The following is a 56301-nucleotide window of genomic DNA, read 5'->3' on the forward strand; positions in this document are numbered from 1 at the left end:
CAGCGGTGCAGACAGCATGAGCGGTGGATATGGGGATGACATTTACTATGTAGACAATGTGAACGACACCGTTACTGAAGGATGGTTTGAAGGAACCGATACCATTTACAGCAGCGTTTCCTACACCGCCCCAACCAACGTTGAAAACCTGACTTTGACAGGCAGCAACAACATCTTCGGTATTGGCAATTATGGCAACAATACCCTGACCGGCAACAGCGGACATAATCGCTTGAGCGGCGAAGACGGCAACGACACTCTATACGGCATGAGCGGCGATGACACACTGTCAGGCGGCAATGGATATGACTACCTCAATGGTGGAGACGGAGATGACTATCTCGCAGGTGGTTTGGGCAGCGACACTATTATTACGGGCACAGGCAGGGATACCATTGCCTTTACCGCATGGGACATCCGTGAAGGTAGTATAGACCGCATTACCGACTTTAACTCTAATATGGACAAACTCGACCTATCTGCTATGCGTTCGCTGCTGAGCGGCAGCAGTGCAAATTTGAGCTGGTCAGAGATGTTCGTCAGCAACCCTTCTTATTACGATGCCGATCGCTCTTATCTCGTTTTTGATTCAGCACAGCAAACTCTTGCTTATCGTGCGGCAGGTGCAAGCAGTAATACTGTATTTGCCAAATTCGATAGCGACCAAGCAGTATGGTTGAACGCATCCAATATCATCGGCTAAAGATTCGCTAAAAAGAACTGACAGTTTGAAACGAATCTGCTTTTTAAATTCCAAAGCAGAGATTTAAAACAAACGTAAAACAAATTGTCCGTTCTTTCTAAGCTGATTCAATATAAAACGTCGTCTGAAAACTCAATTACAGGTTTCAGACGACGTTTTGGTTTCTAAGATCCGTGTTGTTGACATCTACAAGATCTTTCGTCGAATCAGAAGCTCTCCCTTAAACTCAAGTTTCAAATCCTAAATTGACATAGAAGAAAATTGATTTAAGCAGTTGCTTGAAACTATATTTACCAATCAATTTAAAAGGTCGTCTGAAAACCTAAGTTTCAGAGTAAAGTACATTGCGCCTATAAAAACTGCACCTTAGCGAATCTACTAAGGTGCGGTTTAATCCATTCTAAAGCCTCAAACATCATTTCAGGCGACCTTCTGAGTAATGATTTCTTGAATAATCAAACAAAGTCTCAGGAAAGTATCAACTATTTTCTCTACTTTTTATTTGAAACAGGTTCGCAACCTGTATTACCGTTTTTAGTGGTTAACTTGGCTTTGGCTGATTCAGCATCGGTACATTTGTAGGCATTGCCCAAACTGTCCATCCAAACGGAAAGTTTGTAATTCGTCCCACTTTTCGGGGTAGCAAAAAGATAATAGGCTCTGCTGTGTTTAGAGTCCTTATCTTTCATTGCGCCACTGAAATCATACTTAGCAGCAACTTCTGATGTAGCCTGATAGGTCTTAAAAAAACCCGCATCTCCCTCAATTTCATCTTTCATTTTGAGGGCGGGATTTTTGACCAATTTGGTTTTCAAGGAATTATTGATGATAACCAATTCAGCATGCGCCTGAGATTGATAGCCGCGTTCAATGTAATGGATATAGGAAGGGTAAGCGATGGTGCTGAGGATGCCGATAATAGCAATAACAATCAGCATCTCGACCAGCGTAAACCCTTGAAATTTAGTGATAGACGTATTCATGATTTTATCTATTTATTCGTTGGCTACATAAGATTGCAGCATAACTACCGTATTTTCGTTTTTTCCCCATGCTTTAGCAGTGACACGATAAATGGTACGGTTGTCAGTAGAATTGGTGCTTAGGTATTCGATGATATAGCGGGGAGGCTTTTTGGCCCCACTATTTTTATCAATCGGGTATTCTCTACCATTAACATTGATACATTCTGTTTCTTTCTTAGAATGTGAATCAAGACATTCTGCATGCTTTCTTTTCCAAGCTTCTTCAACTTTGCTCAGATCTGCCTCGCCTTTAACATCAATAATACCAGTTGGGGTAGTGTATTCTTTAACACTAAGCTGTTTAGCTCTGCAAAGCCCCTTGGAACATTGATCATTAAAAATCTGCGTGCCTTCTTCAATAGAATAGATATAGTCCTCACCTTCGCGTAATGCCGCCTCAGCAAGTGTAGTAGCAAATTTATGGTCGGCATCATTGGTACTGATTCGCTGCTCAGTATTGTAGGACTGGGTTGCCGTAACGACGAGCAGGGCAATGACGATCATGATCATCAGGACGATGAATAATGCAAAGCCTTTTTGTGCAGAAGCTTTAGCGGGAAGATAGTTTAGAGTAATCGGTCTGCGCATTTGTTTCCTCCGCGTACAGTTGCATTGATTTGATAGAGTTGAACTTTGTTTTCATCATTGCTTCCGCCAGCATTAATACTGCCGCTGTTCAACAGGAGTTCGATAGAGGCTGGAGTTTCATCACCAGACAGTGTCGTAGTATATTTAAATGTTTCATCTTTTGTCTTATCCTCCTCCTGCTTCTGAGCATTTCCGGCAGGAGTTGGAGTAGGTGCAGACGCAGATGCCGCTTCACTTTCCTCAAATGTTTCAGGGCAATTTTGGGTATATAAGTAATGAATACTCATACTTTCTATTCCCTTAATCAGCAACTGCGGATTGCTCCACTCACCGTTTTCTGTCAATTGGAAACGATAAAGACCTTTTTGCCCTCCGGCAGTACCGACAGCATAGGCATTCACCTCATGTTTCATTATGGAAATATTGCCCGCTTGTGAACCATCTGTCTTCAAATCTGCTTTAATATCAGTAATTGGCTTTCCTGGTTTGGTAATGTTTGTGCAGCTGCTGGCCACTACTGTTGCCGCATTTGGTGATGCGGTATCTATGCCGTATTGGAAAATCAGCGCCTTGCCGATCTGCTTAAAATCAGCTGCCCCTAAGGAGTCTGTTTCTCTGACTTCTCTGACGGCAGGAAGCATTTTTCCACTACCTTTAAGCTTGAGGAAGTCTTTGGAGCCAGAATCAACGATCACGGCTTGGGCATCATATGCCGACATATTGAAACAACCGAAGTTTCCAGCCATACGGGCATCACGTACGATCTGGTTAGATGCGTTACGCAAATCCTGCTGAACATTTAAGCGCGCTGTGGCAACAGTATTCAAACTGCGTGCAGTGAAATAGCTGGAGCTGACTGCCAACAGGACTATCATGCTCAATGCGCTTGCCACAAGGAATTCAATCAGACTGAAGCCTTGCACACCTGTTTTAACCGGAATGTGTGAGCGGTTTTTATTATTCATTATTTTTCCCTTACGCGTACTTGATAAGTATAAATGAGCGAATCTCCATAAGTTTTGGCGTCACTTGCGGCTTTACCCTCCTCTATATCTCTAAGCCATAATACTTTGATAACGGTATCGGCACCTGCTTTGTTATCGCAATTTTCATGAAAAGCCCCGTCATAAGTGGACTCCTTATTCAAACTATCTTGGCATACTGAATAGTAGAACGCAGAGTCAGGAAGGGCTGCTTTCAGTTCGTCATGAAATTGGCCAAGCTGTGCTTTAGCCAACTCTTCTTTTTTCATACTCTCTTTCAGCGGTCCTTTTTTCAACGGCTCAGTAGAGGAATCACCGTATGTGGTGTAGTAATCCCTATAATTCTTACACCACCCTCTATCGCGCCCACTCTTGGTAGCTCCCGTTTGATGAGTATCGCATTTTTCAAGTCTAGGATTAATCAACATCCCTTCCACCAAATTTTGGGTAAGTTGCGATACGATAGTCTGTCCTTCCGCTTCGCGCACGCTGGAAACGGTACGCAGTTGGATGGCAAGCAAAGCGAGCACGCCGATTGCAAGGACAAACATGGCGACCAAGACTTCAATTAAAGTCATACCTGATTGATATGGTTTGGAGGAACTTACCGATCTCGTTTTGGCGAAACTCGACTCGCTCGTTTTCAGACGACCTTTTGTACGTAATGTCATGGGTTTCATAGAGCTATATTTTATTTTTGGGGTTGTTTATTGGATTTTGCTTTAGATTCTGCATATTTACAGAGATCGCGTGAATCTGACTTGGCGCAGATTTCTACTCGTCCGCTACTGTCGACCAACACAATGCTGGCACGAGACTTTTTGGTACTTTCTGTGGTTGCGGCGGAATCGGTCATGCTGATTTTGATATAGCCGTCTGAGTAGGTAAAATCAGATTTTTTACTGGGTTTATTGACGGAATAACCAAAAGTACCGTTCGGTTGAAATGCCCAAAAAACAGGCTGTGAATCAGAGTCTTTGCCACCGAATTTGACATGATCAAATTGGTAGGTCACTTTATTCGCATCCTTGGCGTTCAAGACAATAGTGCGCAGGAAAATATCCGCCCTATCATCATTGTAGTTAACATCACCACTCTTATCAGCGTAGGCCAAAATGCCACTTTGATTGTATTTGGTATCACATTTATTGTCTGGAATCCCGTTTTTTCTGATTTGTACGGGACAGACATAGACAGGGAGATTGAGGCGGACTGCTTCGGCTCGTGCGAAACGCAAGAGGTTCGCCACCTGCTCTGCCTGACTGGCAGCGCGGCGGGAGGCAATCCATTCGCTCATATTGGGAAGGGCGATAGTAGCCATGATGGCGGTAATAGCGATCACGACCAACAATTCGATTAAGGTAAAACCTTTTTGTTGTGCGTACATGAGTAGTAAAAACGTCTAGAGTTAAGTAATGTGTTTTATCATCCGGCTTAGAATGTTTTTATCGCCGATAATTATGCGGTTTGGCTCATTCTAAACGATATTGGGATGAATTGCCTAATAAAATATGAAATTTGCTTGTTTTTTAGGCTGATTTGTCTCAATCTTCCATCAATGCGGATTCGGGTATGTAGGCTGCATTATCGAATTTGGTAAATTGCCCCATCCAAGTGAGGAATACTTTCCCGACAGGACCGTTACGATGTTTACCGATAATACATTCTGCGAGACCTTTCATGGGCGATTCTTGATTATAGTATTCGTCTCGGTACATAAACATAATCAGGTCGGCATCCTGCTCGATGGCACCGGATTCCCGCAAGTCGGACATCATTGGGCGCTTGTCGGTACGCTGCTCTACGGTACGGCTCAACTGCGACAAGGCAATGACGGGAACTTGCAACTCCTTCGCTAAGGCTTTGAGGGAGCGCGAAATTTCGCCGAGTTCTGAGGCGCGGTTGTCCGAACGTCCTGAGCCTGCCATCAATTGCAGGTAGTCAATCACGATTAAGCCCAATTTTCCGTTGAACTGGCGCGCAAGGCGACGGGCGCGGGCGCGCAGTTCGAGTGCGGTCAAACCCGGTGTTTCGTCGATATACATAGGCGCATCGGAAAGCTTGACCACAGCCTCATTCAGACGACCCCAATGTTCATCTTCCAATCTGCCTGTTTTCAAAACGCTCTGATCAAGCCTGCCCACCGAACCCAGCATACGCATCACCAATTGCGCGCCCCCCATCTCCATCGAAAACACAGCGACAGGCAGCTTGCCTTCTACGGCAACATGTTCGGCGATATTGATCGAAAAGGCAGTTTTACCCATAGACGGACGACCTGCCACGATAATCAAATCGCCCGGCTGGAGACCTGAGGTTTTTTTATCCAAATCGATAAACCCCGTTGACACGCCGGTCACTTCATCGGGATTGTCGCGGGAATAAAGCATGTCGATGCGCTCGACCACTTCCTTCAAAAGCGCAGGCATTTCGAGAAAGCCCTGTTTGGATTTAGCCGTACTTTCCGCAATTTGGAACACCTTGTTTTCCGCTTCATCCAAAAGCTGTCCCGCATCCCTGCCTTGCGGATTGTAGGCGCTACGGGCGATTTCGGTACCGACTTCGGCAAGCTGGCGCATAATGGAACGCTCGCGCACGATTTCGGCATAGCGGCGGATATTTGCAGCGGACGGCGTGTTTTGCGCTAAGGTAATCAGGTAATTGAATCCACCCGCCGCCTCTAGTTCTTCATTGCGCTCCAAACTTTCCTGAACGGTAATTACGTCGGCAGGACGACTCTCGTTAATCAAGTTTGCAATGACGCGGAAAATCAGGCGGTGTTCATGTCGGTAGAAGTCTTCGCCGGTAACCACATCGGCGATTCTGTCCCAAGCCGAATTCTCGAGCAAAAGCCCACCCAAAACGGATTGCTCCGCCTCCATAGAATGCGGCGGCAGCGACAACGCGCTGACTTCGCGGTCTTCAGACGACGTATCGGGATAATCGTTCATGGCAGTTGCTCTTAGGCTGAAATGGGAATCTGCTATTATAGCGCAGTGGAAATTGGGTTGGCATTAGCTTTGTGCCAACTTAACTGCCATCAAGAAATAGATAGGTCGTCTGGAAATTTTCAGACGACCTTTTTGCTATAATTTCCCTTTTCCCGAACCGAAAACAGGCGGCAATATGGAAGTCATCCAATACCCCGATTCCCCCTTCAAACTCCACCAACCCTTCCCGCCCGCTGGCGACCAGCCCACCGCCATTGCCGGCTTGCTCGAAGGGCTTTCAGACGGCCTTGCCTATCAAACCCTGCTCGGCGTAACCGGTTCGGGCAAAACCTACACCATGGCGAACGTCATCGCGCAAAGCGGCCGCCCCGCCATCATCATGGCGCACAACAAAACCCTTGCCGCCCAGCTCTACGCCGAAATGCGCGAGTTTTTCCCCGAAAACGCGGTGGAATATTTCGTCTCCTACTACGACTATTACCAGCCCGAAGCCTATGTGCCCAGCCGCGATTTGTTCATCGAAAAAGACAGCGCGATCAATGAACACATCGAGCAAATGCGCCTTTCCGCCACCAAAAACCTAATGACGCGCGACGACGTGATTATCGTCGCCACCGTGTCCGCCATTTACGGTATCGGCGACCCGACCGAGTATCAACAAATGGTGTTGTCCGTCAAAGAAGGCGACACCATCGAGCAGCGCGACATCATCGCCACGCTCGTTTCCATGCAGTACGAACGCGGCGATTTGGACTTCAAACGCGGCAGCTTCCGCGTGCGCGGCGACGTGATCGACGTTTACCCCGCCGAAAGCTCCGAAAACGCCCTGCGCATCAGCCTGTTTGACGACGAAATCGACCGCCTCGATATGTTCGACCCACTTTCAGGCAGCCTGCACCAGCGCGTCGGCCGCTACACCGTTTTCCCGTCCAGCCACTACGTTACCCCGCGCGACACCGTATTGCGCGCCTGCGAGTCCATCAAAGAAGAACTGCGCGAACGCATCGAATTTTTCGCCCGCGAACAACGCCCCGTCGAACAACAACGCATCGAGCAGCGCACCCGCTTCGACCTCGAAATGCTCTACGAAATGGGCTTCTGCAAAGGCATCGAAAACTACTCCCGCCATTTCTCCGGTAAAAAAGAAGGCGAACCGCCGCCCACACTGATGGACTACCTGCCCGACAACGCCATCATGTTCATCGACGAAAGCCACGTTACCGTTACCCAAATCGGCGGCATGTATAAAGGCGACGCATCGCGCAAGCAAAACCTCGTCGACTACGGCTTCCGCCTACCTTCCGCCCGCGACAACCGCCCGCTCAAATTCCACGAATTTGAAAAAGTCATGCCGCAAACCGTCTTCGTTTCCGCCACCCCCGCCAAATACGAAGAAGAACACGCCGGACAAGTGGTCGAACAAGTCGTCCGCCCCACAGGGCTGGTCGATCCCAAAATCATCATCCGCCCCGTCGCTACACAAGTCGATGACCTAATGAGTGAAATCAACGACCGCATCCAAAAAGGCGAACGCGTACTCGTTACCACCCTCACCAAACGTATGGCGGAGCAACTCACCGACTATTACAGCGAACTCGGCATCAAAGTGCGCTACCTGCACAGCGACATCGACACCGTCGAGCGCGTTGAAATCATTAGAGATTTGCGGCTCGGACTGTTTGACGTGCTGGTCGGCATCAACCTCTTGCGCGAAGGCCTCGACATCCCCGAAGTCTCCCTCGTCGCCATCCTCGACGCAGACAAAGAAGGCTTCCTGCGCTCCCACCGCAGCCTGATTCAAACCATAGGCCGCGCCGCGCGCAACGTGAACGGCGTCGCCATTCTATACGCCGACAAAATCACCGACTCCATGAAAGCCGCCATCGACGAAACCGAACGCCGCCGCGAAAAACAGATTAAATTCAACGAAGAACACGGCATCGTACCGCAGCAGATTAAAAAACAAGTCAAAGACATCATCGACGGCGTGTACCACGAAGAAGACAGCGGCAAAGGTCGTCTGAAAGGCAAAAACAAGGTTAAAGTCGGCGAAATCCACAACGAAGAAGATGCGATTAAAGAAATCGCCAAATTGGAAAAAGCCATGCAACAGGCAGCTAGGGATTTGCAGTTTGAAGAAGCGGCTGTGTTGCGGGATAGGATTCGGGGGATTAAAGAGAATCTGCTTTTTGGGGTAGAGTAATAATTCAAATTTTTATTTTTTATAGCTAACATTCATAATAATAGATATAGTTTTAGGGCAGGCTTCAGCTCACCATTTCAAAACATATTAGGGATAGATGATTTGAAGCCATCCTACCCATGTATCGATTCTTTTGTATGGACTATACTTAAAAATTTGAGAATTTTTTTAACTCATTTAAAAAGACCACGTTATGACTTATGTACCTTATGAAAAAAGATGCATTGAATTAAGCTCTGGAAATTGTTTTATTTATCCATTCTGCAACATAGAGCGAAAAAGTTCAATGTTAGAACTCATCCTTGATAATAATGCTCTTGTTAATGCTAAAGAATGGTTAAATGATATTAGAAAAAATGAGAATTTTGATAAAATACTATTATCAAAATCTGATCAACTGTGTATTGTTCCATCACTTTATCTAGCATTTGTAGAGCAGTATTTATCAAATAGCAATTACTCTACTGATATCATTCAACGAACAGATAATTTCATAGAGCCTTTTAAAAAACTCGGGATTCCATTTGGAGATGATTTTTCTTCAAATATTGAAAGATTATTAATTCAGAATGAAAAGCAGAATAAAACAGATTGGATAATGTCTTATCTGTATATTATATTATTATTTAGGATTACTTTCGCAAAAAAAGGAGAAAATAAACCCTTTGAGTTATTAAAAGAATTAAAAAATAAAAATGTACCTTGTTTTTCAAGCATTATTATGTTGTGTTGCTTAGCTGAATTTTTAAATAAAAATAAAAATATTAAAATGATCAATGATGATAGACCTGCCTATTCCTATTTATCTAGCTTTATTAACACTCATACTGCTCAAAAAGGAGAAACTGGATTAGAAGAAAAGTATTTTCGTAATAGAGCAGGTGATTTATCATTTTGGTTATCTGTTCCTAAATTATTGCAAGATGATTATGACCCCATGGGTGAGTTAATGGTAGTAACTAAAGACAAAGCTCTAAAAAAATTAATTTTCAGGTGTTTCCCTTTTGTGTTAGAAGCTGATAAAAAAATGAGGGTAATTTTTGATACGAATAGTTTCGACGAACAGTATTCAAAAGAAATTTTATCTTTAATTAAAGAGGCTATATGGGAATTTTCCCCTCCTAATTCTGATGAAGAAAAAATAACTCGTTTAAGTAATTTAAAAAATCATGTTTTAGATGGATTGGATGATAATGTAAAGAAAGAAGTAGAAAAAGTGTGGGATGAATGGTTGATAAATGGATTTGGACTAAACTATAAACCATAAAATTTGCCGCCAATGACTCACGCTATACTAGCAAGCGTAGGCTGGGTCAAGACCCAACAAAATTGTTAAATTTTACGAAATGTTGGGTTTGCAACCCAACCTACATTTTGCTGTCCCTCATATCAAATATTCTCTTATTTTAGCACCTCACCAAAAATTTTCGGAATAAATATTGACTTTAACCTTAGGTCAAAGTTTATGATTTGTGCTCCTTCAGTTATCACATAGGCGAAAAATATGAAAAAACTTATGACTTTTATCACACTTAGCGCTATTGCAATTTCAAATTATGCCCAAGCTAATGAAAAACCGCATCAAGCACACATGAATATGCCAATGTCGACAGGTTCTGCAATGCAAAAAGAATTAATGCAAGGCATGGATCAAATGAATCAAGACATGATGGCAGCTGCGCAATATAAAGATCCTGATGTTGCTTTTGCAGCAGGTATGTTGCCACACCATATTGGCGCAGTAAAAATGGCGGAAGTTGAATTAAAATACGGAAAGGATCCTGAAATGCGTAAGCTTGCTGAGGATATTATTAACGCACAACAAGCGGAAATTGAACAAATGCAAAAATGGCTTAAAGCACACAACAAAAAAGCAAGCCGTAGCCTGCATCCCCGCTAACCGCGTTCGTGGCTGCGCCACACACCCCACCTGAGGATGGCACAAACTTTAAAACCAAGGTGTAGGGTGTGTGCGGTACGCACGCACGCGTTTTTGTTATTCAAAACATTGTTTCAAATTTTCAGACGACCTCAAACGTCGTCTGAAAATCTCTTAGCATAAAGGTCGTCTGAAAACCGTGAATCCGTTTTCAGACGACCTTTGTTTCATTTCAGGCAACGAATATAATAACGCATAGCAAGCGCAGATTAAATATTTTATTTAACACAGTAACTTTGGAGATAATAAATGAATATTGAATATTTATTAGATATTTTAAAAAATAGGGGATATATCAGCATTCAAGATGATAGAAACTTACATGGAAGAGCATCAAGTGATCATTTATTGAGTGAGTTACGGAAGAATGATAAATCAGGCATGGAATTAAAAAAATATGGTATGTATCGTCCAACAGAATTAGTAGACATTTATTGGATTCAAAATGATACCCATGAGGATATTCACGATGGTGTGTTAGATATGAAAAATATTATGGAAGATATTTATTTGGAAGAACTTCACAAATTACAACAAGACATGTAGCAAGCCGTAGCCTGTATCCCTCCTACCGCGTGCGTGGCTACGCCGCACACCTTACCTGCGTGCAGCACAAACTTTAAAACTGACGTAGCGTATGTGCGGTACGCACGCACGCGTTTTTTTTCCGTTAAAACCATTGTTTCAAACTTTCAGACGACCTCAAAAGTCGTCTGAAAATCTCTAGCATAAAGGTCGTCTGAAAACCAATTTGGCGTTTTCAGCAAGCGTAGGTTGGGTCAAGACCCAACAAAACTGTTCAATTTCACAAAATGTTGGGTTTGCAACCCAACCTACATTTTGCCCAATTACATATAATAAAAAGGTCGTCTGAAAACCTATTTAGCGTTTTCAGACGACCTTTGTTTCATTCCAAACAACAAATATAATCACTGAAAGGCTGTTTTCTTCCAATTGGTTCAAGACCCGACGAAATCCATTTTAAAAAGAATCTTCCCATTATGACCTATCTGCAAGCCCTGCAAAAACTTCAATACTGGCTGACAAACAACCAAGCATCTCATGCAAACCATCTGAATTTCAATGTACATCCCCTTTCAGCCGATGAATTGCAGGCAATACGCGAATATACGCAAAACAGGCTGCCTGAAAGCTATTATTTATTTTTACAACAATGCGGCACGGAAGATTTTTTCTATTCATGGTACACCAGCGTGATCGATCAAACTGCATCGCAAACGCCCAAAATAGAAATCTACAATCTCGCCCAACTGAAAGAACAAAATCGCTATTACCAACAACTATTGCACGAAGAACTTGACGACCTACCGCCTGACGAACACCCCGATATAGGCGAAATCTTTATCATCGGCGCGCATCACAGCATGGGGGATTGGTTCGGCTTCGACCTGTCCCGTGCCGAACCCAACTTCGATATTTTTATCCACGATGCCGCCAATCCCGCCACCTATGCCGAAGAAGCCGAATGGCGGCGTTTTGAAGACTGGATCATTCGTTGCGTGGAAAGCGAGGGAGAAGATACGCTTTAAACAAGCAGTAGCAGGAGAGAATAGAAACCCGTAGCGTGGGCTTTGCCCACGAATCAAACTCAAAATTTCAGACGACCTCTTTTACCCAACATTATCGTGGGCAAAGCCCACGATACAATGTATAGTGGATTAAATTTAAATCAGGACAAGGCAACGAAGCCGCAGACAATACAGATAGTACGGCAAGGCGAGGCAACGTCGTACTGGTTTAAAGTTAATCCACTATATACCGGCTACTGACGATATTGAATGATTACTTTGCCGAAAACGGTATCCAAACGGCTTGATTTGAGTTTTGGTATTTTTGCCCGTCGGGGTGAAAAATACAGTTGCTACGCCAAGCTTATTAAGTGCAGCCTATATGGATGTGTGAAAACAATATCCATGCCATTTGAACGCTGCCGCCTGATGATACGAATTATTTCCGTTGCTTCAAAGGAGTAACTATAATGATTGATTATCTGAATATAAATCTAGATTCGAATTTCAGAAAGATTAAAATAAAAAAAGATAAGCCTATCGTGGCTTTAATCAGTCAAAACTTCCTAAAAACAATAAATTGCAATAATTTATTTGAATCGATTAAACAATATCCTTTATTCTGGATAATTCTTATCGGAGAGGATTCTAATATTTTAGAAGATGAATTTGATAATCTTTTAGAACTGGAATCTATCAAAAATAACAATATGTTAAATGTGGTAACAACTAATTTTCAATTTAGTGATTTAACAATAACAGATATAGAAGATATTGCTTATGAATTTTTATTTTTACCCTGTCCGAATGGCAACTGCCAATATTTATCATTCTTAGATTTGAATCATACTGCTGACAGGAAAATTTTTGATTTCATTGAAACACAGCTTAATAATAAAGCAACTAAGTGGTCATAATATTTGCTTTATGATAAAAGTTATAAAGCAGTTTGCACTTTGAAAGGAAGTAACCCCATGTCTAAAAAAATCAAAGCAGATTCTGAGCTTATCAATGAATGCTACAAATGGGTCAAACACCAGTTTTTTACCCAATATGCTGCAAAACATTACGCCAAAGCAGAATTTTGTGTTGTTCAAACCAAGCTAACTGAAAGTAAAATCGGTGGATTACCCTATCTACCCAAAGGTGATGTGGCACCGAAAAATGTAGACGGCGAAACCTTGCGTTTACTTGCTCAAATCAACTGCACTGACCTAAAAGATCTAGAACACTTTCCTTCAACAGGCATACTGCAATTTTTCATCTTAGACAACTGGGAATTCGGTATAGAAAACGGTCGAGACGGCTACGCTGTGCGTTACTATCCTGAAATTAGTGAACACTACACGGAAGCAGAACTTACCAAATACTACCAGCCTTATGCAGAAGATGACGAGTGTTTTCCTATATTGCAAGAGTGCAAGTTGCAATTCGAACTTACTGAACAAACTCCCGTTTTAGACCACGCTACCTGTGTCATGCTGTGCGGAAAATATTTGGCTGAACATAACATAGAAGTCGATTACCGCATGAAAGAACATCTTCAACGCGTCGTACAGCACGAATACGAAAATGAATTTAGTACATACAACAAAGAGGATGAAGATGAAGAAAATCATAGTCAATGTGGTGGCTACCCGTATTTCACACAAAGCGACCCGCGCGATGAAGATAAAGGATTGGTCGACTATAATATCCTGCTGTTCCAACTAGACAGTAGCTTTGATGAAGACGGCGAAGAAATCGTGATGATAGGCGATATGGGCGTGATGAACTTCTTTATCCGGCAAGATGATTTACAGCGTAAGGATTTTTCCGATGTACTGTATTCTTGGGATTGCTGCTAACCCTACACTTGTTGCCTGAAACAGCATACAGATTCACCTCGCATCTGTTTTAGGCTTATGACATTCCCTTGTACAAACACTATCTTTCAGACGACCTTAAAAAATAGATTTGCTTTCACCCGTAGCATAGAAAACTTTTTCATCAGTCAAATTTATCATTCACTTCATGCGGATTGATACGGGCGTTATCCTCCTGCCCTAGACCGACTAATTTACGAAGCCGGGTCATATAGGCATTGACATTCAAACCGCGTCCGTATCGTTGCGCTTCCCAAATGGTTTCCGCCAACGCATCCATCATGTCATGCTCGGCGCGTACCCAGTCGTTGTTATAACGTGTGCAAAGTTGCTGGTGAATCGCCCGTATGCCCGGCGGCTGGTCGATGGCTGCCTGCTCTTGAAGGGAAAGATGCAGCGACATGTGTAAAAACGGGTTGCTCTCCCCGTCTTCCGGCAGCCAGTTTTTGTCTAAGTAATCTTCAATTTTTTCAAGATAATGGGTATATTCGGGATGGGATTCGATGATACGGAGTGCTTTATGTTGAAGCGCATCCAGTTGCAGCGGGGTCAGGCGGTTTTTCCAAACGTGTGCGAAAAATCGGCGGACGTCGTGGGTATTGACATCGTACATGATGAGAAGTGGCTATTGAAGCGTCTGAGAGAATATTTAGAGAAATGGATTTATAGCGAGGCAGAACCTGATAACAAGTTCTGCCTCACTATATTTTGATTACTGCAAAAACCTTATTGGTCCACAAACGCGCGTTCGATCAGGTAGTCGCCGCGTACGCCGGTTTTCGGGGAGACGGTCAGACCGAAATCATCCAGAACTTTGCAGGTGTCTTTCAGCATGGCAGGGCTGCCGCACAGCATGGCGCGGTCGTCTTGCGGGTTGATTTTGGGCAGGCCGATGTCTTCAAACAGTTTGCCGCTTACCATCAGGTCGGTCAGGCGGCCGTGGTGTTCGTAGTCTTCGCGGGAAACTATCGGGTAGTAAATCAGTTTTTCTTTAACCAAGTCGCCGAGGTATTCGTGTTCGGGCAATTCTTTGGTGAAGCGGTCGTAGTACGCCAAATCTTTTTTGTAGCGCACGCCGTGTACGAGGATGATTTTTTCAAATTGCTCGTAAATTTCGGGGTCTTTGGTGATGCTCAAGAAAGGAGCGATGCCGGTACCAGTGCTCAACAGGTAAAGGTGTTTGCCGGGATTCAGGTCGCCGGCAACCAAAGTTCCGGTCGGTTTTTTGCTGATTAACACGTCGTCGCCGACTTTAAGGTGTTGCAGGCGGCTGGTCAGAGGGCCGTCTTGGACTTTAATGCTGAAAAATTCGAGGTGTTCTTCCCAGTTGGCGGAGGCGACGCTGTATGCGCGCATCAGCGGCTTGCCGTCCACCATCAATCCGACCATGACGAATTGACCGTTTTCGAAGCGCAACGATTCGTCTCGAGTGCAGGTAAAGGTGAAATACGCATCCGTCCAGTGGTGTACGGACAATACTTTTTGGGTATTGAATGCTGCCATTTGAGTTTCCTGTCGGTAAATCCGTCTGAACACGCGGGTCGGGCGGATGATGGTTTAAAAGGGTTTTCAGACGACTCTCTCGCCTGTGAATAGATAATGCCGAATTAGAGCAAACGCGCAATTTTAAACGAAAATATTTATCATCACAATGTTTGCTGTCTGGCAGAGGTCGTCTGAAAACTTTTCAGACGACCTCTCTGTCAACGCATTACTTATCTAAGGTTTCGCGGATAATTTCTTTAACGGCGGCTGCATTGTTCGGCACGACTTGGACGCGCTGCGGCAGGTTTTCCAAACCTTCCAACGCGGCAGGGCGCGGAATGGCGACATCGCCGACCGCTTCGCGTATGGTCGCATCGAATTTTGCCGCCAATGCGGTTTCCAAACACACAACCATCTCCCCTTCTTCGCGCACTTCGCGAGCGACTTTTACGCCATCGGCGGTGTGCGGGTCGATGAGTTCTTTGTCTTGCTCGTAAACCTGCTTAATGGTGGCGAGGCGGTTGGCGTGGGTGGATTTGCCGGAGGTAAAACCGTATTTGCCGCCGACTTTTTCCAAGGCAAACTGCAAGTCAAAGCCTTTGCCCGCCGCTACTTCCGCCCACAGCGTATTGATTTCCTGAGGATCGCGATCCATCAGGTCGAACACGAAACGCTCGAAGTTGGACGCTTTGGAAATGTCCATAGACGGGCTGGAGGTAACATAAGTATGCTCGCTGTTTCGCGGGCGGTATGCGCCGGTTTTGAAAAACTCGTCCAACACATCGTTTTCATTGGTCGCGACAATCAGGCGGCGGATAGGCAGGCCCATTTGTTTGGCGATGTGTCCCGCGCAAACGTTGCCGAAGTTGCCGCTCGGCACGCAGAAGCTGACCTGCTCGTCATTGCTTTGCGTCGCCTTGAAATAGCCTGCAAAGTAATAAACCACTTGCGCGACGATGCGTCCCCAGTTGATTGAATTAACCGTACCGATATGGTATTTTTCCTTGAACGCGGCATCGTTTTGCACCGCCTTCACAATGTCCTGACAGTCGTCAAACATACCCTTCACGGCGATATTGTGGATATTCTCGTCTTGCAGGCTGTACATCTGCGCACGTTGAAACGCGCTCATCTTGCCGTCGGGCGACAGCATAAATACATTCACGCCCTTTTTACCGCGCAAGGCATATTCCGCAGCCGAACCCGTATCGCCGCTGGTCGCGCCCAAGATATTGAGTTCCCTGCCTTTTTTGTTCAACACATATTCAAACGCATTGCCCAAAAACTGCATCGCCATATCCTTGAACGCCAGCGTCGGGCCGTTGGACAAGGCTTGGATTTTGATGCCGTCGGACAAAGTACGCACAGGCGTGATTTCCTTAGTGCCGAACGCCGCTTCCGTATAAGTACGGTTCAGAATATCGCGCAAATCGTCCGCCGGAATATCCGTAACAAACAGGCTCATCACTTCAAACGCCAGCTCCGGATAACTCAAACCGCGCCACTTGTCCAAAGTCTCGCGGCTGACCTGCGGATAACGCTCCGGCAGCATCAAACCGCCGTCGGGCGCAAGTCCCATCAACAAAACCTCGCTAAACGGTTTATGCGCCGTCTCGCCGCGCGTACTGATATATTTCATGATTTCTTCTCTATAAAAACAAAAATATTGCCGATCAAAACAGGAAACCCGCCTGCTAACCATTCCGCAAGCTGCCCTATCCCGACCTTAATCCACTATAATATAAACTTTCAGACGACCCCGATACACAAAGGTCGTCTGAAAAACATTATCTATACAAACGCTTGAAACAAGCATTGACGGTTTTCACCGTTACCGACGCAATCGCCCGATCGCGCGAAGAAGGATTCAAAACATCCATCAACTCTTGCGCGGACACCTGATTCGGCGCCTCCTCGCTCGTGCAGCCGCAGATTTTGTCTTCCCACTCGCGCTGCTTGTCCGCGCTCATCGTCAGCGCGACCAAACGCCACTCATTGCGCTTGTTCAACTCCGAACGGCATTGATGATCAACCGCCATTTTCACCACGCTGCCGCCGATACCCGTACCGCCGCCCAAACCGCCGAACGCCGAGTCAGAATCAGAAGCGCAACCGCCCAACAACGCCGCCACAGAAGCAACGGCAACAATCTTTTTCATATTCATAGCCATCCCTTGCCGCAAGGTCGTCTGAAACGCCCCGCAAAGTCTTTAAACAAACACGTATTATACCGTAAGCGGTGTGAGATGGGGGATTGGGGAGGGTGGGGTATAATTCGGGAATTTTGGTGGAGTTTTAAAAACGGAGACATATTAGAAATGGGAACATCTAAACCACATATCAAATTAAAATCAGACAATAACGCAAATGACACCCATATGGCACCTAAAGAAAATGAGCAGCCTGAAATAAATGAAAAAACAGAATCAGCTAACAGTTCATTGAAGAAAATAGAAGAAAATGCCGCTAAAAATAATGATGTTGCACAACAGAAAGAAATGAAACAAGCTGATACGGTTGAGCAACCAAAAAAGCAAAGAAAACTGTCAGATTATTTAGAGATCATCAGTAAACTACTAGGTATTTTGACAATATTAGGAATAATTACAGGTGGATTTTTTATATACAAATATCTTAAAAATATAGGGCAATTAAGCATCTTTCCTGAAATAATAACTAATCCATCTGTTTTTATAGCTGCTACTATTGTTTTTGGATCTATATTTTTATTTTTTCTGATACTAGTTTCTATTTCCTATTTTATTGGATTTAAACTATCTAATGCATCGCTTGCATTCAAATCAATAATTTTATTTATGATTTCCACAATTGAAGTTCTTGTACTAATTTTATTTAGCCATTTTTTCTATATTAACAATTATAACTATCAGGAAATTCTTGCTATCAATCTATATTTCATTATAACTACTTGCTTTACTTTTTTCATTTTAGGGTTAGAAAAAAATCAGAATAGAGCAGAAAAGGAAATGACGAAATTTCACTATATTTTATATGCATGCTTTTGGGGTACTCCGATTGCGGCTATTTTATTATTTTTTATAAGTTATAAGACTCTAATTTTTAACTCTATTCATTTCGTTCGTTTTGCTGAAACCCCTGAAAATTCTTCATGGTATTTACTACATAATAACTTCCAGCAAAATAATGGCTTTCAAGAAACTAATGGAATTAACAAGTCAGACTTAAAAAGATTAAAAAAGTATTTTACAAAACCCAAACAATGCACAAAATTAGATCTACGAGAAAACGCCCTATACGGCTACATGGCTTGGAATCTTGGAGACACCAAGGTTTTCTGTCCGAGCTATCAGACCAATCTTATGGATAATGTAAACAGACAACCTACGGACTACTGCATCATCATCAGCGTAAAAGCCCTGCAAATCATGCCTGAACGTTATATCTCTACCGAACCTATCCAACAACTAAAATATGATGTAAAAGAGTAGACAATCGGGATCAACTGCTGCAACTGTAATCATGATTCGCCAAGAAACAAGGATGGTCATCCTGATCTAGGATACACAGACAAAAAAATCTGCCAGTAAGTTATGACAAATCTATGCCGTCATTCCCGCGCAGGCGGGAATCCATCTTTGAGGATAGGCAAAGCCATAAAAATCAATCAACTGAAATTCACAAGCGTATTCCCGCCTGCGCGGGAATGACGGCTGTGATGTATCCTGTCTTTATTGCTCCCTTTGCCATCCGTCCGTTTTCAGACGACCTGCTATAATCCACGTCGTCTGAAAACCCTTTTCACGGAAACCGCCATGTCCGATCTCTTCACACGCCAACCCGATGCGCCGCTTGCCGAACGCCTGCGCCCGCATACGCTTGATGACGTTATCGGGCAGCAGCATTTAATCGGCGAAGGCAAGCCGCTGCGCGTGGCGGTGGAAGGCGGGAAGCCGCATTCTATGTTGCTGTGGGGGCCGCCGGGCGTGGGCAAGACGACGTTGGCGCGGATTTTGGCGCAGAGTTTCAATGCCCAGTTTCTGCCTGTTTCCGCCGTGTTTTCCGGCGTGAAGGACATACGCGAGGCAATCGATAAAGCCGAAATCGCTTTGCAGCAGGGACGCGCGACGATTTTGTTTGTCGATGAAGTCCACCGCTTCAACAAGGCGCAGCAGGACGCGTTTTTGCCCCATGTCGAAAGCGGTTTGCTGACCTTTATCGGCGCGACTACGGAAAATCCGTCGTTTGAAGTCAATCCCGCGCTGTTGAGCCGCGCGCAGGTGTATGTTTTGCAATCCTTGTCTTCAGACGACCTTAAAAAGCTGATTGCCAAAGTGTTGGCTTTGCCCGAATACCGAGATTTCACGATTGAAGCCGATGCGCAGGAGCTGCTCGTCAATACCGCCGACGGCGATGCGCGCAGATTGTTGAATCTGTTGGAACAACTTTTGCGCGCCGCCGACACACGTCGTCTGAAAACCTTAACCGCCGAATTTCTTGCCGACAGCTTGGGCGCGCAAATCCGCCGTTTCGACAAAGGCGGCGAGAGTTTCTACAACCAAATCTCCGCCCTGCACAAATCCGTGCGCGGCTCGCATCCGAATGCCGCGCTGTATTGGTTTTGCCGTATGCTCGACGGCGGTACTGACCCGCGCTACCTCGCCCGCCGCATCGTGCGCATGGCGTGGGAGGACATCGGGCTTGCCGACCCGCGCGCCTTCCAAATCGCCAATGATGCCGCCGCCACCTTCGAACGCTTAGGCTCGCCCGAAGGCGAACTCGCGTTGGCGCAAGCCGTGTTGTACCTTGCCGCCGCCGCCAAATCCAACGCGGGCTACAAGGCATACAACCAAATGCGCCGCTTCGTCAAAGAAAACGCCAGCGACGAAGTACCCGTCCACCTGCGCAACGCCCCGACCAAATTGATGAAAGAATTGGGCTACGGACGCGAATACCGCTACGCCCACGACGAACCGAACGCCTACGCCGCTGGCGAAAGCTATATGCCCGACGGCTTGGACGAACCCGATTTCTACCAACCCGTCCCGCGCGGGCTGGAAATCAAAATCGGCGAAAAGCTGGAATGGTTGAAATCGCTGGATGAGGAAGCGTTGAATAAGCAGAAATAAATGGTGTCTCACATTTCAGACGACCTGTTTCACAACGACAGCCAAATGCTTGTATCGCCAGGCTAATTTGGCTACAATCCGATTTTCCTTTTTCTTGCCGAATAATCGAAAACGTAAAAAATCGCGGCTGCTGAACCCGATTTCCGAAACAAAGTTAGAAAGCAGATAATGGACAATTTAGACCAAAGTCGCAGCCGTGCATGGCGGCGGCATCAGGCAAAACGACCCAGCCATCGCGTACACGGCAAAAACCCTTCCGAGGGTAAGCCCGAGAAAAAGTGGGATTTGATGTATTTCCGCAGAAATAAAGTCAAACGCGCGCAAAAACTGGGCTTTGTTTACCCCTTCAGGCAGCATGAATTTGAAGCCGAATGGTTTGATTAACTTAAACAACACATTTCGACTCCATCGAGACGATTTCCACAAGGCGGATATTTTTCCGCCTTTTTTAATTTCTATGAACGCACTTTTTATTTGCAGCCGCAACCAATGGCGCAGCCCCACCGCTGAAGCGGTATTCCGACGCTATCCGAATGTACAGACCCGTTCCGCAGGCACAAGCCCTAACGCACGGCACACCGTTTCCATCAACGACATCGCATGGGCGGATAAGGTTTTTGTGATGGAACAAAAACATAAAAACCGCCTGTCGGCACAGTTTTCCCGAGCTTTGCAACATAAGGAAATCATTGTTTTGGACATTCCTGACGATTACCGCTATATGGACGAAGAATTGATTGTGATATTGAAAGAAAGCGTCGAGCCGTATTTGTCTGACAGCTAGTCTATATAGTGGATTAACTTTAAATCAGGACAAGGCGACGAAGCCGCAGACAGTACAGATAGTACGGAACCGATTCACTTGGTGCTTCAGCACCTTAGAGAATCGTTCTCTTTGAGCTAAGGCGAGGCAACGCCGTACTGGTTTAAAGTTAATTCACTATAATGTTTTGAATAAACGAAGGTAAAGGGCATGAATAACCCCAAACGTCGTCTGAAAATCCAATCATCGAAAAGAAAAACCGGATTTCCATCAAAGGAATCCGGCTTGTTTTATTCCAAACTTAGAAATTCATTCTCACTCCTACACGGACAGAGCGGCGCAATGCGGCTGGCAAGGTTGCGTACATCGACAAACCGTTCCGATGTTACCTTGCCGTGTTTGAGCGCATTAAGATACCGAAACCATTCAAAAACAAACTCTGCGGTTATCGAATCACAGCAGCCACGTTTTTCAGACGACCCTCCCTGCCGTATAATGCCTTTTTCCGTTCCCGCTTCCTAAACAAACATCATGACCGAATCCATCCGCCTCCCCGCCGCCTCGCTCAAGCCCGCCACCGTCGCCCTGCCCGGCTCTAAAAGCATCAGCAACCGCACCCTGCTGCTCGCCGCTTTGTCCGACAATACTTGCGAAATCCATTCCCTGCTCAAATCCGACGATACCGACCGTATGTTGGAAGCGCTCGATAAACTCGGCGTTGAAATCGAATATCTTGCCGAGGGTCGTCTGAAAGTACATGGCACAGGCGGACAATTTCCAAACCGCACTGCCGATTTGTTTTTAGGCAACGCGGGAACGGCTTTCCGCCCGCTGACTGCTGCGCTTGCCGTTTTGGGCGGCGATTATCATCTGCACGGCGTGCCGCGTATGCATGAACGCCCTATCGGCGATTTGGTCGATGCGCTGCGGATTGCCGGCGCCGATGTCGAATATCTCGGCAACGAACACTATCCGCCGCTTCATATCGGCGAGCGCCAAGACCGCGGCGAGCGCGTGATTCCGATTAAAGGCAATGTGTCCAGCCAGTTTTTGACCGCCCTCTTGATGGCGCTGCCGCTGACCAGGCAGGCATTTGAAATCCGTATGGTCGGCGAGTTGATTTCCAAGCCCTATATCGACATCACATTGAAACTGATGGCGCAATTCGGCGTACAGGTTGCCAATGAAGACTACCGCGTCTTCAAAATTCCCGCAGATGTGCACTACCATGCGCCCGAACATCTGCACGTCGAAGGCGATGCTTCCAGCGCGTCCTACTTTCTCGCCGCCGGTTTGATTGCCGCCACGCCTATCTGCGTTACCGGTATCGGCGCAAACAGCATACAGGGCGATGTCGCCTTTGCCCGCGAGCTGGAAAAAATCGGTGCAGACGTGGTTTGGGGCGAAAACTTCGTCGAAGTCTCACGCCCGAAAGAACGTGCCGTCCAAGCCTTTGATTTGGATGCGAACCATATCCCCGATGCCGCCATGACCCTTGCCATCGTCGCGCTTGCCAGCGGACAAACCTGCACGTTGCGCAACATCGGCTCATGGCGCGTCAAGGAAACCGACCGCATCGCCGCAATGGCAAACGAGTTGCGTAAACTTGGCGCAGAAGTCGTCGAAGAAGCCGAAGCGATTCACATCACCCCGCCTGAAACGCTGACGCCCGACGCCGTCATCGACACTTACGACGACCACCGCATGGCGATGTGTTTCTCGCTGGTTTCCCTGTTGGGCGTACCCGTCGTCATCAACGACCCGAAATGCACCCATAAAACCTTCCCGACTTATTTTGAAGTGTTCTCATCGCTGACCGACGCGGTTTAAAGCGGGAAGACGTTTACCCAAACAAAAAGGTCGTCTGAAAATTTTCAGACGACCTTTTCCACATCACTTTCAAATTAAAACCAGATTACAGTTTCCATTCGCTCAGTTTGGCAGCGTAGGCTTCCAAGTCTGCAATCGGACGGGTTGCCACGCCGCTTTCCATCGCAGCTTTGGCGGCAGCCGAAGCAACGCGCGGCAGCAGGCGGGAGTCGAACGGGGTCGGAATCAGGTATTCCGCGCCGAATTCGAATTTTTTACCGTAAGCGGCAACCACCTCTTCGGTTACTTCCTCCATTGCCAAATCTGCCAAGGCGTACACGCAGGCGCGTTTCATTTCTTCGTTGATGGTCGTCGCGCCGACATCCAACGCGCCGCGGAAGATGAACGGGAAGCACAATACATTGTTCACTTGATTCGGGAAGTCGGAACGACCGGTACCGATGACCACGTCCGAACGGGTTTCTTTTGCCAGCGGCGGCAGGATTTCGGGATTCGGGTTTGCCATGGCGAACACGATAGGCTTGGCGTTCATGGTGTTCAGCATTTCAGGCGTCAGCAGGTTCGCGCCGGAGAGGCCCAAGAAGATGTCTTTGCCTTTGACGGCATCGGCAAGCACGCGTTGACCGTTGTCTTCAATGGCATAGAACTGTTTGGACTCGTCCATACGGTCTTTGTCTTCGCGGGTTTTGTAAATCACGCCTTTCGAGTCGCAAACGGTTACGTTTTCGCGTTTCAGACCCAAATCGAGCAGTTGGTTCAAGCAGGCAATCGCAGCCGCCCCCGCGCCGGAGCAAACCAAGGTCGCTTCCTCGATTTTACGACCGGTATAGCGCAGGGCATTCAATACGGCGGCAGCGGTGATGATGGCGGTACCGTGTTGGTCGTCGTGGAATACGGGGATTTTGCAGCGTTTGCGCAATTCGCGTTCGATGTAGAAGCACTCAGGCGCTTTGATGTCTTCGAGGTTGATGCCGCCGAAAGTCGGTTCCAACGCAGCGATGATGTCCACCAGTTTTTGCGGGTCTTTTTCATCGATTTCGATGTCGAATACGTCCACGCCGGCGAATTTTTTGAACAATACGCCTTTGCCTTCCATCACAGGCTTGCCTGCCAATGCGCCGATGTTGCCCAAGCCCAAAACGGCGGTACCGTTGGAAATCACGGCGACCAAGTTGCCTTTGGCGGTATATTTGTACGCATTTTGCGGATCGGCATGGATTTCCATACAAGGAGCCGCGACGCCCGGCGAGTACGCCAAAGCCAAGTCTTTGGAAGTGGCCAGCGATTTAGTGGGGGTAACGGAGACTTTACCCGGCACGGGGAATTCGTGAAATTTCAGTGCGGCTTCTTTCAATGAGTTTTCCATTTTTCGATCCTGTTGCGAGAGAGAGATTTTGAGTTGAGGTCGTCTGAAACATTGGTTTCGGGACGATTGGCGTTACAAAACCATTTATTCATAAATAAACCTATTTTGTAACGGGCTGTAATTCTATCATGTTCCCAATACGGCGCATACCGCTATTTTCTATCTGAAACAACCAATTTTGAAGCAAAACATATACTTTCAGACGACCTTCATTCGGTTTTAAACATCCATACCGAAACTACGCGCCAGCGCATATTCGATATCCGCCCTTACCTCTTCCAAACTCCGGTTGCTGTCAATGATCGCGTAGCGCTCGAGATGCGCGGCGGCACGTTCGAGATAAACAGCGCGTACGCGGGTGAAAAAATCAGCCTGCTCCTGCTCAAAACGGTCTTTCTCACGCGTCTGCCCGATACGCGCCATCGACACTTCCAGCGGCACGTCCAGCAGCAAAGTCAAATCAGGACCAAACCCGCCTTGCACCCAATTTTCTAACATTTCAATATCTTGAAGGGGCACGCCGCGCCCTCCACCCTGATAGGCGAAAGTCGCATCGGTAAAACGGTCGGAAACGACATGAATACCGTTCGCCAGCGCAGGCAGGATAACGTCTTCAAGATGCTGCTGCCGCGCGGCAAACATCATCAACGTCTCCGCGCGCAATCCCGCCTTGGTTTCAGGGTTCAACAAAATTTCGCGCAAAGCCTCGCCGACAGGCGTACCGCCCGGCTCGCGGGTGAACAATACGGGAAGGTCGTGGGATTCGAACCATTGGCGGATAACGGCAAGATTGGTCGATTTGCCCGCGCCGTCTATGCCGTCCAGAGTGATGAATTTGGGTTTCATAAGGTCAATTTTATTGAGAGAACGAATGTTCAAAAGGTCGTCTGAAAAGACGGATTATAAATGCTTGATGGGGTTCGAAGTAGATTTTCAGACGACTTTGGATTCGGTTTTCAGACGACCTCTATGTTAACTGCTAATGATATTGTTAAAGAACAAATAGTTCAGACGACCTCAAAGAAAGTATTGAGATCGTCTGAACTATAAAATTACTTTTTCGCAGCCCGAATTTTTTTCAAGCCATTCTCCAAAATAGTAACTTTCTCAGGAGGAGTTCCCCTATCCAAAGCATTCCACCAATTATTTACTGGTTTAACAAATAATTGGAATCCTGCATCAGTTACATTGGATTTTCGAATGATCAAATCTTCTTTGATAGAGCCATCCTCATTAAAGGGTTCAATATCAATAAGTAAACTATTCTTTTTAAGAAATGTCATAAGTGCAATAGACATTCTGATAATATCTTCACGATAGTCTTCATCAGCGTTTGCCTCCCAAAATGTCTGAAAATTAAATAATGTCACATCCATGATAATCTCCTAAGGTAATCTAATAATTTCGAATATTTCTTCAACATAAACCAAGCTTTTGCTGTCTCTGACATATACTCCACCGACACCTCTAATTCTTTCTTCTTTTGCTGCTGACTACTTTTTGAAATAGTCTTGCTAGTAACCTCTTAGGTGTATGTCTAAATCTTGGTGTTGCCTGGCGGGCTTTTTGATTTCGGTGCGGACGAGCTGGTTTTCTAGGCCATATTGGTTTTCGCCGTCGGGCAGCTGCGGTAGATCAGGTTGTCTAATGTGTCGTAGGTGTTACGACGGCTGAACACATTACAATAAAGGTTGTCTGAAAGTTGTGTTTCAGACAACCTCCATGTTGACCAGTAGTAAGGTGTTGTTAAGACGAAGCCGCAGACAGTACAGATAGTACGGCAAGGCGAGGCAACGCCGTACTGGTTTAAAGTTAATCCACTATAATTTAAACACACCTGGCTACGACAAAAACCACCCAACCATTCTAATGAAAACCAAACAACCGCCCTGCTTCCTCCGCCCAAAAGAAAAGACCACCCGCATCAACCGCGTACCTCAACTCAACCCTGCTTATCGCGGTAATATTGCCCATCTGATCCGCCTGTACCTACGGATTTGCCGCAATCCCTATCTGCATCTGCCGCGCGTACGCGCCAACCGAACGCCGTGGCATTTTATCGAACTGGACAGTCATTTTTATTTAGATTTGGGACTGGGTTTGCCTGCAGGCCGCAGCGAATGGGACTTTACCCTTCAAACCTGCCAACTGCCCGCTCGCCTGCAACAGGGCGATGACGAGGCTGAAGAGCATTTCTGCGACATTCTGAAGGCAATGTTGATGATGTTTTACCTGCCCGTTTTTGCGCTCAAACAACCTCAATCCTGCGTTTGTAACAAAATCGTGCTGCTTCCTGAGGCCGCTAAACCTCCACAAAATGATGAACAACGTACCGATCTGATTCAAAATTTATTTTTTAACAGTCATATAACGGATGCTCGCCGCAGGTTGATACAAGACGGGGGAATTCTGTATTTTATACTGGACGAAGCTAATCATACCAAACGCCGCCCGCTGCGCGAATTGATAGATGAAATAAACATTCGCCCTCAAGTAAGCGAACCGGAACGGCAAAAAATGCAAACCATTATGGCGTTTTATCGCGAAATGTCCGGTTTCCTGCAAGCCGGTCTACCGAAACAAATAAACAGAACAACCCAAAACATTAAGGTCGTCTGAAACCATGTATTACGAACTCCACCTTACTGCCACGCCGCAACCCTCCTCTGCCCTTCCCCGTTTTCAGACGACCTGTGCCGACTTGGGCGGTAAAGCCGTACTAATCGAGCTGCCCGAGGGCGCGCATCCTCAGCAGCCGATGTTTTCTGCTGTGATACAGTCGGACGATTATCATGCTGTCCGGCAGTATGTACAGATGCTTGCCAACCGGTTTGCCGCACAAGGCTTTACCATCGTGCGTGAAAAAATTGAAATTCCTGCCGATTGTGCCGCCCGTTTTCAGACGACCTATCCGAACGAAAAACCCTGTTATTTCGAATGGCACGGCAAGGTGCGCCATGAGGCTGAAGAATTGCCTGCCCTGCGCGCCTACTGCTCACACTGCCATGCCCATCTGTCGCGCAATACTTTACGCCATACGCCTGACCAACGGTTTATTACCGTGCGCCATTCGGGTGATTACACTGAGTTTGTTGAGCGTGTACAAAAGTTGTTGGACGACCTGCCCGATTCAGTATCCCTTATCAAACAGCAATTTGAATATTGTGTGTATGATGGCAATTTGGATTTGGATAAAGGATGGACGCATTAAGGGGAATCCTTCAGGTCGTCTGAATCCCCCTATCTCCGACGAACAGCATGACCAAGCCATTTTCCTGTTTATAACCTTGCTCAAAACGCATCATGAATCCCATTGAACTCTACGCCCTTCAATATCCTGACCTTTCTGAAACCCGACTGCTGGAGCTTATCGCCCAAGAAGCATTTATCCGCCGCGCCGCCAGCTTGGATTTTCCCTTTATGCTCAAAGGCAGCCACATCACGCGCCAATATTTTCCCAATCTGCAAATGCGCTTACCTGCCGATTTGGATTATGTGATGTTGCCGTATAAAGAAGACTACCGTTCAGCCGAAAACAGTTTGAATAAATGGACGCAAGCCGTAACCACCGCTTATGCCTATGATGGCGTGACGTTCACACCATTCTCCCAAAATCCCTTTTGGCGCAACGTGGATTACGCCATGTCGGACGATTTCCCCACCACCAATACCGATTTGACCTGCACCATCAACGGTCAGCGTGTAGAATTAAGCGTTGATGTATCGTTCAATCTGGATTTGCCCTTCGAACCTGACTACTACACCGTATTCAATACGGCGATGGACCAATTTACGCTGCCCTACTCCGTACCGCTCGCCCCGCAAATCGCATGGAAGCTGCATCAAACCCTCGTCCGTCCGCGCTTTAAAGACTTATATGACTTGAGTTATCTCGTTCAACACATTCAAGGCGACACTAATCTGATTGAACAAATATTAGAAATACTCGCCGCCGAATGCCGCCGCGACCGAATCCCACTACGAAACATACGACATCTGTTTTCGGGTAATCTGCATGATATTTTTTGTCATTACGATGCACACCACACCTATGTCAAAAATCTCCGCAAAGACTGGGACTACCAACGTAAAACAGATGAATTTTCCTATACCTGTCCGCAAATACCGGACGATTATCAAACCGTGTTTGAGCAATACGTACAAAGCTTGCGCGATGCGGGTCTGACGTTAGACAATCTTGTCTTGCCGCAATAAAGTTCAGGTCGTCTGAAAATGATTTTTCAGACGACCTCTCAAAAAGGAGGAGTATTATGGAAATTCTTATCTTTAAAACCAACAAAACAAAATGGCAGAAAATACTCATATTTCTGTTAGGTTTTTTTTCTTAACTACGGCAATAGCCGGAGAAAATATGAATTTTCGTTCGAGTAAAAATGATAACGATGTTTCAAGATTGGCTCATGCAAAAGCATTGGAAAGTAAATTAATTGGAGAGGAAGGGTCGAAATCCAAGCAAAGCAATAGCTTTGAAAGACTGAATAAAGAAGGAAATAGGGATAAATTTAAAAAGTTATATCATGAATCAGAAAATATTCATGGGAAAATATATGCTTTAGTTTGGTTTTTCGATAATGATAAAAATCTGTACAGAAGATATAAAAATGAATTAAACCAAAATGAAGAAGTAATAATTTATCACGCAGATATTAAATTAATTTCCCCTCTGTCTGATGTTTTCCCACTGATTGAATCAGGCTATTTAAAGAAACATATTTTGTATTGAATGATCGGCGAATCATATTTGGGGTAAAACATCTATTCTTCGGGCAAAAACGGTTATATGCAAAAGGTCGTCTGAATCTAATTTTCAGACGACCTTTTTACCATTTTCAACCCTATTGAGGCTGCACGTTGAAAGGCATATCGATTTTTTGCCATTGCGCGCTTTCGTAGTCGAGCGCGGCGGCAATTAGGGGGTGTTGTTCGAGCCAGTTTTGGCTGATGCGCAGGATGAAGCCTTTTCCGGTTTCATCGGCGCGCAGTTGGGTTTGCGGCGGTAGATCCAAAGGCAGGCGGGCGCGGCAGAAAAGTGCGGCGAGGCGCAGGGAGAGGACGGCGTACCAAAGCATTTCGCTACTGCCGACGATGTCCGCCATTTTTTTCATGTCGCCGCGGTGTCCGATGACCAGTTGCGCGAGTATGGTTTGCTCTTTGCGGGAGAAACCGGGCATATCGGCGTTTTCGAGGATATAGGCGGAGTGTTTATGGTAGCCTGTGTGGGCGATGTCGAGTCCGATTTCGTGCAGTCTGCCTGCCCAGCCGAGGTATTGTTGCCATTGGGCAAGGTCTTGGACGGTTACGTTTTTAGCGTGGCACAGGCTGTCCATAAAGGCTTGCGCGGTTTCGGCGACGCGTTTGGCTTGGTTGAGGCTGACATGGTAGCGGTTTTGGAACTCGGCGGTCGTCTGATCGCGCATGTCTTCGTTCAAACCGCGTCCGATCAGGTCGTAGAACACGCCGTCGCGCAAGGCGGCTTCGGTAACGGTCATTTTGGTGAGTTCGAGTTCTTCAAACGCTGCCATCATGACGGCCAGTCCGCCGGCGAACACTTCTACACGTTCTGGCTTGAGGCTTTCGAATTTGGCTTTTTTGACGGAACCGGCTTCAATAATACGGTCGGCGAGGTAGCGCATGCCTTTGTAGGTGATGTCGGCTTCTTGGGGCAGCTCGGCGGCGATGAGGTCGCGGATGGATTTGGCGGAGCCGGAGGTGCCGATGGCGAAATCCCAACCTGTACGCTTCATGAGTTTGCTGATGCGCTGGATTTCGTTGCGTGCGGCGGAGATGGCGGCTTGGAAATCTTTGGCGGTGATTTTGTTTTGGAAAAAACGCAGGCTGTAAGTGACGCAGCCTAGGGGCAGGCTTTCGGTGGCGAGCGGCTGGAGGTCGGAGCCGATGACGAATTCAGTCGAGCCGCCGCCGATGTCGATGACGAGCATCTTGTCGCCGTTGGGCGGCAGGGTGTGGACGACGCCGGTGTAAATGAGACGGGCTTCCTCTCGACCTGCGATGATTTCGATGGGGAAGCCCAGTGCGGCTTCGGCTTTGGGTAGGAATTGGGCGATATTTTTTGCTACGCGGAAGGTATTGGTCGCCACAACGCGCACTTGTTCGGGCTTGAACCCGCGCAGCCGTTCGCCGAATTTAGCCAAACAGTCCAAGGCGCGTTCTTGGGATTCTTCGCTGAGGTTCTTATGTTCGTCCAAACCGGCGGCAAAACGCACCATTTGTTTGAAGGAATCAATGACTTTTAGTTGTCCGTTGTTGTTTTCGCAAACTTGGAGGCGGAAGCTGTTGGAACCTAAATCGACGGATGCCAGGACGTTGGTGGGCGTAGTGGTCATGAAAAAATACCGGTGGATAAACGAAGGTCTAATGTTACTCTGTCCCGCCGTTGATTGACAATATCGCAGATCAACTTTAAACCGCCGCAATATTGCACTGCGTTGATGTATCACTCATTGTCTGTTTCAAGTCAATCTGCTCATCAATGATACACGCCACCTTTGATTCCGCACGGAGATATTCTTATAATATCCGTTTTGCAAACGTCAAAAGGTCGTCTGAAAACGAAAATAGGTTTTTCAGACGACCTTTAAACCGAGTAAACGAATGATACTACACATGAAAACGGAAAACCTTATCCTCACACCCGAATCCCCGTCCCGCCGCCGCTTTTTAATGGCTGGCGGTGCATTGCTGCTCAGCCCTGCCGCCGCACTCGCCGGCGCGCAACGTGAAGAAACGCTTGCCGACGATGTTGCTTCGGTCATGCGCAGCTCTATCAACAATGTCAACCCGCCGCGCCTCGTGTTCGCCGATCCAAACGAAGGCGAACGCTGGCTGGCGGCGATGTCCTCCCGCCTTGCCCGCTACGTTCCCGATGCCGCCGAACGCCGCCGCCTGCTGGTCAACATCCAATACGAAAGCAGCCGCGCGGGGTTGAATACCCAAGTGATTTTAGGGTTGATCGAAGTCGAGAGCGCGTTCCGCCAATACGCCATCAGCGGCGTCGGCGCGCGCGGGCTGATGCAGGTCATGCCGTTTTGGAAAAACTATATCGGCAAACCTTCGCACAACCTGTTCGACATCCGCACCAACCTGCGCTACGGCTGCACCATCCTGCGCCACTACAACAATATCGAAAAAGGCAACATCGTCCGCGCTTTGGCGCGCTTCAACGGCAGCTTGGGCAGCAACAAATACCCCAACGCCGTCTTGGGCGCGTGGCGCAACCGTTGGCAGTGGGGTTGAACCGCGTGTTATAGACGGCTGCGGTCTGTGCAAATGCAAACCCTTTTGAATCCTGTATAATCCGCACATCTGATAATTTTAAAATTTCAGACGACCTCAAAATCCTACCGGGTCGTCTGAAAAACCGTTTATGGCAAAAGACACCCGCATCCAAATGTTCCCGCACGAATGGCGTGCCAGCACCACCCTCTCCGGCGTTTACGCACTGCGTATGTTGGGGATGTTTTTGGTTCTCCCCGTTTTGTCCTTATATGCCGCCTCATTGCCCGGCGCGGAAAACAACAAAACCTTGGTTGGTCTGGCAATGGGCATCTACGGACTGACACAGGCTTTGCTGCAACTGCCTTTGGGCATCGCTTCCGATAAGTTCGGACGCAAAAAAACCATTTATGTCGGACTGATTGTCTTTGCCGCCGGTAGTTTTCTTGCCGCTGCCGCCAACTCATTGCCCATGCTGGTTGCCGCGCGCGCCATTCAAGGGGCGGGCGCAGTCAGCGCCGCAGTAACCGCGCTGCTTGCCGACTTGACCCGGGACGGTGTGCGTACCCGCGCAATGGCGATGATAGGCTTAAGCATAGGTTTGACCTTTTCCGTCAGCCTGGTGGTTGCCCCGATGATTGCCGATATTATCGGCGTACCCGGATTGTTTATGCTGACCGGCATCCTGACCGTCATCAGCATAGGCGTTGTCGTTTGGATGACTCCTGATCCCGAAGTATCAAAGCTGCACGAAGACACACAGGCGCAGCCCTCTCGCATGGGCGAAGTCCTCCGAGACCGCCAGCTTCTCAACTTGGATTTCGGCATTTTCGCGCTGCACGCCGCACAAATGGCGTTGTTCACCGCCCTGCCTTTTGCCATGACGCAGCTCGGTTTGGAAAAAATCCAGCATTGGAAAGTCTATCTGCCCTCGACCATCGCAGGGCTGGTGATTATGATCCCCCTCATCATCATCGGCGAAACCCGCAACAAGCTCAAGCAAGTCTTCATCCTCGGCATCGCCTGCATTGCCGCGGCGCAAATCGGCTTATTGTTCGGCATGCACTCGATTTGGCTGATTACCGCCTATCTGATTGTTTACTTTATCGGCTTCAACGTATTGGAAGCCAGCCTGCCGTCCATGGTGTCTAAGATTGCACCGGCCGATTTGAAAGGCACGGCAATGGGCGTTTACAATACCATGCAGTCCGTCGGGCTGTTTGTGGGCGGCGCAAGCGGCGGATGGCTGTTTCAACAATACGGCTTTGCAGGTGTTTTCACCTTTTGCAGCGTGTTGATGTTGCTATGGCTGGTCATCGCCGTACTCGCGCCCGCGCCCAAACCCGTCAAAAACCTCAGCTATCCCGTCAGCCCCGCATGGCAGGAAAAACACGATTCGCTCTACCAAGCATTATCCCAAGTCGAAGGCGTTGAAAGCATTACCTTCAGCGCAGACAAACAAACCATTTACATCAAGGCGTTGCAAAAAGGATTTGACCAAGAGGCCGCCGAAAACATCATCACAGGAGTTTAAAAAATGTCATTAAACAAAGTCATCCTTATCGGCCGTCTCGGTCGCGACCCCGAAGTCCGCTATATGCCCAACGGCGAAGCCGTCTGCAATTTCAGTGTCGCCACCAGCGAAACATGGAACGACCGCAACGGCCAGCGCGTAGAACGCACCGAGTGGCACAACATCACCATGTACCGCCGCCTCGCCGAAATCGCCGGACAATACCTGAAAAAAGGCAGCCAAGTTTATCTGGAAGGCCGCATCCAAAGCCGTAAATACCAAGGCAAAGACGGCATCGAACGTACCGCATACGACATTATCGCCAACGAAATGAAAATGCTCGGCGGCCGCAACGACAACAGCGGCGGCGCGCCTTACGACGACGGCGGTTACAGCCAAGGCGGCTACCAACAACAAGCGCCGCAGCAACAATACCAAGCCGCCCCGCAAAACCAAGAACCCCCTGCCGCCCCCCGCCGCCAAGCTCCCGCCGCACCGGCAGCCCCTGTCGAAGACATCGACGACGATATTCCGTTCTGAATTCTGTATACTTGAATTTTGTAAAAAATAAATCATTAAAACCCAGAGAAACCTTATATAGCAAGGTTTCTCTTTTTTTACACATATTTTGACTTTTGTTATCTTCTTTGTTATAGTCAATTAAAAATAAAATAGTACAATACTCAACTTTTAAGGTCTAACCATGGCATACTCTGCGGACTTAAGAAACAAAGCTTTAAACTATTACGAACAATGCAAAAACATCAGCCAAACCGCAGCGACGTTTAACTTGTCAAGAAACACGCTTTACCTGTGGATTCGCCTTAAAAAACAAACAGGCAGCCTAAAACATCAAGTTACCGGTCTAAATGCCGTCAAATTGGATAGGCAAAAACTGGCTCAATATGTTGGGCAACACCCGGATGCCTATCTGCATGAAATCGCCAAACATTTTGATTGTACGCCAGCCGCCGTTTGCTATGCACTCAAACAGATGGGGATGACGCGCAAAAAAAGACCACCACTTACAAAGAACAAGATCCGGCCAAAGTAACGCATTATTTGACACAGCTGGCCGAATTTTCCGACTACCAACGTGTTTATTTGGATGAAACAGGATTTGACCGCTACCTGTTCCGTCCCTATGCCCGCAGCCCGAAAGGGCAAATAGTGAAAGCGCAGATAAGTGGAAAAAGATACCGACGCTTATCTCTGGTGTCCGCACAAGTCGGCAACCGGCTGATTGCTCCGATGGTTTATCAAAATACGATGACCGGAGTCTTTTTTGAAGCGTGGTTTCAGCAATGCCTACTGCCCGCATTGACTCAAAAATCGGTGATTATTTTAGATAATGCGCGATTTCACCGTATGGGTGTCTTACGGGAAATGGCGGAAAAATGGGGACATAAGGTATTGCCTCTTGCACCTTATTCACCTGAGCTCAACCCGATTGAGAAGGTGTGGGCGAATATTAAGCGGTATCTGCGAACCGTATTGTCTGATTACGCCCGATTTGACGATGCGTTACTGTCCTATTTTGATTTTAATTGACTATAAAGTAATATTCAGCTCATCATTGCGGGAAGTTGTCTTTATAACTGAAATGCCCATTGCGCTATTGCCTAATAAGCCTGTTAAGTGCGCCTGCCTATAATCTTTAGCTTCATTGACAGTAATTTTGAAATTCCCAATATCATCCAATTTGATTTCGTCATTGGCGAAAAAGCAGCCGGACAATATCAAGCCGGTAATACCCAGCATAGCTACCTTAATTTTCATCGTCATTTTATCCTTCGATAGAAGCATCTTCTAACGTGCCGTCGAAATTGCCATCCATAACAATACGGTATCTCTCAACAAATCTCCATCCTTGAAGTCGACAATACGCAATTTAAAATTCTTTAGAATCATAAATAAAGTCTTGAAAATGACTTTCAGACGACCTGACCGACAGTTTTACCCCTATTTACCCTGTTTATTGACAAGGTTCCAATAAGAAAAGTTCTTTGATAAGCGCTTTAGACGTATAAACCTACAAAGTATGATGTAATACTGTTTCTCACCCATTTAGAGTAAGTGTATAGATTATGGGTAAATCTTTTGCTGTATTGCCCTTGTTATTTAGAAAAAACAATAATGATACGGTAAGTTTTATTATGTGTAGTGGATTAAATTTAAATCAGGACAAGGCGACGAAGCCGCAGACAGTACAGATAGTACGGAACCGATTCACTTGGTGCTTCAGCACCTTAGAGAATCGTTCTCTTTGAGCTAAGGCGAGGCAACGCCGTACTGGTTTAAAGTTAATCCACTATAATTTCAGGTTGTTTATCCATCATCCAATTTATCGTAGGAGCGATTATGCCTCAAATGAAATTTAAATTATGGCTGCCGGTGTTGCTGGCTGCCGTTTTAGCAGCCTGTTCACAATCACATCAAGCAGTTGAAGCACCGGCTGCCACCAATTCAGCCGTACCAAGCCAAAGTGCGCAAGCGGCAGAGAAATTAGGAACGGGTTGGGGCGATGAGGTGGAATCTCCTGTTCATTCTGTAGATTTGCGCCGTGTCAGCCAGGAACCTTTGGCGCAAAGTGTATTAAACTACTCTTCCAAAGATTATCGCGGCCGCAGCGTCAATTCGATTGCTTTAGCTTCAGGCAAAGTGGAATTGTCTGTACGCGGTGACGATGGCAGCCTGCTGCCGATATTCCGTGACAAAGGCAACTACTATCTGCGCGGTACAGACGGACAGGCATACCGTTTGGTCTATCAAAACAACAGCAACAAAACCTTGGAAATCGTAGCCAGCGTTGATGGTTTGGATGTGATTTCAGGCAAATCGGCCAGCAAATACGCCGACGGTTATGTCTTGTATCCTCATGATTCTTTAGAAATCGAAGGTTTCCGCAAAAGTAGCAGCGCGGTGGCGTCGTTTGTCTTCAGCAGCCCCCACGACTCTTATGCCGCCAACTCGGATAATGGCTCCATCCGCAATACGGGTGTAATCGGCACTGCAATTTTCGAACTGTACGACCCAAACCGCAGCAGAAATGAACCTCAAGCCTTTCCCGCCAATGACGGATACGCCAAACCGCCTACCCGATAAGGTATAAATAATAAAAGCGGTCTGTAAACCAAATAGGTTTTCAGACCGCTTCTTATTTTGCAGTAGCAATGAAAATAAAATAACTTGATAAAGATAAACAGGAATAATCTGTTCTAAATTATCCTGAGACAAAAGGTCGTCTGAAAACTGAACTGGCCCCCAAATCTTGGACACTCATAAAAGCCTTTTCAGGCGCTCTGTGTAAGCTGGGTTCTGTATGCGACAGGACTCAGCTTTTTCAATTTCAAACTGCAACGCTCCCGGTTGTAGTAATCCATATAGTCATCTATCTGCTTCATCAATTCGTCCACCGTCAATTCACCTGCGTTATAGAAACACTCCGTCTTCAACACCGCAAAGAAGCTTTCCATCGGCGCATTGTCCCAGCAGTTCGCCTTTCGCGACATGCTTTGAACCATGGAATGCTCCGCAAGCAATTCCCTATACCCCGCCGTACGGTACAGCACGCCTTGGTCGGAATGAAGCATCGTTCCTTTATCAGTTAGACGGGGTGCGGCTTTTTCGAGCATTTCCTTCACCATTTCACTGTCGGCTCTGCGGCTCATGGCGTAGGCGACGATCTCGCGGTTGAACAGGTCCAATATCGGCGAGAGGTACAGTTTGCCGTCGCTCCCTTTGAGTTCGGTCACGTCGGTCAGCCATTTTTCGTTGGGCTTTCGGGCTTTGAACCGGCGTTTGAGGAGGTGTTCCGATATCTCGCCCATGGCGGGATGGCGGTAGGCTTTTTTCGCCCGTATGAGGGCTTTCAGCCCCATCTGTTTCATCAACCGCGCCGCTTTTTTGCGGTTCCAACCCAATGCTGCGGCAATGCGCCTTTGCCCGTAGCGTCCTTTATGCCGCCGGTAGGTTTCGACGAGGAGGGCTTTGTCGGCTTCGTCGGGGTCGGGTCGGTCTTGGTGGTGGTAGTAAAAGCTGCTTTTGGGCAGGTTTGCGATGTGCAGCAGGTATTTGAGCGGGTGTTGCGCCCTCAGTGTTTGGACGGTTTGGCTTTGTCCTTTTCGGTCCGCTTTTGGCTGAGGGCTTTTAACTCCTTTAGGTAGGCGACCTCTGCGCGCATATAGCACAACTCTTCAATAAGCTCTGCCTGTGTTTTTTCTTGGTCGGGTTTATCTGCGATGAAGGGGTTTTTGCGGTGGTCGGTCATGGTTTTGGATTGGGGATGTTCGAGTGCGCCGATGCCGCCTTCTTGATAGGCGCGTATCCATCGTCTCAGGTGGGTTCGGGAAATGCCGTAGTGGTCTGCAGTACGCTGTTGGCTGCGTATATGCAGGTAGTGAAGTACGGCTTGGTATTTGAAGTGTAATGTATATTTGCTCATAAAAAAACTGCACCTTGTGAGTTGGAGGGGGGATGTCCAACTTTTGGGGTGCAGTTCAAACCGGTTTTCTAGTTTTCAGACGACCTTTATGCTTTTGAAGCTCAGTTCAACCTATTTCTTCAAAATATATTTGCGTACGGCGGCATTGTGTTCTTCCAGATTATGGCTGAACTGGCTCAAGCCGGTGCCGTCCATTTTGGAGACGAAATAGAGGTATTTTTCATTTGACGGGTGGGCGGCAGCCTCAAGGGCGGCTTTGCTCGGCAGGGCGATGGGGGTCGGGGTTAAGCCGCTGCGGGTGTAGGTGTTATACGGCGTATCGCGCTGGAGGTCGGCTTTGCGGATTTTGCCTTTATACGCGCTACCCATACCGTAAATCACGGTCGGGTCGGTTTGCAGGCGCATGCCGATGTTGAGGCGGTTGACGAATACTGAAGCAACATGGGCGCGGTCGTCTTCATGGGCGGTTTCTTTTTCAATCAGGCTCGCCATAATGAGCATTTCATACGGATTTTTGTAGGGCAATCCGCTTTGGCGATCTTCCCAAGCATCGTTCAGACGACGTTGCATGGTTTGATAAGCGGTTTGGTAGATTTGCAAATCACTGCTGCCTGCGTCGATTTCATAGCTGTCGGGGAAAAACTGACCTTCGGGATTGCTGCTGAGCGCGTCGGGGGCAATTGCCTGCATGAGTTCCGCATCGCTCCAGCCGCGTGTTTTGTGTTCGATGTCGGGGGTGTTGTCGATGATTTTACGCATCGTGGCAAAACGCGAACCTTCGACGATTTGAACCGTAACGGCATCGGGTCTGCCGCTGCGGATTTTCTGCAAAATGCCCCATGCGGAAATGTTGGAAGGAAGGCGGTACGAGCCGGCGTTGAGTTTGTTGTGTGCGCCTATCATGTAGGCGGCTGCGACCAAAACGTGGCGGTTGTAAACGATTCCGTCTTCGGCAAGCGTACGGCTGACGGAAGAGATGCCTTGGTTTTTGGCGATTTTGATACGGTATGCTTTGCCGTTGTCTTTGGGAACGAACAGCAAGGCGGCGAACACGGCGGCAACGGCAACAAAAAATACCGCAAACCATTTCAACATTTTTTTCAACATGGTAGGATTTTTGATTTGTGAACGTCGGGCGACAGTATAACCGAAATGCGCACCCTCTTCCCCGCGCGCCCGCCCGACGTATGTTTTTTCCGCCTCAGTGGTCGTCTGAAATAAAGGGTCGTCTGAATTATGAATCTTCCGTCCGAATGCCAAGACATTAACTGGCAACAAGGCTGGTGGCAGCCTGCGCGCCGCGCGTTTTCGCCAAACTTCGAGCCGCGTGCAGAATCAGAAGCCGTGTCGCTGGTGGTTTTACACAATATTTCGCTGCCGCCTTTCGAATATGGGACGGGCGCGGTGGAAAAACTGTTTACCAACCGCATCAACCCCGACGAACATCCGTTTTTCAGCGTCATCTACACCTTGCGCGTTTCCAGCCATTTTCTGATTAGCCGCGACGGCGAGGCGGTGCAGTTCGTTTCTTGCGACGATATGGCGTATCACGCGGGCGTGTCGTCGTTTCGCGGACGTGAAAAGTGTAATGCGTTTTCGGTCGGCATCGAATTGGAAGGCTGCGATTTCGAACCGTTTACCGAAGCGCAATATCAAACGCTGGAAACTCTGTTGAAAGCGTTGGTTGGGCATTATCCCATCACCGCCGTTACCGGTCATCAGGACATCGCCCCCGACCGCAAAACCGACCCCGGCCACTTTTTCGACTGGCAAAGATTGCAGGCGGCAGGTTTTCCGGTTGTCCGTTAATCGCTCAAAAATGCCATATAGCATTTTTCAGACGACCTAGCCCCATTTTGGGCTATCATTCGCGGCATTTGCTGTCAGAAAAGTTTATTTTCGTTATAATCGAGCATCCATACGGGACAATCCGTGTCCGACTCCGACGAACTTACTCGCGGCAATACGATTCCGCATACCGCCCAAAGGCAAACTGCTTCGGGCAACGAAGACGGAATGCCGCTCTTACAAAAAAGTGATTACCCATGATTTTCATCGTCTTAGGCTTGGCAGTCATCCTTGCCGTCATCGCCTACAATATGTACCAAGAAAACCAATACCGCAAACAGGTGCGCGAGCAGTTCGGCCACTCCGACAAAGACGCGCTCCTGAACAGTAAAACCAGCCATGTGCGCGACGGTAAAGAATCCGGCGGCAAAGGTCTGTTCGTCAAAAAAGCGAACAAAGCCCAAGAAGCCGCGCTGCGCAATCTGCAAGAACAAGACGAAATCTTCGCCGCCAAAGCCAAACTCGCCAAACCTTCCGCCATCAAAACCGATGTCGAGTTGGCGATTGAAGACGACTTTACCGACGAGCCGGTACAGCATACCGTCATCGGGCTGAACAACGAAATCACTACCCAAGCCGCCAGCGACGAGCCGGTCAACCTGCCGTCCGCCGCCAACCAGCCTTTGGTCAGCTTGGACGAATTGTCTCAAGTCGAATTGCCGTGGTTTGACCCGCGCTTCGACTACCTCGCCTACATCGCCCTCTCCGAAGCGCAAGAGCTGCACGCCCTGCCCCGTCTGTCCAACCGCCACCGCTTCCAAATCATCGGCTGCACTATGGACGACCGCTTCCAAGTTGCCGAACCGATTCCGAGCGTGTATTACCAAGGTTTCGTTGTCGGCCTGCAAGCAGTCAGCCGCAACGGTTTGGCGACCCAAGAAGAATTGCAACAGTTCAACCAACAGGTTGACACCTTCGCCCAACTGATGGGCGGCAAAGTCCTCCACACCGATTTGGCGGCATTTACCGAAGTCGCACAGGCATTGGATACCTTCTGCGCCCGCGTCGATCAAACTATCGCCATCCACTTGGTTTCACACAGCAACATCAGCGGCGTTGAACTGCGCGCTTCTGTTGAAAACCTCGGCTTTGTATTGGGCGAAGACGGCGCATTCCACTACACCGGACAAATCGGCAGCCCGATGTTTGCCATCCACAGCCTCACAGGCGACGCATTTACCAACGCCCTCTTGGACAACCAGTCCTACAAAGGCTTCAGCATGTTGCTCGATATTCCGCATGCGCCCGCCGGCGAAAAAACCTTCGACCTCTTTATGGACTTGGCGGTACGCCTCTCCGGTCAGTTGGGCTTGGATTTGGTCAACGACAAAATGGAAGAAGTTTCTACCCAATGGCTCAAAGACATTCGCAATTACGTCTTGGCGCGTCAGGAAGAAATGCTCAAAGTCGGCATCAAACCCGGCAGCAAACAAGCCCTGCGCCTGTTCTCCTAAAATCGAATCCAATCAAAGCGGATATGTCGTTACGGCATATCCGCTTTTTTTCGGGTAAAATTCAGCTGTTTTCAACCTATCATTTTTCAGACGACCTTTGCCTGTATCCTCCTGTATCAGACAAAGGTCGTCTGAAAACCCTCCTCCATGAATCAAACCGTACAACACATCCGCCATCTCACCGACCTCCTCAACCGCTACGCCTACGAATACTACACCCTCGATGCGCCCAGCGTGCCCGATGCCGAATACGACAAATTATTCCGCGAACTCGAAGCGTTGGAACGAAACCATCCCGAGCTCAAACTGCCCGACAGCCCGACCCAGCGCGTCGGCGGCGAGCCTTTGGCGGGATTTGCCGAAGTGCGCCACGAAGTGCCGATGCTGTCGCTGACCAACGCCTTTTCCCCGCAAGGTGAAAACGGCGTGTTCGACCATGCCGAAATGTACGCTTTCGACCAACGCGTGCGCGACGGCTTGGACGGCGGCAATCCCGAATACGTTATCGAACCCAAATTCGACGGCCTCGCCATCAGCCTGCTTTACCGTGACGGCGTCTTGGTACAGGCGGCGACGCGCGGCGACGGCACAACGGGCGAAGACGTTACCCAAAACGTCAAAACCGTCGCCAATATTCCTCTTCGACTGCACGGTGAAAATACGCCCGAACTCATCGAGGTACGCGGCGAAGTGCTGATGCTCAAAGCCGACTTTGCCGGGCTCAATAAACGCCAAGCCGAAAACGGGCAAAAACCCTTTGCCAATCCGCGCAACGCCGCCGCCGGCAGCCTGCGCCAACTCGATTCGCGCATCACCGCGCAGCGCAAATTGCACTTTTTCCCCTACTCCGTCGCCCGTCAGCAAGGCGGTTTCGCAGCCGAAGAACACATCCAAGAACTCGCCTATTTCCAAGAGCTCGGCTTCAGCCTGCCTTACGGCAATTTCGGATGTTTCAAAAATATCGGCGAAGTATTGGCGTTTTACGAACAAATGCAGCAAAAACGCCCTGAGCTGCCCTATGAAATCGACGGCATGGTCGTCAAAGTCAACAGCTTGGCGCAACAGCGCGAACTCGGCTTCATCTCCCGCGCGCCGCGCTGGGCGATTGCCCACAAATTCCCCGCCGAAGAAGCCTTGACCGTCGTCGAAGCCATAGACGTGCAAATCGGCAGGACGGGCGCGGTAACGCCGGTTGCCCGATTACAGCCCGTCTTCGTCGGCGGCGTAACCGTCACCAACGCCACCCTGCACAATCAGGACGAAGTATCGCGCAAAGACGTGCGCGTCGGCGACACCGTCGTCGTGCGCCGCGCCGGAGACGTGATTCCCGAAGTCGTGCGCGTGATTTTCGAACGCCGCCCGATGCAGGAAACCGCCGTTACCGTTTCAGACGACCTCAGACATCAGCAAGACGACTTGTTTGCCGAAACACCGTCCGCAAACCAAACCCAATCCGTTCCGCTCCACAAGCCCTACCGCCTGCCGACCCATTGCCCCATCTGCCGCAGCGAAATCGAACGCGAAGAAGGCGAAGCTGTCGCCCGATGCAGCGGCGGCATGCTTTGTCAGGCGCAACGCGCGCAAGGCTTAATCCACTTCGCCTCGCGCAAAGCCATGGACATCGACGGACTCGGTCAAAAACAAATCGAGCAATTTGTCGCCCAAGACCTCGTCCGCCACTTCGCCGACCTCTACCGCCTCGACATCCCGACCTTGCAAAAAATGAAGGAAACGGTGGATAAAGGGTCGTCTGAAAACGAAAACGGCGACGCAGAAACGGTTTCAGACGACCTGTCTGAACGCAACACCCAAAACGGCAAAAAACAACCGACCAAGTGGGCGGAAAACATCCTCGCAGGCATAGAAGCCAGCAAAACGCCCGAACTTGCCCGCCTCCTGTTCGCGCTCGGCATCCGCCACGTCGGAGAACGCACCGCCAAAACGCTGGCGCAGGCATTTGGATCGCTGGAACACGTCCGCCGCGCACCCGAACCCATCCTCGCCTGCCTGCCCGACATCGGCACCGTCGTCGCCCGCTCCATCGCCCACTTCTTCGCCCAAGACGCGCAGCAGGCGATGATAGACGAGCTGCTCGCCGCAGGCGTTGCCCCGCAAACCCAAGCCGTTACCATCCCGCCTGCCCGCCATGCCGAGCCGCAACGCTGGATTGCCCGCCTGCCCGGTTTCAAAATCAGCGAAAACAAAGCCCAAGCCTTATGGGAACTCGCCGGCAAAAGCATAGAAGGCCTGCAAACCGACAAAGCCCTCCCCGCCGACTGGCAAACCTGGCGCAGCGAAGCACAAAACGCCGCTCTGCTCGAAAACCTGAAAACCTTCTTCGCCCAAACGTCGTCTGAAAACCAAGAAGCAACGGTTTCAGACGACCTCAATGAAGCCGTAACAGGCAAAACCTTCGTGTTAACCGGCACCCTGCCCACCCTCAAACGCGACCAAGCCCAAGCCTTGATCGAAGCCGCAGGCGGCAAAGTTTCCGGCAGCGTGTCCAAAAAAACCGACTACGTCGTCGCCGGAGAAGCCGCCGGCAGTAAGCTGGAAAAAGCCAATGCCTTGGGTGTGGCGGTTTTGAGCGAGGAAGAACTTTTGGCGATGCTGGGTTGAGGATTTATTGAGAGCATTCAAAGAGATAACCAAACCGGCTTGCCCGATCGTCCAAATCCTTGATTCGGTTTTCGACCGACTTTGGCAACTTATCGGGGAATGAACACTCTAAGTATGTTGAATGCCTTTTAGATGCTGTTATTCGCCTGCCGCCGAAAGCGTGACAACCAAGTCAATCATATGCAACCGAGGTCGTCTGAAACCTCGATTCCACATTTAAATTGAAGGGAACTACATGAAACCGATTAAAAAAGCCGTTTTCCCCGTAGCCGGCATGGGTACGCGCTTTCTGCCCGCCACCAAAGCCAGCCCGAAAGAAATGCTGCCCATCGTCGATAAACCGTTGATTCAATATGCGGTAGAAGAAGCAGTAGAAGCCGGCTGTACCGAAATGGTGTTCATCACCGGCCGCAACAAACGCAGCATCGAAGACCATTTCGACAAAGCCTACGAGCTGGAAACCGAGCTGGAAATGCGTCAAAAAGACAAACTGCTGGAACACGTCAAAGACATCCTGCCTTCCAACATTACCTGTCTTTACATCCGTCAGGCCGAAGCTTTAGGCTTGGGACACGCCGTATTGTGCGCCCGTGCCGCAGTGGGTGACGAACCCTTCGCCGTCATTCTTGCCGACGACTTGATTGACGCGCCCAAAGGCGCGCTGAAGCAAATGGTCGATATCTACAATCAAAGCGGCAACAGCGTTTTGGGCGTGGAAACCGTCGATCCATCGCAAACCGGCTCGTACGGCATTGTTGAAGTGGAAAAACTGAAAAGCTTTCAACGAATTACCAATATTGTCGAAAAACCGAAACCCGAAGAAGCGCCGTCCAACCTTGCCGTTGTCGGCCGCTACATCCTGACCCCGCGCATTTTCAGCCTTCTGGAAAACCTGCCGCGCGGTGCGGGCAACGAAATCCAACTGACCGACGGCATTGCCCGCCTGTTGGATCACGAGTTCGTCCTCGCCCATGCCTTCGACGGCAAACGCTACGACTGCGGCAGCAAACTGGGTTATCTCGAAGCCACTGTCGCCTACGGCTTGAAACATCCGGAAACCGGCGCGCAGTTCCGCGAACTGCTGAAACAATACATGCCCCAATAAAGCAAATGACAAAAGGTCGTCTGAAAGTTTCAGACGACCTTTTTGTTTGTACGGATACACGGTTTTCTGTGTATAGTGGATTAACTTTAAACCAGTACGGCGTTGCCTCGCCTTGCCGTACTATCTGTACTGTCTGCGGCTTCGTCGCCTTGTCCTGATTTAAATTTAATCCACTATAAAAACCGAAGTGCAATGCTTAAAGCTTAAAGCGGCCCCCGCAAATCTTCCTGCGTATTGCAGCTGAAAAAAACATGTTCCAAACCAAAATGCACCGATCTCGCCCGTTGCTGATGCAGCCAGCCGCTCAAGGTTTTCATCCCCGAATACAGATACGGGACGGTGCTTTGCAGGATTTGCGGACGGATATACATTACGTTGTAATGCGGCGTGACCGGTGTTTCCACATAAAACGCATTGCACAAAGGCGTGCGTTTGGAAACCGTTTCAAATTTCGCCACCAAATCAGGCGGCAGCGCAGGCATATTGCACGGCACCACCAGCAGCCAATCCGCCGCCGCAATCTGCAAATCATTGGCAGCCGTACACAAAGCCGCCAGCGGTCCCAAATGCTGCCATTGGCGCGAATCGGCAAAAACATGCGCGCTGCGGCGTGCATATTCTTCCAAATTCCGGTTGGCGCTGATAGCGATGTGTTCAACCTGTGGACTTACCGCCTCAATAACATGATCAATCAAAGGCTTGTCACGCCACAACGCTAATCCTTTATCCGCCCCTCCCATTCGCTCACCTTGCCCGCCGGCCAATATCAATGCGAAGGTTTTCATTTTGGTAGTCCTTTGTGAAGTCTCTGGTTTTGTGTGCCCATACTGTTAATCGGCTGATTCTTATCTTTTTAATTCATGGATGTTGTGTTTCGACCTATTCCCTGAGAAATCGGCATATCGCTCGAGGTCGTCTGAAAAGACGATTGCCCACTATAAAATTCATATAAAGTGAATTTTATCATAACACGATTTTACATTAAAGCTAATCTCTTCTCATTTGCGCCAAATTCCGTTTCGGACAGGTTGTTTCCCCGCTTAAAGAATGATATGTTTATAACATTTGGCAACACAACGCCCTTCCTTTATTCCATGAGCTTACGAACCCTATTTTCAGGCGGCTTGAGCCTGTCCTCACGATTAAAACTGCTGACTGTCTTGTGGGTTGGTTCGGCCTTGTTGTCCGTCATCCTGACCCTGATTTTATCGCTGAGGCTGGAAAACGCAGCGACCGTCATTGAAGATGCCGGCAGCTTGAGAATGCAGGTTTATCGTTTGGCTTACATGGCAGGCGAGCGCACTCCGCAAGCGCAAATAGACAACCAGTTACGCGAATTTGAAAAGACGCTTCTGCGCATCACCACCAGCGATGCCATCTATCCCCTGATGCCTTCGGAAACACCGCCGGCGTATAATCTCATACAGTCCATGCTCTTAATCGACTGGAAATCAAACATCCAACCCGCGCTGAAACATTACCGCAGACCGACGCAGATCGAACTCTACCGCTTTGCCGGCAATATCGAATTGTTCTTACAGGCATTGGAAAACGCCAACGAAAAAAACACCTTGTGGCTGCGCCGCTTTCAAATGGCGATGATGCTGATGATTTTTGTCGCCGCAGGTTTAATGATCGTATGGCACTACGCTTGGATTATCCGTCCGCTGGAAACCCTGCGTGACGGTGTAGAAACCATCAGCCAAGGCAGATTCGGCGTACAAATCGATACCGAACAGATTCAAGAGTTTGCGCAAGTCAGCAAAGGCTTCAACCAAATGAGCAGTCGTCTGAAAGTCCTCTATACCGACTTGGAAGGACAAGTCGCCAGACAAACCCAAGACCTCGCCCGCCAAAACCGTGACCTGACCCTGCTCTACCAAACCACGCGAGACCTGCACCAAACCCTTACCCCGCGCGAAGCAGCAGAAGAATTCCTCGCACGGACCCTGCCAGCCGTTTCCGCAAGCGCAGGCAGCATCCGCCTTTTAGACAACGACCGCAAAAACACAAACCTAGTCGCCTCCATCGGTTTGTCCGAAGCAGAAGGCGACGATTCGGACACCGAACAAACCCAACCGGACGAAAAAGCATCCGAATTCAAACACAGCGCCGTTTTTCCCATCACCTATCAAGAAGAAGAACTCGGCATCCTGACCCTATATTTTTCAGACGACCCCACACTCAACGACAACGACAACGAACTCCTGCGTACATTATGCGGTCAATTAGGTGTATCCATCGCCAGCAGCCGTCTCGAACAAGAACGGCGCCTACTTGCCGTACTCCAAGAGCGCAACCTGATTGCACAAGGCTTGCACGACAGCATCGCCCAAGCATTAACCTTCCTCAATCTGCAAGTTCAAATGCTCGAAAGCGCGTTCCACGCCGACCAAAAAGACCAAGCCGAAGAAAACATCCGCTTCATCAAAGACGGCGTACAAGAATGTTACGAAGACGTGCGCGAACTTCTGCTGAACTTCCGAACCAAAATCAGCAACAAAGACTTCCCGGAAGCCGTAACCACCCTGCTGTCCAGGTTTAAACGCCAAACCAAAATCAATGTAGAAACAGTATGGCAGGACGACGGCCGCACATTAAACGATGACGAACAGCTGCAAATCATCTTCATCCTGCAAGAAAGCCTGTCCAACATCCGCAAACACGCCAAAGCCCAACACGTCAAAATCAGCATGCTCAACCAACAAAACTTTACCCTGAGCATCGAAGACGACGGTATCGGCTTTAACCCGCAACACCTGCACAAACTCTCCGGCGAACATGTCGGACTCGGCATCATGCAAGAGCGCGCACGCCGCATCAATGCCAACCTAGACATCCAATCCCAGCCCGAACAAGGCACAACCGTTACCTTAACCTTACCGCAACACAAGAGAACGACCCATGACTATTAAAATCATCCTCATCGACGACCACACACTCTTCCGCAGCGGCATCAAAGCACTACTCTCACGCCAAAGCGACTTTGAAGTCATCGGCGAAGCTGCCGACGGCTTGTCCGGCGTCAAAATGGCGGAACAGCTCAAACCCGACGTCGTCTTACTCGACCTTGACATGCCCGTCATGAACGGACGCGAAGCACTGGCACAAATCTTGGGCGTCAATCCAAACCAAACCGTCATCATGCTGACCGTTTCCGAAGACAGCGACGACCTGACCGAATGTATGCGCATCGGCGCACGCGGCTTTTTGCTGAAAAACATAAACGCCGACTTCCTGCTCGACAGCATCCGCAAAGCCGTCGACGGCGACAACGTCTTCTCTCCCGAAATGACCACACGCCTTGTTCAATCCCTGATTTCCCCGTCCGCACCACGCACCGACCAAGCACTCGCCACCCTCACCCCGCGCGAACTCGAAATCCTCGGCTACCTCGCCGCCGGACACAGCAACAAAGTCATCGCCCGCCATCTGGACTTGGCAGAATCCACCGTCAAAGTCCACGTCCAAAACCTGCTACGCAAACTCAACCTCAGCAGCCGTGTCCAAGCCGCCGTTTACGCCGTCCAACACAAAGTCCCGCAGCCTGAAATTAATTAAACGGCTCAGGATGCCGATGCGAAAGCGGTAAAAACAAAAAAAGGTCGTCTGAAAACAGGTAGAACGAATTTCGCTCCAACGTTTTTCAGACGACCTTTTCCATCAAACAGGTGTAGAAATGAAGATACTGATTTATTTGGTTTTACTTCCCATTAGCTTGCTTGTCCTACCCCATCTCATCGGCTTAATGCTCCCCAAAACACGCCGACTCAGCAAAACAACCATATTCGACGCACCGATAGACCGTGCCTACCAAACCATTGCCGACAATCAACATTGACAATACTGCTCTTCTTTGGACAATTTACAAATTATCAGCCAAAAAAAGACAAAGAAATTTGGCTCGAAACAACAGGCAAAATAACCATCCGATTTATCACCGTAGAAAAACGCGAACCAGATTATTACGCCTTTAAAATGGAACACCAACTGTTTCATGGCACATGGACAGCCGAATTAGAAGCCATATCCGCCAACCGCACCCTCTTTACTGCTACCGAAAATATCCGCTACAAAAACCCAATCATTCGCCTCATAGCTTACGCATTGATGGATTTAGACACAGCAATGCAAACCTATCAGGATGATTTGGATAAAGAATTGAGAAGAAGGCAAACAACTTCCAACCCAGACTTTTTAGACGAACAACTGCACTGATCGAAGCCTATATCCCAAAACACCACCAACCATAAAAAATAAAAAAGCCGTCTAAAATGACGGCTTTTTTGTATCCCATAACTGTCCCAGCATGTCGTAAGTATATGTTTCATATGATTATAATGGTGCGGCGGAGAGACACAAACCAAAGGATTAATGCATTGTTTTATATCATTAAAATAATAAAGAAATGAGGATATACCCCCAAACAGCCCCCCCCCATTTTGTCAAAGTCAAAATTTTTCAGGGGCGTTTTGTGGTATTTCTGCCAAGCTGTGAAATATGGTCGGATTGTAACACCAGTAATCACGCGCCGTCTTGTGGGCTGCGTTTGCCCTTTTCTTCCAGCCGTCCAATATTGCCTTTCAGGCGGCTTTTGTTTGTATCGGCTCTGTCAGTCATGCGCCCACACAAAAAAAGCGTATATACAAAAAAAAACGCAAAAATCGTTTGTTACCTTGTTACCAATGGCTGAAAGGCTTGCCAGTCATGGCTTTCTTGGTAACAAAATACATATCTTAACCTTGTTACCGTTTGTTACCGCTCCTGTTTTTTAAGCGTAACCATATGAATATAAAGGGATAACAAATGGTAACAAGTCGGTAACAAGTAAATTTATGTTCATTTGTTACCGTTTTTTCTTTATTTTTATATTGATATTCATATGGTTATAAATGTTAAGTTTTGTGGTAACAAAGGTAACAAGTGATTTTGTCTCGCGCATAGGGTTTTATCTGTCCGTGCGTCCTGGTCTTCTTTCCCTTTTTATGGACTCTAAAAATTCGTTGTATGGCTCGCGCGCGCGTATTGGTCTTGAAATTATTTATTCCTCGTCTGTCTTTGTCGGTCATAGCAGAAACAGGGCGTAATTGCGCTATAAGCGCGTTTTACCGTTTGGGTATGGATTGGCATTAGGTAGGGGTTGAATAGCCCTAATTTTCGAGAATTGGGGGCTTTGCCATCGGTTTTATGGCGTATGGAATGGTTTACCTGAAGTAATGGACGTAAAAAAGCCCGCCTGTATCAGTCATGGCGGGCTTGGTGGGCGTTTTGAATTAACCTCATGCAAACGGTCAGTCGTCCAGTTCCATATCGGGGGTCAGAACATAATACCAGCCGCTCCCTTTGCGCTGGTGTTGGTAGCCTTTGTTTTTGTGGTTGTATTTTCAGCAATCCCCCGTCTAACAACACACGGCAAACTTTTAATTCATCGAAACTTTGGGCGATTTCATCGGCAAAGACACGGCGGATTACCCACAATTCTAATTTCTCCCCCTCCTGTTTCCGATAGCCTGCATGGTCTTTATTGGTGCTTTTATCGCTCCAATCCGTAAACCTCATACCTAACGCGTATAGGTCGATAAAGTCCTCCGCCTGCTCGATGATTCGGCGGTCTTCGTGTTTCCCCGCTCCGTTGACTTCCAGCCATTCGTCAAAGCATTGTTTCACGCCTGCCATGCCTACGCCTGCGGCTAAACCGGTAACGGGGGCGGCAAGCTCCAAAGCGGCGGCGGCAAGGGCAAAGCGTTTTGCCACTCTTCGCGCCTGTCCTGACAGTTCGGGGATGGTTTCCATAAATGCGGTCATGCGCTCGTTTGCCTGCCGTTTGGCTTGCTCCAGGTCGTCTGAAAGCTGTCGAATGAACGCTCTGCCCGCCGCTCCGTGATATTGTTCGGCGGATTGGGCGATATGTTCGCTCAATAATGCGCCGCTCTCGAAGCCGTGCAAGGTGTCGTAAATGCCGTATCGGGCGGCGGCTCTGATACTGGGCAAACGGGCGGCTTGCCCTGCGTTCCAATCGCCTTTGTGGTGTTTCAGGATGGAATCGGGGGTCTTTTCGCCTGTCGAGAACATCATCACTTTCCAGCGGCTCAAGGCGCGGTTGCCGCCCTGTTTTGCGCCCTGTACTTTGTTGATTCCGTTCATGACGCTGTAAACGGTGTCGCCGATGACATGGGGGCTTGCCTGCCCGATTTCGTCCAACACCAGCAAGCCGTCATTGCGGGCGGCGGCGGTATTGGAAAAGCCTATTTTCGTACCGCTCCAAGACAACAGGCTGCCCGATGGTCTGCCCCATACGCTCAAGGCTGCTTTTGCGGCGGTGGTCTTGCCGTCGGATGAATCGCCCGTCAAATGGAAGCCGCCTGATTCTTCGCTCAACAGGGACAGCAAGGGGGCGGCAAAGGACGCGCCCAATGCCAAGCATAGACGGCTGTTTCCCGCTGCGTATCGGGCGATATTTTGCTGCCAGTCGCCAAGCTCTCCGTTTGGTCGGTATGCCGCCGCTTGGCTGGTGTCGCCGTTGTAGATGACGGCGGGGGTTTTGCCGTCTGCCGTGATGGTTTCGCCGCTGGGCATGATGTAGGTGTCGCCGTGCCAGCCCGCGCGGTCGGTAATGGTAAAGGCGGTACGGCTGCCCTGTGTCTGCAAATAATCTGCCAGTCTTTCCCTTTTTGCCCGCCCGCTCATGACGGTTAAGCCGTAACTCTGCAAACGCTGCCAGCCTTGAACCGTGCCGATTTCCGCTTGCGGGATGGCAGCGGTCTTGGTTTGGCGTGTGATTTTGTCCTGCCAGCGGATAACGCGGTAATACGCGCCGTCGTTGTCCTGCCCCGTGCCGATGATGTCGATGGGGTCGGAAAGCAATAGCGGCTCTGCTTCGATGGCTTCGCCGTCTTTGCCTGTCCTGACGTTTATCCACCATACGCCCCGATGGTCGGTATCGAAGCGGGGGCGCGGACGGTATGGTTCGATGTCGTTGATGTTGTAGTCTTGGGTACTTTCCTGCTTCGCTGTTTCGGTATTTTTCATGCTGCTTTTCCTCCGATGGTGTGTTTCAGGTTGTCTGATTGGTTTTCAGACGACCTTTTTTCTTTCAGTTCGTCCAATGCGTCATAGCCCAGTGTGTCGCTCTGCCATATGCGCGCCTTGATGCCCTGTTTGATGGCTCGGACTGCCAAATCATGCGCGGCTTTGAAACCCACGGGGCGCGGGGTGTCGTTATCGGCAATAATCACGATTTCCTTGAGGTCGTCTGAAAGTCGGTATTTCGCCATGCTGTTTGCGCTCAAGGCGGCGGATAAGCCCCAATCGCGGGCTTGGAACAGTTCGCGGGCGGCAAGGGCGGTTTCTATGCCTTCTGCGATGACAAGCCGTCCGTTTTCAGGGGTGGGTAACAAGTGAACCGCCAGCCCTGAAATGCTGCCCTGTTTGCGGCTTTGCATTTTCTTGGCAGGCAGGGCTTCGCCCGTTTCGGGATGTTTGATTGCCAGTTTTCGATAATGCGGGGCGTGTAGCCCGTCTTCTCCGTATGGCTTGTCATGGATCGTCTGAAAATAGGTCATGTGCAAGCCTTGAAGCTCGCCGCCTGTATCGCGGATGGCGCAAACCATACAGGGAAAACGACCGATGAAAAGCGGCGCATCTTCCCCCATCGTCCAATAATCCGCCTCTCTCAGAAAACGGACGTTTTCAGGTAATTGCGCCATATCCAAACCGCGTGATTTCAGATACTGCACGGCGGGGGAATCGGCGGTTATCGGATCTGCCCCGTTCCACAATGCGGCAAGTTTGCCGATTTGGTCTTTTTCGGGGAGTGGCTGCTTCTGCGGGCGTGTGGGCGGTATCGGTAAGGGGTTTGCCCCGCCCATGTTCAACACGCCCGCTACGGCGCGCAATGCCTCGTCAAAACCGCAATTCAGGTAATGCATTACCAAGCCGAAACCGTCGCCCGCGCCGTTGTGGTAATGGCTGCAAATGAATGTGCCGTTGCCGTCCTTATCGTCATATCTGAAACGGTCTTTCCCTCCACACGCGGGGCAAGGCTGGTGTTTGTTTTTCAGGTATCGCGGGTCTATGCCGATGGCGGCGTGAATTTCCTGCCAGCGGTATTGCGCGGCGGCTTTGATGTCTTGATAGGTCGGTTTCATTGTTCCATCTCCCCTGTTACAGGTTCTAAAACCACCCCCGCCATCGGGTCGGTCTCCCATATGGTCGGCGTTGTCTGTATTGCCTGCTCTGTTTCTGCATGGGCGGGCTGGTTACAGGCTCGGATTGCCAAAGCCAAAAGCAACACCCAAAACACCAGCAAGGCGCGGTTAAGATACCGGCGGAAACGGTCGGATTTATTGGTCTGTTTCATGGTTTTATCCTTTGCTCTGCCTCCAGTGGTTCAAAACATGAATTTAATAAAATCAATTAGTTATGAAAACACTAGGGCGAAGTTTGCCCTATGCCGTCTGAAATAGGCGGCATGGCGGTTTAGGTTTTACGGGGTTTGGGGTTTATTTCGCGCCGCGTGTTTGGCTGTGGATTTGGCTGCAGATTTCGTCATTCAAATCCGCTGCCGTTTTAAACAGGCTGAAAGAGTGAAGCTCTGCCAGCGTCTCCACTTCGTTTTTGGCGGCTTTGATGAGTTTTCGGACGGTTAAAGAGAAAGTTTGTTGGTCGATAGCCATATCGGTCAGGATTTCGGCTGCGTCTAGGATGGCGGCAAGGTTTTCGGCGGCGCGGTCTGCGTAAAAGCAGGCATCTGCTGCGTCGTTTGCCAGCTCTAAGGGGATGGTTACCGTTTGGGCTTGATTTTGAATGGTTTGGATTTGGATAGAATTTGAAGATTGCATTTGAAATGCTCCTATACGTTTTGAGATTTGAGAAATGCCCGAAATAGGGGGGCGGTGCTCTCTCCTGCGTATAGTCAGGCGTGGGCGTTACCGATACCACACACCGCCATAACTCGTGATAGGTCGTCTGAAATGCTAACGTTTAATAACATTACAAACGCCCGTGAAAGAATTTTGGCGATAAAAAATCAGCGTTTACCCTGCTGATTTGGGCTATACGATTTGAGAGAGAACCTAAATTCTGATTCTCAAGGCTCGATTTGTCAAATGATTTTTGCATCAGACGGCTAAAATTTTTTACCCACGATAATCATGGTTATTACATACCCGATGCGTTCCGTATTTTCTCCAACGGTTCCGATGATGTCTTCAAGCGTGATTTCACTGTATGGCTTGTGAAAAAAATCTTCCATGACTTGCCTCATTTCATCGTCCGTTAACGGCGGGGGGTATTTTTCCTGTTTCGTGCTGACTTCCGCCTCTGCCTTGATTTCCGCCTTATCCACCAGCAAGCCCAGCATTTTTGCTTTGCCCATCGTTGCCGATACCGCCGCGCTGCTTTGCGGGGTAGGGGCTGCCAGTGCCGCCGCCCGTGCCTGTTCCAATTCGTGCAACAGGTCGCCCACCGTTACCGCGTGTCGTTGCCGCGCTTCTTCCTTTAAGCCGTCCACCATCGCGGAAATATCGGGGTCTTGAAGCAGCTTATAGGCTTCATTCGTTACCGTTTCAGGCTTCATGTTGTCGGCGTTGTAGGCTTGCCGATATGCTTCGCTCGCATTGCCCGTTTCCACATACAGACGGGCAAACTGTTCTTGTTTCGGGGTCATGTCCTTAATCCTTTCAGAACGCCGCCCGATAGCTGTTTTTCAGCCTTTGGGCGGCTGTTTGAGTGTTGCTATTTCAAATTGTCCAAAGCCGCTTCTTTTTCTTTCTCCATATCCTCCAAGATGTCGAAAATGGCGTTTTCTTCTCCGCTTGTGCCGGCCATCATGTTGAAGAAGCCGGGCAAACGTAAATCAATGATTCTATCTGGCATGGATTGCCCATAGGACGGGCAATCAACCCGCAAACCGTTTTCTTGTAGCTTCATTCTCGTCAGCGCGGCGGCTTTACCGATTCCCACCAATTTCGCGGCGGCATTGGTATAGGCGCGCGCGGCTTCCAAATATTCGGGCAAGTGGGTCTCTTCTATGTCGATGATAAACATCTCATAACGGGAAACGGCCAGTAAATTGCGAAGCTCTGAAATGCGGTTCAGATGTTGGAGACGTTCATTAAAAAGGCTTTCCAGCAGTTCTTTTTGCGCTTCCAGCATATCGGCGGCGCGGTCTGCTTCTTCGCGTTTGGCGGCAATCTCTGAATCAAGCCCTTTGGCTTCTTCGCTGTTTGTGGGTTTGCCCATTTTCAATAAATTGGCAAATATGCCTTTGCGTCTGTTTCGCAGCCCTGCAAATTCATTGATCACCGCCTGCGCTTCTGTAACGCCAGCTTCCGCCGCTTCAATTTGGGCGGTCAGTTCGCTGCATTTATCCTCTTCTTCTTTCAGTAACTTTTGACGGGTCTCAAAAGTTGTCTTTGTATATTCGATATTCATAGTTAAAGCTCCTGATTTAATTGATTAATACAAACCGTCCGCGTTTCACGGTTTCGCCAAATTGGTTGGTTACTTCTTCCATCACGGTAACGATGTCATGCCCCGCCCTGCGAAGCTCCATGATGCGCGTGTTGTAGCCTAATATACCCATTTGGGTAAGCTCCCATGATGTAACGCTGCCCTGTTTCAATCGGGATAAAACGCGCTCTTTTTGACTTGGCGTTTTTGCCTTGCAGTTGGTAGAATAGTTCTTCATACAAGTGATTCCTTTCCGCCGTCTGAATGTCCGTTCAGGCGGCATTTGTTTTGCGCCTGATAAATCAATTTGCCTACTCTTCGCGTTTGGCTGCCAGTTTGCCGAGATACTCTTCAATCTCACTGGAAAGCCAACCGGTAATATTTTCGGAAAGTTTGATAGGCTTAGGAAAATCAGGGCGGTGATGGCGGCTCTTAGGGTTTGCCCAATTCCAAATAGTCGCCCGTGAAACACCCATAACGCGGGCGGTATCGTTTACTCTTAATACGGTATTCATATGCTTTGCCTTTCTTAGTCGGGGTTATATGACAGGTACAAATATAACCGGCTCTACATAGATATAAAATGCACAAATATTCTTATTTTCATGGTGTTATAAAATAAAAACATTTCATGTGTGCAAATTTTCAGATAAAAAAATGCCCACATGAATTTTTATTTTTTCATGTGGGTATAAATTAAATCGGGTTATTACAGTAAAAGGCGGGCATTTGTTTTTTCTAAAAGCTCCATTGCTTTAGGTCTCACAGTTCTTGCAATCCTATCTACCGCATCAAAATCAAGCGGTGAATTATCGCTTGGCGGGTAAATCATTGCCGCCATTTCAACATCAGTAAATTTGCGTTCTACGATAAGGCTGTAAACGTATAAATCCATAAAAGCAAAAATGCGATAATCTATCATTTTTCTGATTTCAGCATCTGAAAAACGGCGCGTCCTTCCTCGCTCTTCTTGTTGTCTAAGTTCTTTCAGCTTCTGCTTAAATGCCATCTCAAGTACTTCATCACTCATTGATAAGTCAATAAAAACCATAGGGCTGTAACTTAAAGTTGGGGAAACAGGCGCACGAAACAGATTATTTATCGCCTGTATATCTTGTTGCGGCATATCCTCCGGCAGAATATTATCGGGGGAAAGCCAGTCTGTATGTATATTTGCTCCAGTTTCAAGATTTTTAATACATAATTCCAGCGTTTGGCGCGTTTCTTGCACGAATTGCCTTACTTCAGGGATTGTTACATATGATTCAGTGTAA

At 48.4% G+C, this 56301-nt stretch carries 59 protein-coding genes (1 of these 59 running past the window's edge); 31 read left to right on the top strand and 28 right to left on the bottom strand.

Annotation, left to right across the window (positions count from 1 at the left end; all coding sequences use genetic code 11):
* On the top strand, positions 1-703 hold the final stretch of the coding sequence (locus tag ACMYUL_RS14220) for a calcium-binding protein (protein ID WP_415771301.1). Its footprint begins 905 nt before the window's first position; only the last 703 of its 1608 coding nucleotides appear in the window; the start codon falls outside the window, past its left edge; its stop codon occupies positions 701-703.
* Positions 704-1194: 491 nt separating this feature from the next.
* Here ACMYUL_RS14220 and ACMYUL_RS14225 read toward each other — a convergent pair whose 3' ends face one another.
* The 6 genes from ACMYUL_RS14225 to dnaB form a co-directional block, all read right to left on the bottom strand.
* Complete coding sequence (locus tag ACMYUL_RS14225) at positions 1195-1686, bottom strand: PilX family type IV pilin (RefSeq protein ID WP_415771303.1); 492 nt, start codon at positions 1684-1686, stop codon at positions 1195-1197.
* A 12-nt stretch (positions 1687-1698) separates the two neighbouring features.
* Positions 1699-2316 (bottom strand): PilX N-terminal domain-containing pilus assembly protein, encoded by a 618-nt coding sequence (locus tag ACMYUL_RS14230; RefSeq protein WP_009311799.1) that lies wholly within the window; start codon positions 2314-2316, stop codon positions 1699-1701.
* Complete coding sequence (locus ACMYUL_RS14235; RefSeq protein WP_415771305.1) at positions 2295-3281, bottom strand: PilW family protein; 987 nt, start codon at positions 3279-3281, stop codon at positions 2295-2297. The genes ACMYUL_RS14230 and ACMYUL_RS14235 overlap by 22 nt, the downstream gene beginning before the upstream one ends.
* Positions 3281-3979 carry a type IV pilus modification protein PilV gene (gene pilV, locus ACMYUL_RS14240; RefSeq protein ID WP_415771307.1) on the bottom strand — a complete coding sequence of 233 codons (699 nt, stop codon included), beginning with the start codon at positions 3977-3979 and terminating at the stop codon, positions 3281-3283. The genes ACMYUL_RS14235 and pilV overlap by 1 nt, the downstream gene beginning before the upstream one ends.
* 11 nt (positions 3980-3990) lie before the next feature.
* Entirely contained in the window at positions 3991-4686 is a 696-nt protein-coding gene (locus tag ACMYUL_RS14245) for a Tfp pilus assembly protein FimT/FimU (protein ID WP_415771309.1), read from the bottom strand.
* 157 nt (positions 4687-4843) lie between these two features.
* A complete protein-coding gene (dnaB, locus tag ACMYUL_RS14250; RefSeq protein ID WP_415771311.1) occupies positions 4844-6250 on the bottom strand; it encodes a replicative DNA helicase in 1407 nt (468 codons plus the stop codon).
* A 175-nt stretch (positions 6251-6425) separates the two neighbouring features.
* On the opposite strand from dnaB, the gene uvrB reads away from it, so the two are divergent.
* The 7 genes from uvrB (at position 6426) to ACMYUL_RS14285 (ending at position 13768) form a co-directional block, all read left to right on the top strand.
* Complete coding sequence (uvrB, locus tag ACMYUL_RS14255) at positions 6426-8453, top strand: excinuclease ABC subunit UvrB (RefSeq protein WP_415771312.1); 2028 nt, start codon at positions 6426-6428, stop codon at positions 8451-8453.
* A 193-nt stretch (positions 8454-8646) separates the two neighbouring features.
* The gene (locus ACMYUL_RS14260; RefSeq protein ID WP_415771314.1) at positions 8647-9720 is read left to right on the top strand and encodes a hypothetical protein; all 1074 of its coding nucleotides are present in this window, start codon (positions 8647-8649) and stop codon (positions 9718-9720) included.
* A 237-nt stretch (positions 9721-9957) separates the two neighbouring features.
* Entirely contained in the window at positions 9958-10353 is a 396-nt protein-coding gene (locus ACMYUL_RS14265) for a DUF305 domain-containing protein (RefSeq protein WP_415771316.1), read from the top strand.
* A gap of 288 nt (positions 10354-10641) precedes the next feature.
* Complete coding sequence (locus ACMYUL_RS14270; RefSeq protein ID WP_009173639.1) at positions 10642-10938, top strand: hypothetical protein; 297 nt, start codon at positions 10642-10644, stop codon at positions 10936-10938.
* Between the two features lie 455 nt (positions 10939-11393).
* Positions 11394-11942 carry an SMI1/KNR4 family protein gene (locus tag ACMYUL_RS14275; RefSeq protein ID WP_415771318.1) on the top strand — a complete coding sequence of 183 codons (549 nt, stop codon included), beginning with the start codon at positions 11394-11396 and terminating at the stop codon, positions 11940-11942.
* Between the two features lie 449 nt (positions 11943-12391).
* On the top strand, positions 12392-12838 hold the full coding sequence (locus ACMYUL_RS14280; protein WP_415771320.1) for a hypothetical protein: 447 nt from the start codon (positions 12392-12394) through the stop codon (positions 12836-12838).
* A 57-nt stretch (positions 12839-12895) separates the two neighbouring features.
* Positions 12896-13768: a YwqG family protein gene (locus tag ACMYUL_RS14285; protein ID WP_415771322.1), complete on the top strand. Its 873-nt coding sequence runs from the start codon at positions 12896-12898 to the stop codon at positions 13766-13768.
* 142 nt (positions 13769-13910) lie between these two features.
* Here ACMYUL_RS14285 and ACMYUL_RS14290 read toward each other — a convergent pair whose 3' ends face one another.
* From ACMYUL_RS14290 to ACMYUL_RS14305, 4 genes are all read right to left on the bottom strand, one after another.
* Positions 13911-14399, bottom strand: coding sequence for a DUF1841 family protein (locus ACMYUL_RS14290; RefSeq protein ID WP_415771324.1), 489 nt, complete (start codon positions 14397-14399; stop codon positions 13911-13913).
* A 113-nt stretch (positions 14400-14512) separates the two neighbouring features.
* Positions 14513-15289 carry a ferredoxin--NADP reductase gene (locus ACMYUL_RS14295; protein WP_003756710.1) on the bottom strand — a complete coding sequence of 259 codons (777 nt, stop codon included), beginning with the start codon at positions 15287-15289 and terminating at the stop codon, positions 14513-14515.
* Positions 15290-15497: 208 nt separating this feature from the next.
* Entirely contained in the window at positions 15498-16910 is a 1413-nt protein-coding gene (thrC, locus tag ACMYUL_RS14300; protein WP_415771326.1) for a threonine synthase, read from the bottom strand.
* 148 nt (positions 16911-17058) lie between these two features.
* Entirely contained in the window at positions 17059-17436 is a 378-nt protein-coding gene (locus ACMYUL_RS14305; protein WP_415771328.1) for a hypothetical protein, read from the bottom strand.
* An 81-nt stretch (positions 17437-17517) separates the two neighbouring features.
* On the opposite strand from ACMYUL_RS14305, the gene ACMYUL_RS14310 reads away from it, so the two are divergent.
* From ACMYUL_RS14310 to aroA, 6 genes are all read left to right on the top strand, one after another.
* Entirely contained in the window at positions 17518-18741 is a 1224-nt protein-coding gene (locus ACMYUL_RS14310) for a hypothetical protein (protein WP_415771330.1), read from the top strand.
* A gap of 113 nt (positions 18742-18854) precedes the next feature.
* Positions 18855-19028, top strand: a complete 174-nt coding sequence (locus ACMYUL_RS14315; protein ID WP_415771332.1) for a hypothetical protein — start codon at positions 18855-18857, stop codon at positions 19026-19028.
* A 37-nt stretch (positions 19029-19065) separates the two neighbouring features.
* Positions 19066-20379 carry a replication-associated recombination protein A gene (locus ACMYUL_RS14320; RefSeq protein ID WP_003742707.1) on the top strand — a complete coding sequence of 438 codons (1314 nt, stop codon included), beginning with the start codon at positions 19066-19068 and terminating at the stop codon, positions 20377-20379.
* Positions 20380-20547: 168 nt separating this feature from the next.
* Complete coding sequence (locus ACMYUL_RS14325) at positions 20548-20763, top strand: hypothetical protein (protein WP_415771334.1); 216 nt, start codon at positions 20548-20550, stop codon at positions 20761-20763.
* A gap of 73 nt (positions 20764-20836) precedes the next feature.
* Positions 20837-21163 carry a low molecular weight protein tyrosine phosphatase family protein gene (locus ACMYUL_RS14330; RefSeq protein WP_415771336.1) on the top strand — a complete coding sequence of 109 codons (327 nt, stop codon included), beginning with the start codon at positions 20837-20839 and terminating at the stop codon, positions 21161-21163.
* Between the two features lie 510 nt (positions 21164-21673).
* Entirely contained in the window at positions 21674-22972 is a 1299-nt protein-coding gene (aroA, locus tag ACMYUL_RS14335; RefSeq protein WP_415771338.1) for a 3-phosphoshikimate 1-carboxyvinyltransferase, read from the top strand.
* 85 nt (positions 22973-23057) lie between these two features.
* Here aroA and ACMYUL_RS14340 read toward each other — a convergent pair whose 3' ends face one another.
* The 3 genes from ACMYUL_RS14340 to ACMYUL_RS14350 form a co-directional block, all read right to left on the bottom strand.
* Positions 23058-24338 (bottom strand): malic enzyme-like NAD(P)-binding protein, encoded by a 1281-nt coding sequence (locus ACMYUL_RS14340; RefSeq protein ID WP_415771340.1) that lies wholly within the window; start codon positions 24336-24338, stop codon positions 23058-23060.
* A 219-nt stretch (positions 24339-24557) separates the two neighbouring features.
* On the bottom strand, positions 24558-25184 hold the full coding sequence (tmk, locus tag ACMYUL_RS14345) for a dTMP kinase (protein WP_415771342.1): 627 nt from the start codon (positions 25182-25184) through the stop codon (positions 24558-24560).
* Positions 25185-25390: 206 nt separating this feature from the next.
* Complete coding sequence (locus ACMYUL_RS14350) at positions 25391-25714, bottom strand: DNA polymerase III (protein WP_415771344.1); 324 nt, start codon at positions 25712-25714, stop codon at positions 25391-25393.
* A 493-nt stretch (positions 25715-26207) separates the two neighbouring features.
* Between ACMYUL_RS14350 and ACMYUL_RS14355 the strand changes: the two genes are divergently transcribed.
* From ACMYUL_RS14355 to ACMYUL_RS14370, 4 genes are all read left to right on the top strand, one after another.
* Positions 26208-26957, top strand: a complete 750-nt coding sequence (locus ACMYUL_RS14355; protein WP_415771345.1) for a hypothetical protein — start codon at positions 26208-26210, stop codon at positions 26955-26957.
* 4 nt (positions 26958-26961) lie between these two features.
* Positions 26962-27549: a hypothetical protein gene (locus ACMYUL_RS14360; RefSeq protein WP_415771347.1), complete on the top strand. Its 588-nt coding sequence runs from the start codon at positions 26962-26964 to the stop codon at positions 27547-27549.
* Between the two features lie 92 nt (positions 27550-27641).
* Entirely contained in the window at positions 27642-28553 is a 912-nt protein-coding gene (locus ACMYUL_RS14365) for a nucleotidyl transferase AbiEii/AbiGii toxin family protein (protein ID WP_070513158.1), read from the top strand.
* 91 nt (positions 28554-28644) lie between these two features.
* A complete protein-coding gene (locus ACMYUL_RS14370) occupies positions 28645-29082 on the top strand; it encodes a hypothetical protein (protein ID WP_246830417.1) in 438 nt (145 codons plus the stop codon).
* A gap of 112 nt (positions 29083-29194) precedes the next feature.
* Here the strand turns inward: ACMYUL_RS14370 and ppx are convergent, their stop codons facing one another.
* A complete protein-coding gene (ppx, locus tag ACMYUL_RS14375) occupies positions 29195-30703 on the bottom strand; it encodes an exopolyphosphatase (protein ID WP_070513155.1) in 1509 nt (502 codons plus the stop codon).
* Positions 30704-30983: 280 nt separating this feature from the next.
* Between ppx and ACMYUL_RS14380 the strand changes: the two genes are divergently transcribed.
* The 4 genes from ACMYUL_RS14380 to ACMYUL_RS14395 all read left to right on the top strand — a co-directional run bounded on the left by ACMYUL_RS14380 (position 30984) and on the right by ACMYUL_RS14395 (position 34656).
* On the top strand, positions 30984-31613 hold the full coding sequence (locus tag ACMYUL_RS14380) for a lytic transglycosylase domain-containing protein (RefSeq protein WP_311152433.1): 630 nt from the start codon (positions 30984-30986) through the stop codon (positions 31611-31613).
* Positions 31614-31743: 130 nt separating this feature from the next.
* Positions 31744-33126, top strand: a complete 1383-nt coding sequence (locus ACMYUL_RS14385) for an MFS transporter (RefSeq protein ID WP_415771351.1) — start codon at positions 31744-31746, stop codon at positions 33124-33126.
* Positions 33127-33129: 3 nt separating this feature from the next.
* The gene (locus ACMYUL_RS14390) at positions 33130-33645 is read left to right on the top strand and encodes a single-stranded DNA-binding protein (RefSeq protein WP_003742079.1); all 516 of its coding nucleotides are present in this window, start codon (positions 33130-33132) and stop codon (positions 33643-33645) included.
* Between the two features lie 163 nt (positions 33646-33808).
* Positions 33809-34656, top strand: a protein-coding gene (locus ACMYUL_RS14395; RefSeq protein ID WP_099048405.1) for an IS630 family transposase whose coding sequence is annotated in 2 segments (ribosomal slippage) — positions 33809-34124 and positions 34124-34656 — 849 coding nt in all. Because the reading frame shifts where the segments join, the coding sequence is not laid out codon by codon here.
* Here the strand turns inward: ACMYUL_RS14395 and ACMYUL_RS14400 are convergent.
* Positions 34657-34890: a hypothetical protein gene (locus ACMYUL_RS14400; RefSeq protein WP_415771353.1), complete on the bottom strand. Its 234-nt coding sequence runs from the start codon at positions 34888-34890 to the stop codon at positions 34657-34659. It lies immediately after the preceding gene.
* A gap of 576 nt (positions 34891-35466) precedes the next feature.
* Between ACMYUL_RS14400 and ACMYUL_RS14405 the strand changes: the two genes are divergently transcribed.
* A complete protein-coding gene (locus tag ACMYUL_RS14405) occupies positions 35467-36210 on the top strand; it encodes a hypothetical protein (RefSeq protein ID WP_415771355.1) in 744 nt (247 codons plus the stop codon).
* A 188-nt stretch (positions 36211-36398) separates the two neighbouring features.
* Here ACMYUL_RS14405 and ACMYUL_RS14410 read toward each other — a convergent pair whose 3' ends face one another.
* The 3 genes from ACMYUL_RS14410 to mltG all read right to left on the bottom strand — a co-directional run bounded on the left by ACMYUL_RS14410 (position 36399) and on the right by mltG (position 38656).
* Positions 36399-37295, bottom strand: coding sequence for an IS3 family transposase (locus tag ACMYUL_RS14410; RefSeq protein ID WP_415771357.1), 897 nt, complete (start codon positions 37293-37295; stop codon positions 36399-36401).
* Positions 37199-37549 carry a helix-turn-helix domain-containing protein gene (locus tag ACMYUL_RS14415; protein WP_308862247.1) on the bottom strand — a complete coding sequence of 117 codons (351 nt, stop codon included), beginning with the start codon at positions 37547-37549 and terminating at the stop codon, positions 37199-37201. The genes ACMYUL_RS14410 and ACMYUL_RS14415 overlap by 97 nt, the downstream gene beginning before the upstream one ends.
* 111 nt (positions 37550-37660) lie before the next feature.
* Positions 37661-38656: an endolytic transglycosylase MltG gene (gene mltG, locus ACMYUL_RS14420; RefSeq protein WP_415771359.1), complete on the bottom strand. Its 996-nt coding sequence runs from the start codon at positions 38654-38656 to the stop codon at positions 37661-37663.
* Between the two features lie 129 nt (positions 38657-38785).
* Here mltG and ampD point away from each other — a divergent pair, with 129 nt between their 5' ends.
* The 4 genes from ampD to galU all read left to right on the top strand — a co-directional run bounded on the left by ampD (position 38786) and on the right by galU (position 44575).
* A complete protein-coding gene (ampD, locus tag ACMYUL_RS14425; RefSeq protein ID WP_415771360.1) occupies positions 38786-39358 on the top strand; it encodes a 1,6-anhydro-N-acetylmuramyl-L-alanine amidase AmpD in 573 nt (190 codons plus the stop codon).
* Positions 39359-39594: 236 nt separating this feature from the next.
* Positions 39595-40851: a cell division protein ZipA C-terminal FtsZ-binding domain-containing protein gene (locus ACMYUL_RS14430; RefSeq protein WP_415771362.1), complete on the top strand. Its 1257-nt coding sequence runs from the start codon at positions 39595-39597 to the stop codon at positions 40849-40851.
* 147 nt (positions 40852-40998) lie between these two features.
* Complete coding sequence (ligA, locus tag ACMYUL_RS14435) at positions 40999-43470, top strand: NAD-dependent DNA ligase LigA (RefSeq protein WP_415771364.1); 2472 nt, start codon at positions 40999-41001, stop codon at positions 43468-43470.
* 235 nt (positions 43471-43705) lie between these two features.
* Positions 43706-44575 (top strand): UTP--glucose-1-phosphate uridylyltransferase GalU, encoded by an 870-nt coding sequence (gene galU / locus ACMYUL_RS14440; protein WP_003760224.1) that lies wholly within the window; start codon positions 43706-43708, stop codon positions 44573-44575.
* A 203-nt stretch (positions 44576-44778) separates the two neighbouring features.
* On the opposite strand, the gene ACMYUL_RS14445 is transcribed toward galU, so the two are convergent.
* Positions 44779-45360 (bottom strand): molybdenum cofactor guanylyltransferase, encoded by a 582-nt coding sequence (locus ACMYUL_RS14445; RefSeq protein WP_415771366.1) that lies wholly within the window; start codon positions 45358-45360, stop codon positions 44779-44781.
* 309 nt (positions 45361-45669) lie between these two features.
* Between ACMYUL_RS14445 and ACMYUL_RS14450 the strand changes: the two genes are divergently transcribed.
* The 4 genes from ACMYUL_RS14450 (at position 45670) to ACMYUL_RS14465 (ending at position 48793) form a co-directional block, all read left to right on the top strand.
* Complete coding sequence (locus tag ACMYUL_RS14450) at positions 45670-47490, top strand: histidine kinase (protein WP_415771368.1); 1821 nt, start codon at positions 45670-45672, stop codon at positions 47488-47490.
* Positions 47480-48136 (top strand): response regulator, encoded by a 657-nt coding sequence (locus ACMYUL_RS14455; protein ID WP_049224090.1) that lies wholly within the window; start codon positions 47480-47482, stop codon positions 48134-48136. The genes ACMYUL_RS14450 and ACMYUL_RS14455 overlap by 11 nt, the downstream gene beginning before the upstream one ends.
* 118 nt (positions 48137-48254) lie before the next feature.
* The gene (locus ACMYUL_RS14460; protein WP_415771370.1) at positions 48255-48416 is read left to right on the top strand and encodes a hypothetical protein; all 162 of its coding nucleotides are present in this window, start codon (positions 48255-48257) and stop codon (positions 48414-48416) included.
* Entirely contained in the window at positions 48413-48793 is a 381-nt protein-coding gene (locus ACMYUL_RS14465; protein ID WP_415771372.1) for an SRPBCC family protein, read from the top strand. Before ACMYUL_RS14460 ends, ACMYUL_RS14465 begins: the two co-directional genes overlap by 4 nt.
* A gap of 1023 nt (positions 48794-49816) precedes the next feature.
* Here the strand turns inward: ACMYUL_RS14465 and ACMYUL_RS14470 are convergent.
* The 9 genes from ACMYUL_RS14470 to ACMYUL_RS14510 form a co-directional block, all read right to left on the bottom strand.
* Entirely contained in the window at positions 49817-51604 is a 1788-nt protein-coding gene (locus ACMYUL_RS14470; protein ID WP_415771374.1) for a DUF927 domain-containing protein, read from the bottom strand.
* The gene (locus ACMYUL_RS14475; RefSeq protein ID WP_415771375.1) at positions 51601-52722 is read right to left on the bottom strand and encodes a primase-helicase zinc-binding domain-containing protein; all 1122 of its coding nucleotides are present in this window, start codon (positions 52720-52722) and stop codon (positions 51601-51603) included. Before ACMYUL_RS14475 ends, ACMYUL_RS14470 begins: the two co-directional genes overlap by 4 nt.
* Positions 52719-52934, bottom strand: coding sequence for a hypothetical protein (locus ACMYUL_RS14480; RefSeq protein ID WP_016687846.1), 216 nt, complete (start codon positions 52932-52934; stop codon positions 52719-52721). Before ACMYUL_RS14480 ends, ACMYUL_RS14475 begins: the two co-directional genes overlap by 4 nt.
* Before the next feature lie 142 nt (positions 52935-53076).
* On the bottom strand, positions 53077-53415 hold the full coding sequence (locus tag ACMYUL_RS14485; protein ID WP_016687845.1) for a hypothetical protein: 339 nt from the start codon (positions 53413-53415) through the stop codon (positions 53077-53079).
* 287 nt (positions 53416-53702) lie between these two features.
* Complete coding sequence (locus ACMYUL_RS14490) at positions 53703-54242, bottom strand: terminase small subunit (protein WP_016687844.1); 540 nt, start codon at positions 54240-54242, stop codon at positions 53703-53705.
* A 68-nt stretch (positions 54243-54310) separates the two neighbouring features.
* Positions 54311-55009 (bottom strand): hypothetical protein, encoded by a 699-nt coding sequence (locus ACMYUL_RS14495; protein ID WP_016687843.1) that lies wholly within the window; start codon positions 55007-55009, stop codon positions 54311-54313.
* A 16-nt stretch (positions 55010-55025) separates the two neighbouring features.
* On the bottom strand, positions 55026-55265 hold the full coding sequence (locus tag ACMYUL_RS14500) for a helix-turn-helix domain-containing protein (RefSeq protein WP_016687842.1): 240 nt from the start codon (positions 55263-55265) through the stop codon (positions 55026-55028).
* A 73-nt stretch (positions 55266-55338) separates the two neighbouring features.
* Positions 55339-55542: a helix-turn-helix transcriptional regulator gene (locus tag ACMYUL_RS14505; protein WP_016687841.1), complete on the bottom strand. Its 204-nt coding sequence runs from the start codon at positions 55540-55542 to the stop codon at positions 55339-55341.
* Between the two features lie 194 nt (positions 55543-55736).
* The gene (locus ACMYUL_RS14510; RefSeq protein ID WP_415771379.1) at positions 55737-56258 is read right to left on the bottom strand and encodes a DUF6387 family protein; all 522 of its coding nucleotides are present in this window, start codon (positions 56256-56258) and stop codon (positions 55737-55739) included.
* Positions 56259-56301 lie beyond the last annotated feature (43 nt).

The organism is Neisseria sp. CP9 (assembly GCF_047758525.1).
Taxonomy (GTDB): Bacteria; Pseudomonadota; Gammaproteobacteria; order Burkholderiales; family Neisseriaceae; genus Neisseria.

What these genes read in the sequence shown, in the direction of transcription:
- ACMYUL_RS14340 (WP_415771340.1), bottom strand. Translation starts at nt 24,338, where the DNA reads ATGGAAAACTCATTGAAAGAAGCCGCACTGAAATTTCACGAATTCCCC.
- galU (WP_003760224.1), top strand. Translation starts at nt 43,706, where the DNA reads ATGAAACCGATTAAAAAAGCCGTTTTCCCCGTAGCCGGCATGGGTACG.
- ACMYUL_RS14505 (WP_016687841.1), bottom strand. Translation starts at nt 55,542, where the DNA reads ATGAATACCGTATTAAGAGTAAACGATACCGCCCGCGTTATGGGTGTT.
- ACMYUL_RS14265 (WP_415771316.1), top strand. Translation starts at nt 9,958, where the DNA reads ATGAAAAAACTTATGACTTTTATCACACTTAGCGCTATTGCAATTTCA.
- ACMYUL_RS14235 (WP_415771305.1), bottom strand. Translation starts at nt 3,281, where the DNA reads ATGAATAATAAAAACCGCTCACACATTCCGGTTAAAACAGGTGTGCAA.
- pilV (WP_415771307.1), bottom strand. Translation starts at nt 3,979, where the DNA reads ATGAAACCCATGACATTACGTACAAAAGGTCGTCTGAAAACGAGCGAG.
- ACMYUL_RS14365 (WP_070513158.1), top strand. Translation starts at nt 27,642, where the DNA reads ATGAATCCCATTGAACTCTACGCCCTTCAATATCCTGACCTTTCTGAA.
- ACMYUL_RS14430 (WP_415771362.1), top strand. Translation starts at nt 39,595, where the DNA reads ATGATTTTCATCGTCTTAGGCTTGGCAGTCATCCTTGCCGTCATCGCC.
- ACMYUL_RS14460 (WP_415771370.1), top strand. Translation starts at nt 48,255, where the DNA reads ATGAAGATACTGATTTATTTGGTTTTACTTCCCATTAGCTTGCTTGTC.
- ACMYUL_RS14475 (WP_415771375.1), bottom strand. Translation starts at nt 52,722, where the DNA reads ATGAAACCGACCTATCAAGACATCAAAGCCGCCGCGCAATACCGCTGG.
- ACMYUL_RS14355 (WP_415771345.1), top strand. Translation starts at nt 26,208, where the DNA reads ATGAAAACCAAACAACCGCCCTGCTTCCTCCGCCCAAAAGAAAAGACC.
- ACMYUL_RS14230 (WP_009311799.1), bottom strand. Translation starts at nt 2,316, where the DNA reads ATGCGCAGACCGATTACTCTAAACTATCTTCCCGCTAAAGCTTCTGCA.
- ACMYUL_RS14285 (WP_415771322.1), top strand. Translation starts at nt 12,896, where the DNA reads ATGTCTAAAAAAATCAAAGCAGATTCTGAGCTTATCAATGAATGCTAC.
- ACMYUL_RS14490 (WP_016687844.1), bottom strand. Translation starts at nt 54,242, where the DNA reads ATGACCCCGAAACAAGAACAGTTTGCCCGTCTGTATGTGGAAACGGGC.
- ACMYUL_RS14260 (WP_415771314.1), top strand. Translation starts at nt 8,647, where the DNA reads ATGACTTATGTACCTTATGAAAAAAGATGCATTGAATTAAGCTCTGGA.
- ACMYUL_RS14495 (WP_016687843.1), bottom strand. Translation starts at nt 55,009, where the DNA reads ATGAATATCGAATATACAAAGACAACTTTTGAGACCCGTCAAAAGTTA.
- ACMYUL_RS14370 (WP_246830417.1), top strand. Translation starts at nt 28,645, where the DNA reads ATGGCAGAAAATACTCATATTTCTGTTAGGTTTTTTTTCTTAACTACG.
- ACMYUL_RS14245 (WP_415771309.1), bottom strand. Translation starts at nt 4,686, where the DNA reads ATGTACGCACAACAAAAAGGTTTTACCTTAATCGAATTGTTGGTCGTG.
- ACMYUL_RS14270 (WP_009173639.1), top strand. Translation starts at nt 10,642, where the DNA reads ATGAATATTGAATATTTATTAGATATTTTAAAAAATAGGGGATATATC.
- uvrB (WP_415771312.1), top strand. Translation starts at nt 6,426, where the DNA reads ATGGAAGTCATCCAATACCCCGATTCCCCCTTCAAACTCCACCAACCC.
- ACMYUL_RS14360 (WP_415771347.1), top strand. Translation starts at nt 26,962, where the DNA reads ATGTATTACGAACTCCACCTTACTGCCACGCCGCAACCCTCCTCTGCC.
- ACMYUL_RS14455 (WP_049224090.1), top strand. Translation starts at nt 47,480, where the DNA reads ATGACTATTAAAATCATCCTCATCGACGACCACACACTCTTCCGCAGC.
- ACMYUL_RS14225 (WP_415771303.1), bottom strand. Translation starts at nt 1,686, where the DNA reads ATGAATACGTCTATCACTAAATTTCAAGGGTTTACGCTGGTCGAGATG.
- ACMYUL_RS14485 (WP_016687845.1), bottom strand. Translation starts at nt 53,415, where the DNA reads ATGCAATCTTCAAATTCTATCCAAATCCAAACCATTCAAAATCAAGCC.
- ACMYUL_RS14390 (WP_003742079.1), top strand. Translation starts at nt 33,130, where the DNA reads ATGTCATTAAACAAAGTCATCCTTATCGGCCGTCTCGGTCGCGACCCC.
- ACMYUL_RS14470 (WP_415771374.1), bottom strand. Translation starts at nt 51,604, where the DNA reads ATGAAAAATACCGAAACAGCGAAGCAGGAAAGTACCCAAGACTACAAC.
- ACMYUL_RS14280 (WP_415771320.1), top strand. Translation starts at nt 12,392, where the DNA reads ATGATTGATTATCTGAATATAAATCTAGATTCGAATTTCAGAAAGATT.
- ACMYUL_RS14290 (WP_415771324.1), bottom strand. Translation starts at nt 14,399, where the DNA reads ATGTACGATGTCAATACCCACGACGTCCGCCGATTTTTCGCACACGTT.
- ACMYUL_RS14405 (WP_415771355.1), top strand. Translation starts at nt 35,467, where the DNA reads ATGCCTCAAATGAAATTTAAATTATGGCTGCCGGTGTTGCTGGCTGCC.
- ACMYUL_RS14500 (WP_016687842.1), bottom strand. Translation starts at nt 55,265, where the DNA reads ATGAAGAACTATTCTACCAACTGCAAGGCAAAAACGCCAAGTCAAAAA.
- ACMYUL_RS14310 (WP_415771330.1), top strand. Translation starts at nt 17,518, where the DNA reads ATGGGGGATTGGGGAGGGTGGGGTATAATTCGGGAATTTTGGTGGAGT.
- ACMYUL_RS14295 (WP_003756710.1), bottom strand. Translation starts at nt 15,289, where the DNA reads ATGGCAGCATTCAATACCCAAAAAGTATTGTCCGTACACCACTGGACG.
- ACMYUL_RS14350 (WP_415771344.1), bottom strand. Translation starts at nt 25,714, where the DNA reads ATGGATGTGACATTATTTAATTTTCAGACATTTTGGGAGGCAAACGCT.
- ACMYUL_RS14320 (WP_003742707.1), top strand. Translation starts at nt 19,066, where the DNA reads ATGTCCGATCTCTTCACACGCCAACCCGATGCGCCGCTTGCCGAACGC.
- ppx (WP_070513155.1), bottom strand. Translation starts at nt 30,703, where the DNA reads ATGACCACTACGCCCACCAACGTCCTGGCATCCGTCGATTTAGGTTCC.
- ACMYUL_RS14385 (WP_415771351.1), top strand. Translation starts at nt 31,744, where the DNA reads ATGGCAAAAGACACCCGCATCCAAATGTTCCCGCACGAATGGCGTGCC.
- ACMYUL_RS14275 (WP_415771318.1), top strand. Translation starts at nt 11,394, where the DNA reads ATGACCTATCTGCAAGCCCTGCAAAAACTTCAATACTGGCTGACAAAC.
- tmk (WP_415771342.1), bottom strand. Translation starts at nt 25,184, where the DNA reads ATGAAACCCAAATTCATCACTCTGGACGGCATAGACGGCGCGGGCAAA.
- ACMYUL_RS14415 (WP_308862247.1), bottom strand. Translation starts at nt 37,549, where the DNA reads ATGAGCAAATATACATTACACTTCAAATACCAAGCCGTACTTCACTAC.
- mltG (WP_415771359.1), bottom strand. Translation starts at nt 38,656, where the DNA reads ATGTTGAAAAAAATGTTGAAATGGTTTGCGGTATTTTTTGTTGCCGTT.
- thrC (WP_415771326.1), bottom strand. Translation starts at nt 16,910, where the DNA reads ATGAAATATATCAGTACGCGCGGCGAGACGGCGCATAAACCGTTTAGC.
- ACMYUL_RS14380 (WP_311152433.1), top strand. Translation starts at nt 30,984, where the DNA reads ATGAAAACGGAAAACCTTATCCTCACACCCGAATCCCCGTCCCGCCGC.
- ACMYUL_RS14450 (WP_415771368.1), top strand. Translation starts at nt 45,670, where the DNA reads ATGAGCTTACGAACCCTATTTTCAGGCGGCTTGAGCCTGTCCTCACGA.
- ACMYUL_RS14480 (WP_016687846.1), bottom strand. Translation starts at nt 52,934, where the DNA reads ATGAAACAGACCAATAAATCCGACCGTTTCCGCCGGTATCTTAACCGC.
- ACMYUL_RS14445 (WP_415771366.1), bottom strand. Translation starts at nt 45,360, where the DNA reads ATGAAAACCTTCGCATTGATATTGGCCGGCGGGCAAGGTGAGCGAATG.
- ACMYUL_RS14325 (WP_415771334.1), top strand. Translation starts at nt 20,548, where the DNA reads ATGGACAATTTAGACCAAAGTCGCAGCCGTGCATGGCGGCGGCATCAG.
- ACMYUL_RS14315 (WP_415771332.1), top strand. Translation starts at nt 18,855, where the DNA reads ATGCCGTCATTCCCGCGCAGGCGGGAATCCATCTTTGAGGATAGGCAA.
- ACMYUL_RS14330 (WP_415771336.1), top strand. Translation starts at nt 20,837, where the DNA reads ATGAACGCACTTTTTATTTGCAGCCGCAACCAATGGCGCAGCCCCACC.
- dnaB (WP_415771311.1), bottom strand. Translation starts at nt 6,250, where the DNA reads ATGAACGATTATCCCGATACGTCGTCTGAAGACCGCGAAGTCAGCGCG.
- ligA (WP_415771364.1), top strand. Translation starts at nt 40,999, where the DNA reads ATGAATCAAACCGTACAACACATCCGCCATCTCACCGACCTCCTCAAC.
- ampD (WP_415771360.1), top strand. Translation starts at nt 38,786, where the DNA reads ATGAATCTTCCGTCCGAATGCCAAGACATTAACTGGCAACAAGGCTGG.
- ACMYUL_RS14305 (WP_415771328.1), bottom strand. Translation starts at nt 17,436, where the DNA reads ATGAATATGAAAAAGATTGTTGCCGTTGCTTCTGTGGCGGCGTTGTTG.
- aroA (WP_415771338.1), top strand. Translation starts at nt 21,674, where the DNA reads ATGACCGAATCCATCCGCCTCCCCGCCGCCTCGCTCAAGCCCGCCACC.
- ACMYUL_RS14400 (WP_415771353.1), bottom strand. Translation starts at nt 34,890, where the DNA reads ATGACGATGAAAATTAAGGTAGCTATGCTGGGTATTACCGGCTTGATA.